This window comes from Tistlia consotensis USBA 355 (genome assembly GCF_900177295.1).
Lineage (GTDB): Bacteria > Pseudomonadota > Alphaproteobacteria > Kiloniellales > DSM-21159 > Tistlia > Tistlia consotensis.
On sequence record NZ_FWZX01000034.1, the window covers coordinates 1 to 56166 of the forward strand.

Here is a 56166-nt window from a genome sequence, read left to right on the forward strand (position 1 = left end):
TCCGTCGCGCCCTGCGACAGCTCCTCCGCGCTCGCCGACAGCTCCTGGCTGCCCGCCGAGACGTTGTCCGCGGCGCTCAGGGCCTCCGCGACCACGGAGCGGAGCCGGTCGAGCATGCGCTCCAGCGCGATACCGAGCGTGTCCTTCTCGGACAGGCGCTTGGCCTCGACCGTCAGGTCGCCGTCGGCGATCGTGTCGGCGACCCTTGCGGTCTCGCGCAGGTTCACCGTCATGCGGTTCAGGGAGTCGACCAGGTCCTTGATCTCGTCGTTGCTGCGCACCTCGATCTTCTGGTCGAGGTCGCCGATGGCCACCGCGTCGGCCAGGCCGCTCGCGCGGCTCAGGCCGCGGCTGATGGCGAGCGAGATCCAGGTGCCGGTGCCGGCGGCGATCAGCAGGGCGATCAGCACCACGCCGATCAGCTCGCTGCGGGCGTCGTCGTACTCGGCGGCGGCGTCCGTCTCGGCCTGGTCCATGCGCTGGCGGTTGAGCTGGACGATCTCGGCGGCGTGCTTCTCGGCTTCGACGACCCGCTCGCGGGCGTCGCCGCTCGACAGCGCCTGGGCCTGGTCCTGCAGCCCCTGGTGGACGAGGTCCAGGATCTTGTCCTGGTCGGCCACGTATTCCTGCACGCTGTCGCGCACCGCCGTCCACTTCGCCCGGTCGTCGGCGCCGGCGTCGGCGAGGCCCGCCTCGATCTTGGCGAGCAGCTGCCGGCGGCTCTCGGCGACCTCGCGGCTGAAGCGCTCGATGTCGCTCTGGGAGCTGGCGGTGACGAGCTCCTTCTCGACGCGCACCAGCCCGAGCAGGTTGTTGGACAGTTCGAGCGACAGCTCGACCCGCTGCGCCGGCCCCTGGACGACGTCGTCGAGCGAGCTGTTGAGCGTGCCGAGGCCCCGGATCGCGATCACGGCGGTGACCGCCGAGAGCAGGATGATGACGCCGAACGCCATCGCGAGCTTCAATTTGACGGTGATGCGCATAACGAAGTCCCCCGACTATGCCGTCGTCGCCAACTGGGCGACCTGACGTTCCGCCGGGGCGGCCCCCACGCCGGGAGCCTCCGCGCCGAGAACGCACGAGAAGATGCGGCCGATGTCGAGCACGATGACGAAGTCGCTGTGCCGGCGGCCGATGCAGCGGATGAACTCGGGACGCCAGCGCATGCCAAGCTTCGGCGTCTCGGAGAGGGAGGCGGCGACCAGCTGGGTCACCTCGTAGACCTTGTCGGCGCGGATGCCGACGGTCGTCGGCTCGCCGTCGATCTCGACCTCAATCACGACGATGCGGGTGTCGATCGTCGGCGGCGTCGGCTCCATGCCGAACTTCAGCCTGAGGTCGGCCAGCGGCACGACCTTGCCGCGCACGTTGATCAGCCCGTTGACGAAGGGCTGGGCGTCCGGGACCTCGGTGATCGGCACCAGGTCCAGGATCTCGCGCACGCAGGCCGCCTCCAGGGCGAAGGTCTCGCCCTCGAGATCGATGGTCAGGACCTCGATCGCCCCGCCGGGGCTCGTGGTGGCGGCGGTGGTGGTGGGGGTGCTGGTCATCTCCGGCTCCTCAGCCCGCCGCCTTCAGGCGCTCTTCCTGGACCTGGCCGTACTCGACCAGGTGCGCGACCTCCAGGATCAGGGCGACGGTGCCGTCGCCCAGGATGGTCGCGCCGGAGAAGGTCTCGACGTCGGCGTGCAGCCTCGACAGCGACTTGATCACCGTCTGGTGGTCGCCGATCACCTGGTCGACGACCAGGCCGACGCGCACCTCGCCGGACGAGACGATGACGACCTTCTGGAAGCGGTCCGGCGGGGTCGTCGCCTTGAACAGCTCGCGCAGCCGCAGGAAGGGCACCAGCTCGTCGCGGATGTTGAGGAAGCTGCGGCCGCGCGCGCGGGCGTCCTCCTCGGGCGGCAGCTCGACGCATTCCTCGACGGCCGACAGCGGGATGACGTAGCGGCCGTTGCCGACTCGCACCAGCAGGCCGTCGATGATCGCCAGGGTCAGCGGCAGGCGCAGCGTCACCTCGGCGCCGTCGCCGGGCCGGCTGGCGACGTCGATGGTGCCGCGCAGCGCCTCGATCGTGCGCTTGACCACGTCCATGCCGACGCCGCGGCCCGACAGGTTGGTGACCTGCGCGGCGGTCGAGAAGCCGGGCTGGAAGATCATCTGGAACAGCTCGCCGTCGGTCAGACGGGCATCCGGCGCGATCAGGCCGTTGGCCTCGGCGCGCGCCCGGATCCGCTCGCGGTCGAGGCCGCGCCCGTCGTCGCGGATCGAGATCAGCACCTCGGCGCCGGCATGGCGCGCCGAGAGCGAGATGCGGCCCTGCGCCGGCTTGCCGGCCGCGGCGCGCCCGGCCGGATCCTCCAGGCCGTGGTCGACGGCATTGCGGATCAGGTGGACCAGCGGATCGTTGAGCCGCTCGATCACCGTCTTGTCGAGCTCGGTCTCCTCGCCGCTGGTGACCAGCTGGATGTCCTTGCCGAGCTCGCGCGACAGGTCGTGGATCAGGCGGCGGAAGCGGCCGAACAGCGAGCCGAAGGGCACCATGCGCACGCCCATCGTGCTGTCGCGCAGCTCCAGGGCCAGGCGCTCGATCTCCTCGGCGACCGACTTGACCTGCAGGTCGTCGCTGGCCGCCGCGACCTGCTTCAGGCGCGACTGGGCGATGACCAGCTCGCCGACCCGGTCCATCAGCTCGTCGAGCCGCTCGGCCGGGACCCGGATGCTGTCGGCGGCCTTGGCGGCACGCGCCTCGCGGCGCAGCTTCTGCTCACCGAGGGCGGCGGCGACCTTCTCGCCGGTCACCGCCCCCGCCTCGACCAGCAGCTCGCCGAGCTGCTGGCGGGCGAGCGCGCCCTCGACCGCCTCGGGTGTCGCGTCGCCGCGCTCGACCAGGATCTCGCCCAGGCGCTCGTCACCGTCCGGCTCGGTCTCGATCCGGTCGATCTGCAGCTCCATCTCGTCGAGCACGAAGAGGAAGACCGACTCGATGGCGCCGCGCGGCTGGTCGGTCGTCAGCACGACGTCCCAGCCGAAGTAGCAGTCGGTCGGCACCAGCTCGTCGAAGGCCGGCAGGCCGTCGGTCTGGGCGACCACGGTCGCCGTGCCGAGGCCGCGCAGCTCGGCCAGCATCGGCAGCGGATTGTTGCCGCTGGTCATGGCGTCGCGCGGCAGGCGGAAACGGATCCGCCAGGTCGCCGTCTCGTCGTCCCCGGCCGCCGCGGCGGGCGCCGGCGCGCCGGCCTCCGGCGCTGCGCCGCCGTCGACCAGCAGCTTCAGCTCGCCCAGGATCGCCACGCCCTCGGCCTCGCCCGCCTGCTCGGGCTCCTCGATCAGCCGGCGGATGTGGTCCCGGGCGGTGAGCGCCAGCGCGATCAGCTCGTGGCTCGGCGCGACCTCGCCCTTGCGGACGCGGTCGAAGGCGGTCTCGACGTGGTGCGTGAAGTCGGCGACCCGCTGGAAGCCGAACATCGACCCGGAGCCCTTGATCGTGTGCAGGGCCCTGAAGGCGCTGGCGATCAGCTCGCCGGAACCCGGGTCGTGCTCGAGATCGAGCAGCGTCTGCTCGAGCAGCTCAAGCAGCTCCTGGGCTTCCTGGCGAAAGGTATCCGCCGGATCGGAACCAGCCATCAGCCGAGCACCCGCTTGACCACGGCGACCAGCTGCTCCTGCTGGAACGGCTTGGTGATCCAGCCGGTGGCGCCCGCAGCCTTGGCTTCCTTCTTGATCGCCTCGTCGGACTCGGTGGTCACGAAGATGATCGGCACACCCCTGTAGGCGGGCAGCTTGCGCAGCTCGCGGATCAGGGCCAGGCCGTTCATGTTCGGCATGTTGAGGTCGGTGACCACCATGTCGACCGCCGTGCTGCGGGCCTTGGAGAGGCCCTCCGCGCCGTCGCTCGCCTGGATCACCTCGTAGCCGGCGCCGGACAGCGTCAGCTTCACCATCTGCCGCACGCTCGCCGAATCATCGACGCTGAGGACGACCTTGCTCATCACGCATCCCTTCCCTTCGTCCAGAAGGCCTGATCCGGGCCGGCTTCGCCCCTGACCTCGGCAAGAAGACCGCCCTGCGTCAGGGCCTCGAGCAGCGCGCCCTCGGCGGGGGCCGCCAGCACCAGGCGCTTGCCCTCCCGCCCGGCGCTGCGCCTTGCCGCCAGCAGCAGCTGGACGAGGCTCAGGTCGGCCTCGCTGACCGCCGAGCAGTCGACCTCGATCTCGCCGTGGGCCGGAAGCAGCGCGGCGAGCTTCGCGTGCATCGCCTCGGCCTCGCGCACCGTCGCCGGACCGTCGAGAGCCAGGCGCCCGACTTTCGAGTGCTTCGCCGTCACGTTTTCGCGTCTCCCGTCTGGGTGGAGCAGCCGGCTGGCCGGCGCGCACGGTTGTGAACAACCACGGATAAATTCGCAGAACAGGATTAAATTAAGAGTTAAGCTGCGCGCCGTGAGCACCCCGGCAGATCAAGCCTATGAAATCCAAGCCGATTCCTTGATTCCGAAGGGCTATTCCTTTGGCCGCCGACGCGAATCACCGGAAGATCCCGGCAAAAAAATTTGCAAGCTATCGAATAAATGGCCAGGGCGCGCGGCGGCTGCCGTCTGCTTGCCGAAGCCGGCGGAAAGCCGGCGAGATCGGACGGCATGGAGGCCGCGGGCCGACCGCCGCTCCGCGTCGCGCCCCGTCAACCGGTGCGAGAGGAAGCCGAACGGCAAAGGGCCGCCGGATCGCTCCGGCGGCCCTTCGTGCGGCACGCCCCGGCCCGGACCGTCGTCCGGGCTCCACAGCCTGTCACGTGTCGAGGAACGACCTCAGCTTGCGGCTACGGCTCGGGTGCTTGAGCTTGCGCAGCGCCTTGGCCTCGATCTGGCGGATGCGCTCGCGCGTCACCGAGAACTGCTGGCCGACCTCCTCGAGGGTGTGGTCGGTGTTCATGCCGATGCCGAAGCGCATGCGCAGCACGCGCTCCTCGCGCGGCGTCAGCGAGGCGAGCACCCGGGTCGTGGTCTCGCGCAGGTTCGACTGGATCGCCGCGTCGAGCGGGATGACGGCGTTCTTGTCCTCGATGAAGTCGCCGAGGTGGCTGTCCTCCTCGTCGCCGATCGGCGTCTCGAGGCTGATCGGCTCCTTGGCGATCTTCAGGACCTTGCGGACCTTCTCCAGCGGCATCACCAGGCGCTCGGCCAGCTCCTCCGGCGTCGGCTCGCGGCCGATCTCGTGGAGCATCTGCCGGCTGGTGCGCACCAGCTTGTTAATCGTCTCGATCATGTGGACCGGGATGCGGATGGTCCGGGCCTGGTCGGCGATCGAGCGGGTGATCGCCTGGCGGATCCACCAGGTCGCGTAGGTCGAGAACTTGTAGCCGCGCCGGTACTCGAACTTGTCGACCGCCTTCATCAGGCCGATGTTGCCCTCCTGGATCAGGTCCAGGAACTGCAGCCCGCGGTTCGTGTACTTCTTGGCGATCGAGATCACGAGGCGCAGGTTCGCCTCGACCATCTCGGTCTTGGCCTTGCTGGCCTCGCGCTCGCCGGACTTCACGGTGGCGACGACGCGGCGGAACTCGCTGACCGGCAGGCCGGTCTCGCCGGAGATGTCGGCGATCTGCTTGCGCAGCTCCTTGACCTCGTCCTTCTCCTTCTCGGCGAAGTTCACCCAGCCCTTGCCGGACAGGCGCTTGACCTTGGAGAGCCAGCGCGGATCGAGCTCGCGGCCGTAGTAGTACTTCAGGAACTCCTCGCGCGGCACCTTGTGCTTCTCGGCGAGGCGGAGCAGGCGGCCTTCGAGGTTCACCAGCCGCTTGTTGTGGCCGTAGAGCTGGTCGACGAGCTGCTCGATGCGCGCGTTGTTGAAGTGCACGTCGTCCATGATGTGGACGAGCTTGTTCTTGTACTCCTCGTAGATCTCCTCGATCTCCTCGGAGATCTGCTCGCCGCGCTGCATGTGGCCGAGCCGGGCGCGCTGCACCTCGACGAGGGCCGTGAAGGTCGCGCCGATCTGGTCGAAGGTCTCCAGGACGTCGGGCAGCAGCTGCTGCTCCATGGCGGCCAGCGAGAGGTTGTTCTCCTCCTCCTCGTCGCCCTCGGAGTCGTCACCGGACTCCTCGGCACCCTCCTCCTCTTCCTCCTCGGTCTCCTCCTCCTCCCCGGCGCCCTCCGCGCCGGCGGCCGAGCCGTTGGCGCCGTTCGGGCCGCCGGGGCCGTCCGGGCCGCCGGAATAGGTCGCGTCGAGGTCGATGATGTCGCGCAGCAGGATCTGGCCGTTGATCAGCGCCTCGCGCCAGGCCAGCAGCGCGCGGATCGTCAGCGGGCTCTCGCAGAGGCCGCCGATCATCTTCTCGCGGCCGGCCTCGATGCGCTTGGCGATGGCGATCTCGCCCTCGCGGCTCAGCAGCTCGACCGAACCCATCTCGCGCAGGTACATGCGCACCGGATCGTCGGTGCGGCCGACCTCGTCGTCGTCGAGGTTGCCGGCGGCGCGCACCGAGCTCTCCTCGGCCGCCTCCTCCTGGTCCTCCTGCTCCTCGCTCTCGATGGCGCTGATGCCCATCTCCGAGAGCGTCGCCATGACGTCCTCGATCTGCTCCGAGGACACCTGGTCGGGCGGCAGGACCTGATTGAGCTCGTCGTAGGTGACGTAGCCGCGCTCCTTGGCGCGGGCGATCAGCTTCTTGACCGAAGCTGTCAAGGAATCGACGAGCGGACCCTCGGTGGTCTCCTCTTCCCGGCTCTCCGGAGCCTCCGCGGCCTCGTTTTCCTTGCTCACCACTGTCCCTTCCATCCTGGACACCTTCCGGCCACGGCGCCTGCCAGGGGGCTGTAGAGTGCGCGCGCCGCCAAACGTTGCCTAGTCAGCGACTTCCGAGGTATCGAAGCGTTCGATGACGCGCTGCTGCGCCGTGCTTTCCTCCGCCATCGCCCGCTCCGTTGCCGTCCCGGCTCCCTGGGCCTCCCCCCCCTGCCCGGTCGCCGCCGTCTCGTCCAGGCCCGGGGCCAAGGATGGCCGCCCCCCGCTGTTCTCGCGAACCCGCAGGATCCAATAGCCGATCCGCTTGCGGACGTCCCTTGGCGGAGCCTCGGGCCGAGCAAGGGATTCATGGAGATAGATCTGCGGGCCGGAAAGCCCATCCAGCAGGCCTGAGAAACCCTGGCCGCGTAGGTGGCATTGGAGCGCTGAGGAGTCAAGATCCCCGGCTTCCGCCAGCCAGTCGACCAGAGCCTCGCGCAGGCGCCGGTGGTCCGGCGCCTGCAGGGGGGCGGCGGCCAGCTCCTCGATGCGCTCGAGCGCCGCGTCCGGGTGGGCCACGGCGAGCGCCAGCAGCACCTGCTCGGGCCGGCGGCGCAGCAGCGAAGGCGCCTGGCGCGGCGGCGCCGGCCGCACCTCGGGCTGGTCCCAGCGCCCGGCGCCGCGCCCCCGGCCCGGCTCGCGACCCAGCTCGCGGCCCGACCGGCGCTTGAAGCCGAAGGCCTCGTCGAAGCGGCGCAGCATCTCCTGGCGGTACTCCTGGCGCACGCCGGGATCCTGGATGCGCTCGACCGCCGCCATCAGCTCCTGGCGCAGGGCGGCACGGCGCTCCGGCGTGTCGCTGCGCCCGGCCGCCAGGCGGCCGGTCCAGAGCACCTCGGCGAGCGGCTGCGCGGCCGCCAGGACCCGCGCCATGGCGGCGGCGCCCTGGCTGGCGATCAGGCTGTCGGGATCCTCGCCGGCCGGCAGCGTCGCGAAGCCGAGCGAGCAGCCGGGCCGGAGCGCCGGCAGGGCACGCTCGACGGCGCGCTGGGCGGCGCGCTGGCCGGCGGCGTCGCCGTCCAGGCAGACGACCGGCTCCGGCGCCATGCGCCAGAGCTCGGCGATCTGCTCCTCGGTGATCGCCGTGCCGAGCGGGGCGACGGCGCCCGAGAAGCCGGCCTGGGCCAGCGCGATCACGTCCATGTAGCCCTCGGCGACGATCAGCGCGTTGCCGTCGTGGGCGGCCTGGCGTGCGCGCGCCATGTTGTAGAGTACGCGTCCCTTGTGGAAGAGCGGCGAGTCGGGGGAGTTGACGTACTTCGGCTTGGCGTCCGGCGAGAGCGTACGGCCGCCGAAGGCGATGATCCGGCCGCGCCGGTCGGGGATCGGGAAGATCACCCTGTTGAAGAAGTAGTCGCGCAAGGGGACGTCCGGCCCGGCCCCCTCGGGCCGCTTCACGAGGCCGGCCTCGAGCAGCCGCCCGTCGTCGACGCCGCGCGCGTTGAGCGCCTTGCGGAGCGCGCCGCGCTGGTCGGGCGCGAAGCCGAGGCGGAAGTCGCGGAGCGTCGCCGCGGAGAGGCCGCGGCCCTGCAGGTAGGCGCGCGCCTCGGCCCCGCCCGGCGCCTGCAGCTGCTCCTCGAACCAGCGGCAGGCCTCTTCCAGGGCCTCGTGCAGGTCGGTGCGCCGCTGGCGGGTCTCGGCCTCGCGGGGATCGCGCTTCGGCAGCGGCAGGTTAGCCTCGCCGGCCAGCTTCTCGACCGCCTCCGGGAAGGACAGCCCCTCGGTCTTCATGACGAAGCCGATGACGTCGCCGTGGGCCCCGCAGCCGAAGCAGTGGAAGAAGCCCTTGTCCTCGCTGACCGTGAAGGACGGCGTCTTCTCGTTGTGGAAGGGGCAGAGGCCGCTGTGCTCGCGGCCCTTGCGGATCAGCCGCACGCGGCGGCCCACGACCTCGGCGATCGAGACCTGGTCGCGCAGGCGGTCGAGGAAGTTCGGATCGAAGGACATCAGGGGTCCGGGCGGTTCGCGCGCGGGACGGTCGAACGGGTCACCTTAACGATATGGGCCGCCGCGGCGCGCTAGGGAATCGCCCCCGCCGGAAAGATTTCCGGGGACGGTCCTGAAGATAAGCCTGTGGACCGGCCTGTGGACCGGCCCTTGGAGCGGGCCCGGAGTCCCGCGCACCGCCCGGCTCAGCCGAGCCGCGACTTGACCTGCTGGCTGGCCCGGGCGAAGTCCATGCGGCCCGGGAAGCGCTCCTTCAGCAGCGCCATGACCCGGCCCATGTCCTTGATGGTGCTGGCCTCCAGCTCGTCGATCGCGGCGCTGACCGCCTGCTCGCTCTCGGTCTCGTCGAGCGGCTTCGGCAGGAAGCGCTCGATCACCGCGATCTCCTCCTCCTCGCGCTGGACCAGGTCCTGGCGCTGGCCCTTGGCGTAGAGCTCGATGGCGTCGCGCCGCTGGCGCACCATCTTCTGCAGCATCTCCAGGATCTCCTGCTCGCCGACGCCGTCGCCCTGGCCCTCGGTGCGGGCCTGGATGTCACGATCCTTGAGCGCGGCGAGAATCAGCCGGATCGTCGCGAGTGCGCGCGTGTCCTTGGCGCGCATCGCCTCCTTCAGCGAATCGTTGAGTTGCTGGCGAAGCATCGATCCTTGAACCTCCAGTTCGTCGAGAGTCGCCGCTGCTCGTCCACAGGCGGAAGAGAAGGGCCGCCGGCAAGCCCCAACGGCCGGCCCCGGGCGACTGCGACATTCCCCAAAAAACGCTCTGTCTTGACCGGCGTTGGCGCCCCGCGTAAGTCATGCGCCCGCGAGCGATCGCACGGTCCGGGTCTTCGTTTCGGCGCCCGGCCGGCTCTCCCGGCCGCGCCGGGAAGGCCTATATAGGAACCCGACCCCCGGGCGCAACTGGCTCGATGGCGCCTCCCGGACGGAGGCGGCCCCGAGCCGGCATGCGCGCAACGGCTCTGGCGAGGAGCAGCTCGATGAGCGAAGGCAAGAGCAGAACGGCGCAGGGCGAAAGCCCCGCCGAGCTGTTGACACGCGCGTACGACCACCAGCCGGCGGACGCGACCGCGGCACTGGTGCTGGCCGACGGCACGGTCTTCTGGGGCCGCGGCCTGGGCGCCGCGCGCACGACCACCGGCGAGGTGGTCTTCAACACCTCGATGACCGGCTACCAGGAGATCATGACCGACCCCTCCTATGCCGGCCAGCTGATCACCTTCACCTTTCCGCACGTCGGCAACGTCGGCACGACGCCGGAGGACATCGAGACGATGACCCCGGCGGCGCTCGGCGCGATCGTGCGCCAGTCGATCACCGAGCCCTCGAACTGGCGCGCCGAGCGCCACCTCGGCGACTGGCTGTCGAGCCACGGCCTGCCCGGTATCGCCGGCGTCGACACCCGCGCGCTGACCCACCGGATCCGCGACGCCGGCGCGCCGCACGCGACCCTGGCGCACGCGCCCGACGGCCGCTTCCAGCTCGAGGCGCTGCGGCAGGCGGCCGGGTCCTGGCCGGGCCTCGAGGGCATGGACCTCGCCGCCGAGGTCAGCTGCGCCCAGGCCTACCAGTGGGACGAGACGCTGTGGACGCTCGGCCAGGGCTACGGCCGGCTGGAGCAGCCGAAGCACAGGGTCGTCGCGGTCGACTTCGGCGCCAAGCGCAACATCCTGCGCTGCCTCGCCTCGGCCGGCTGCGCGGTCACGGTGGTGCCGGCCTCGGCGAGCGCCGAGGAGATCCTGGCCCACGAGCCCGACGGCATCTTCCTGGCCAACGGGCCGGGCGACCCGGCGGCGACCGGCGTCTACGCCGTGCCGACCCTGAGGAAGCTGATGGAGAACCCGAAGCTGCCGATCTTCGGCATCTGCCTCGGCCACCAGATCCTCGCCCTGGCGCTCGGCGGCGAGACCCGAAAGATGCATCTCGGCCACCACGGCGCCAACCACCCGGTCAAGGAACTGGCGACCGGCCGCGTCGAGATCACCAGCCAGAACCACGGCTTCGTGGTCGTCGAGGAGAGCCTGCCGGACAACGTCGAGCCGACCCACGTCAGCCTGTTCGACGGCTCCAACGAGGGCATCCGGGTCAAGGACCGGCCGGTCTTCTCGGTGCAGTACCACCCGGAGGCCTCGCCCGGGCCGATGGACAGCCACTACCTCTTCGACCGCTTCGTCGACGCGATCGAGAAGGCCAAGAGCTGAGGCCGGCCCGGGAGCGGCCGAGCCCCCTTCCCTTCGCCGTCGGGCCGTGGCATAGGACTGCCCTCAGCACGACACCGACCGACCCTTCCGCTGCGCGCGCTGGAGCCACTACCGGCGCGCGCTCCGCACGAGCGCGCCCATGCCCAAACGCACCGACATCAAATCCATCCTGATCGTGGGCGCCGGCCCGATCGTCATCGGCCAGGCCTGCGAGTTCGACTACTCGGGCGCCCAGGCCTGCAAGGCTCTCAAGGAAGAGGGCTTCCGCACGATCCTGGTGAACTCGAACCCGGCGACGATCATGACCGACCCCGGTCTCGCCGACGCCACCTACGTCGAGCCGATCACCCCGGAGTTCCTGGAGAAGGTGATCGCCAAGGAGCGGCCCGACGCCCTGCTGCCGACGATGGGCGGGCAGACCGCGCTCAACGCGTCGCTCAAGCTCTACGAGCTTGGCGTGCTCGACAAGTACGGCGTCGAGATGATCGGCGCCGACGCCGACGTCATCGACAAGGCCGAGGACCGGCAGCGCTTCCGCGAGGCGATGGAGAAGATCTGCCTGAAGTCGCCGCTGTCGCGCCTGGTCAACTCCTTCGACGAGGCGCTGGCGGCGCTCGACCTGGTCGGCCTGCCGGCGATCATCCGCCCCTCCTTCACGCTCGGCGGCACCGGCGGCGGCATCGCCTACAACCGTGAGGAGTTCGTCGAGATCGTCAAGGGCGGCCTGCGCGCCAGCCCGACCAACGAGGTGCTGATCGAGCAGTCGGTGCTCGGCTGGAAGGAGTACGAGATGGAGGTCGTGCGCGACTGCGCCGACAACTGCATCATCATCTGCTCCATCGAGAACATCGACCCGATGGGCGTGCACACCGGCGACTCGATCACGGTGGCCCCGGCGCTGACGCTGACCGACAAGGAATACCAGCTGATGCGCAACGCCTCGATCGCGTGCCTGCGCGAGATCGGCGTCGACACCGGCGGCTCCAATGTGCAGTTCGCGGTCAACCCGGCGAACGGCGAGATGGTCGTCATCGAGATGAACCCGCGCGTCTCGCGCTCCTCGGCCCTGGCCTCCAAGGCGACCGGCTTCCCGATCGCCAAGATCGCCGCCAAGCTGGCGGTCGGCTACACCCTGGACGAGCTGACCAACGACATCACCAAGGTGACGCCGGCGGCCTTCGAGCCGACCATCGACTACGTCGTCACCAAGATCCCGCGCTTCGCCTTCGAGAAGTTCCGCGGCGCCGAGCCGACGCTCACCACCTCGATGAAGTCGGTCGGCGAGGCCATGGCGATCGGCCGCTGCTTCCAGGAATCCCTGCAGAAGGCCTTCCGCTCGCTGGAGACCGGCCTGTCGGGCCTCGACGAGATCGAGATCCCCGGCGCCGTCGGGCGCGACGGCTCGGTCGACAAGGAGGCGGTCGCCTCCTGGCTCGGCCGGCCGACCCCGGACCGCCTGCTCGGCGTCGCCCAGGCCCTCCGCTACGGACTCGGCGTCGAGGAGATCTACCGCGCGACCTCGATCGACCGCTGGTTCCTGCGCCAGATCGAGGAGCTGGTGGCGATCGAGGCGGAGCTGCGCAGGGACGGCCTGCCCCACGACCCGCTGGCACTGCTGCGCCTCAAGCAGCGCGGCTTCTCCGACGCGCGCCTGGCGACCCTGGCCGGCCACGACGAGGAGGCGGTCGGCGCCGCCCGGCGGGCACGCGGCGTGGTGCCGACCTTCAAGCGCATCGACACCTGCGGTGGCGAGTTCCCGGCGCTGACCCCCTACATGTACTCGGCCTACGAGGGCGACGGCTTCACCCCGCCGCACTGCGAGGCCGACCCGAGCGGCCGCGACAAGGTCATCATCCTGGGCGGCGGGCCGAACCGTATCGGCCAGGGCATCGAGTTCGACTACTGCTGCGTCCACGCCGCCTACGCGCTGGCCGAGGCCGGCTACGAGACGATCATGGTCAACTGCAACCCGGAGACCGTCTCGACCGACTACGACACCTCGGACCGGCTCTACTTCGAGCCGCTGACCGCCGAGGACGTCACCGAGATCGCCCGCATCGAGCGCTCGGCCGGGCGCCTGCACGGCTGCATCGTGCAGTTCGGCGGCCAGACGCCGCTGAAGCTGGCCGGCGTGCTGGAGAAGGCCGGCGTGCCGGTGCTCGGCACCTCGCCCGACGCCATCGACCTGGCCGAGGACCGCGAGCGCTTCCAGCATCTGCTCGCCGAGCTCGACCTGAAGCAGCCGGCCAACGGCACGGCGCGCAGCCGCGAGCAGGCGATCCGCGTCGCCGAGGAGATCGGCTATCCCGTCCTGCTGCGCCCCTCCTATGTGCTCGGCGGCCGCGCCATGGAGATCATCCACGACCAGGACGAGCTGGAGAACTACATCGAGAACGCGGTCAAGGTGTCGGGCAAGAACCCGGTGCTGATCGACAGCTACCTGCGCGACGCCATCGAGGTCGACGTCGACGCGATCTGTGACGGCGAGGCGGTCTTCGTGGCCGGCATCATGGAGCACATCGAGGAGGCCGGCATCCACTCCGGCGACTCGGCCTGCTCGTTGCCGCCGCACTCGCTCGACGACGCGATCGTCGCGGAGATCGAGCGCCAGACCGAGCTGCTGGCCAAGGCGCTCGGCGTCGTCGGCCTGATGAACGTGCAGTTCGCCGTGCGCCAGCGCGAGATCTACATCCTGGAGGTCAACCCGCGGGCCAGCCGCACCGTGCCCTTCGTCGCCAAGGCGACCGGCGTGCCGATCGCCAAGATCGCGGCCCGCGTCATGGCCGGCGCCAAGCTCGCCGAGTTCAAGCTCGCGCGCTCGAAGCGGAGCCACGTCGCGGTCAAGGAGGCGGTCTTCCCCTTCGCGCGCTTCCCCGGCGTCGACGTCGTGCTCGGCCCGGAGATGAAGTCGACCGGCGAGGTCATCGGCCTCGACCGCGACTTCGCCCGTGCCTTCCTGAAGTCCCAGATCGGTGCCGGCACGCCGCTGCCCAAGCAGGGCCGCGTCTTCATCTCGGTGCGCGACGAGGACAAGGCGGCCGCCGCCAAGCTGGCCGCCGAGCTGCTCGACGAGGGCTTCCAGCTGATCGCGACGCGCGGCACCGCCGGCTTCTTCGAGCAGCAGGGCCTGCCGGTCGAGACCGTGCTGAAGGTCCGCGAGGGCCGGCCGAACATCGTCGACCGCATGCTCTCGGGCGAGATCGACCTCGTGATCAATACAACCGAGGACAAGAAGGCCCTGGCGGATTCCTTTTCGCTGCGGCGCACCGCCCTGACCAATTCGATACCCTATTATACGACCATCGCGGGCGCCGACGCGGCGGTCCAGGCGATCGCCGCCCTGAAGCGCGGTCACCTTGAAGTCAATCCGCTACAGTCCTACTTTGAGGGTTCGTTCTAGGCAGGGGGACCAGAGCGCAGATTTCTGTGCCCGCTCCCCCGGGCCCCCCGGACAGCAAGCAACGACGATTCAGGCCAGCGAACGGGCAGGTATGGAACAATGAGCGACAAGGTACCCATGACGGCGGAAGGCTACGCCCGGATGGAGGAGGAGCTGAGGCACCTCAAGGCCGTGGCCCGGCCCGAAGTCATCAAGGCGATCGCGGAAGCCCGCGCCCACGGCGACCTGTCGGAGAACGCGGAATACCATGCGGCACGCGAGCGCCAGTCGTTCATCGAAGGCCGCGTGGGCGAACTCGAGGACAAGATCAGCCGCGCCCAGGTGATCGACCCCGCGACCCTGTCCGGCGACACCGTCAAGTTCGGCGCGACCGTCAAGGTGGTCGACGAGGACTCCGAGGAGGAGACGACCTACCAGATCGTCGGCGAGATCGAGGCCGACGTGAAGCAGGGCAAGATCGCCGTCACCTCGCCGCTGGCCCGTGCCCTGATCGGCAAGGCGCTCGGCGACTCGGTCGAGGTCGCCACGCCCAAGGGGCCCAAGGCCTACGAGATCCTCGAAGTCCGCTACAGCTGAGAGCGGCCACTGAGCGGACGCGCGCGCGCCTCCGAAGGGCGTGCGCGGGTCTTTCAGGCCAGCAGTACTGCCACTGTTTTTCCGTCATCCTCGCGAAAGCGAGGATCCAGAGGACAGCGCCGCCCGTACGGACCTCCGCAGTTCGTGCCCACGGCATCGTTCTCTGGATCCTCGCTTTCGCGAGGATGACGGGAGTGGGAGACCCTCAGTTCAGGTCGTGGGCGTAGCGCTTGAGGTCGAAGAGGTCGACGACCTCGAGGGCGCGCTCGTGGGTCGAGGCCAGCACGACGCGCGGCGCGCGCCCGGAGGCGTAGGCCTCGCGCCAGCGCAGCGCGCAGAGGCACCAGCGGTCGCCCTCCTTGAGCCCCGGAAAGCCGAACTCCGGGCGCGGCGTCGAGAGGTCGTTGCCGCGCTCCTTGGAATAGGCCAGGAAGGCCTCGGTCATCTCGGCACAGACGGTGTGGGAGCCTAGGTCCTCGGGCCCGCTGTTGCAGCAGCCGTCGCGGAAGAAGCCGGTGACCGGGTCGTGGCTGCAGGGCTCCAGCGGCTCGCCCAGCACGTTGCGCGACGGATATCGGCCCGGCTCTGCCATCGGCTCACCCCTCCTCCTCTTCCTCGTAGCCCTCGCCGCCGTGGTCCTCCAGGGGCGCGCTGGCCAGCTCGACCGGCACGCCCGACTGGTCCTTCGAGGTCCGGATGACCTGGACGGTGAGGACGCGGGAGACGTGCGGCGCCGCGGTCAGGCGCTGGGTCAGCTCGTTCTCGTGGCTGGTGTTGCGCGCGACCAGCTTGAGCACGAAGTCGTGAGGCCCGCGCGCCATGTGGCACTCGCGGACCTCCGGCCAGGCGTCCATCTGCTGCTCGAAGCCGGTCAGCACGGCATCGCTCTGGCTGTCCAGGCCGACCAGGGCGAAGAACTGCACCTCGAAGCCGAGCGACTCGGCGTCGAGCTCGGCGTGGTAGCCCTTGATGAAACCGGCCTCCTCCAGCGCCCGCACCCGGCGCAGGCAGGGCGGCGCCGAGATGCCGGCGCGCTTGGCCAGCTCGACGTTGGTCATGCGTCCCTCCGCCTGGAGGTCGCGCAGAATCTTCAGATCGATCCGGTCGAGCTTGACCCGCCGCATTGGTTTTTCCCCTGAGCCTGCCCAGTGTCCCGATCGCGACATCGAGTGATCGAATTTCGCGTGAATCGGCACACCACCCTTTTGATTCCCGTGTGATTCAGCTTCCGTACGTCGGCCCACGGGGTGGGGCGACGTACGGGACCGTCACACTCGTGTGACAGCGCAAGCTTTTCTATCGGCCGCGCTCGAACTCGCGCAACAATATTGCCGGTTCGGGGCGCCGCTTCAAGGTGCGCGGAGAGGCTCGGCATTCGTCTTGCCAAGCCGCGGCCGAGCGCGTATCCCGCGGCCGTCATGTCCCTCCCCGCCCATCTCGAAACCTGCTGGGTCGTCAGCGACGGCAAGGCCGGCATGGAGATCCAGTGCCTCGGCCTCGCCGAAGCGCTGGGCCTGGAGCCCCAGACCCGGCGCATCGTCACGCGCCGGCCCTGGCGCTGGCTGCCGCCGCTGCTCTGGCGCGATCCGCTGCGCGCGATCGACGGCCGGCGCGGCGACCCGCTGGACCCGCCCTGGCCCGACCTGCTGATCGCGACCGGCCGCCAGGCGGTGGCGCCGGCCCTGGCGATCCGCCGGGCCAGCCGGCGCGACGGCCGGGGCGGCCGGCAGCCGAGCTTCGTCGTCCAGATCCAGAATCCGACGGTCGATCCGGCCCGCTTCGACCTGGTGGTGGCGCCGGCCCACGACCGCCTGACCGGCGACAACGTGCTGGTCACGCTGGGTGCCATGAACCGGATCACGCCGGCCCGCCTGGCGGAGGCCGCCGAGGGCTTCGCGGCCAGGGTCGCGACGCTGCCGAGGCCCTATGTCGTGGCGCTGATCGGCGGCGCCAACAAGGTCTACAGCCTGCCCGCGGCGCGCGCCCGCGAGCTCGGCGAGCAGCTCGGCGCGGCGACCCGGGCGCTCGGCGGCAGCCTGCTGGTGACGCCGTCGCGGCGCACGCCGACGGCGGCGCTGGCCGCGCTCAAGGCCGGGATCGGCGAGACGCCGTCGCTGATCTGGGACGGCAGCGGCGAGAATCCCTATTTCGCCTTCCTCGGCCTCGCCGACGCCCTGGTGGTGACGGCCGATTCGGTGAACATGCTGTCGGAGGCCGCCTCGACCGGCCGGCCGGTCCATCTGGCCGACCTGCCCGGCGGCTCGGCGAAGTTCCGCCGCTTCCACCGCGCCATGCTGGAAGGCGGCTATCTGCGGCCCTTCGCCGGACGGATCGAGCAGTGGAGCTATCCGCGGCTCGACGAGACGGCGCGCGTCGCCCAGGCGATCCGGCAGCGGCTGGGCCTCGCCTGATCGGCGGCCCGGCGCCAGCGTGATCGGCGTCAATTGCACCGCTCCCGCCGAGGCGATAAACAGGGCCCGTGCGGTCGACGCTTCGCCGGCATAGCCGGAGCATCGAGTCCGCGGCTGAGGAAACGAGGACCATCGTGGCAGAAGCCAAAGCCATCGAGCGGCCGCAGGGCCTGCTCGATCTCGAGCGGTTCGCCGCAACGCCGCTGGTGCGCGAGCCCTTCGACCACCTGATCGTGCCGGCCTTCCTGCGCCCCGAGGCGATGCCGCGCGTCGCGGCCGACTTCCCGGCGATCGAGGAAGGCGGCAGCTTCCCGGTCGCCAGCCTGCGCTGCGGCCCGGCCTTCGAGGAGCTGCTCGCCGAGATCCAGTCGCGGCGCACCGCCGAGGTCCTGGGCGAGAAGTTCGGCCTCGACCTGACCGACAAGCCGGTCATGATCACCGTGCGCGGCCAGTCGCGCGAGAAGGACGGCCGGGTCCATACCGATTCCAAAAGCAAGCTGCTGACCGTCCTGATCTACATGAACGACGCCTGGGATTCGTCGGGCGGCCGCCTGCGCCTGCTGCGCCGGCCCGACGACCTGGAGGACTTCGTCGCCGAGGTGCCGCCGCACCAGGGCACCCTGTTGGCCTTCCGCTGCGCCGACAACGCCTGGCACGGCCACAAGCCCTTCGTCGGCCAGCGCCGCTCGATCCAGGTCAACTGGATGCACCACAGCTCCGTGGCCTGGCGCGAGCAGGCCCGCCACCGCCTCTCGGCCCTGGCCAAGCGGCTTTTCGCCAGGCACGGCTGAGCGCCCGCCGGCCGCTTCCCTTCGTTCCGCATTCCAGGACCCGATCCGCTTCATGGCCCTCAGCATCGAGACCTACCGCAACGACCGCGGCGGCAACGCCTTCTTCAAGGCGATCGGCCATCCGCTGGCCGCGCGGCGCCTGCCGGCGCTGCGCGCGGCGCTCGGTCGCGGCCCGGTCGCGGTCTACGATCCGCTCGGCTTCGCCGCCGGCCTCGCCGAGCTCTACGACCTGGGGGACCTGGAGGTCGCCGGCTTCTTCGTGCAGGACGTCGAGACCCTGGACGGCGGCTTCGCCGGCTGCCCGGCCCAGCCGGTCACCGATCTGCCCGGCTGCCGCGCTGCCACGGTCTTCGTCACCGCCTTCGACGCCGGGCGCCTGGTCGAGCAGATTCGCCACCTGCTGCCGGCCGGCGCCGAGGTCGTCACGCTCGACACCCTCCGCCTGCCCGACGCGCTGCTGACCGACCCGCGCAACTACCTCAACGGCCTCAACTTCGCGACCAACTTCGCCTTCTTCCGCGACAGCGACGACGGGCAGCACACCCGGATCGTCTCGGCCAACTACTGGGGCGGCTACGGCGCCGCGGCGCCGCGGCTCTGGTGCTGCCTGTTCGATCACGAGGGCGCGGTGCTGGCAGAGTGGGACCAGGACCTGCCGGCGGCCAACGCCGTCTTCACGATCGACAGCGCCGAGGTGCGCCGGCGCTTCGGCCTGTCCGCCTTCGTCGGCTCGCTGTTCCTGCACGTCACCGGCGTGCGGGGCCACGACGTCGTCAAGTACGCGCTCGACACCTACGGCGACGCGCCCGAGGTGCTGAGCTGCACCCACGACGCCAACGCCTGGCCCTCGCAGTGGTACGCCGGCCTGCCGGCGCCGAAGGACGGCGAGCGGGTCGTGCTGTGGATCCAGAACAGCCACCCCTGCCCGGTGCCGGCCGGGGCGATCGGCCTCAACCCGATGGGCCGCGACGAGGCGGTCTGGCTCGACCGCGAGCTGCCCGCCTTCGGCACCTACGCGCTCGACGTCGCCGAGCACCTGCCCGGGCTGCGCTGGCCGCAGCAGATCGAGGTCATGGCCGGCAAGCACTTCGTGCGGCCGCGCTACGAGATCGACACGGCGCAGGGCCGCCGGCGCATCGCCCACATGAACGTCGAGCGCAGCGACCTCAGGCCCGACCCGAAGATCCCCGAGCTCGCCAACCTGATGGGCAAGGGCTTCCTGCTGCCGGCGCCGCTGCTGCCCACGGCGCGCTTCCGCACCCTTGTGCTGCCGACGCCGATGGCGCGCGCCCAGGACGACCTGCCGCTCGGCCTCCTGGTCTTCGACCGCGAGGGCAAGGAGCTCGCCGCGCTCAGCCTGGGGCGGCTGCCGCGCGACCACGAGCGCCTGGTCGACGTCACCGCCCTGCTCGAGGAGCAGGGGGCCCTGGCCGGCCTCGACGGCGGCTACGGCCACGTCGAGCTGGTCTACGACTTCGCCGAGGGCGGCGGCGCCGACGGCTGGCTGCACGCGATCTTCCGCTACGAGGACCGGGTCTCCGGCCATGCCGCGGAAACCTCGTTCGGCTCGCACATCTTCAACTCGGTGCTGGTCTACAGGAACGAGCCCCAGTCCTACGCCTCCCGGCCGCCGGGCCTCTCGACCCGACTCTTCCTGCGGCTCGGCCAGGCGCCCTACGACACGCTCTGCCAGCTGATCTACCCGGCCTCGACGCCCTGGCACCCGCAGAGCAGCACCACCCTGGCGCTGGTCGACGCCCAGGGCCGTGAGATCGCGAGCCGCGAGATCGCGATCGCCTGCGGCGGCTCCTTCCTGTTCCGCGCCTCCGAGACCTTCGAGGCGGCGGCCCTGGCCGAGGCGGCGGGCGGCTACGTGCTGATCCGCGACCGCACCTGCCGGCTGTTCGGCTACCACGGCCTGCTCAGCGGCGAGGCCGCCTTCTCCCTCGACCACATGTTCGGCTTCTAGGGCCTGATCCGATCGCATCCGAGCGATGCGATCGCTGAACCGGTCCCTGGCCCTACGATTCCGGGCCGAGACCGCGACATTCGGGCGACCGGATGTCGCGCGGGTCGGCGCAGGCTCCCGGCCTGAGTCGCGTCCGGCGCCCTCGCCGGCCGCCCGCGCGGGCTGCTCTTAACAATATATACGCGAGATTCTTTAGTATTTTTACGGCTTTTGCTTGTATTGCCAGAATCTTGCTTTGGGGCTATGCCTCTCTGCGCCTGGAGCGACGCGGAATTCTCTCAACAAAAACTGAAGATTGCCGCCGCGTTGCTTGAGCCGGAAGAGCCGCGCAGCAAGTCGACGGCGGGCCCGGGTGTGATCGAGAAGAGACCGCTAGGGCAGGTGCTGGGGGGTGCCGCGATGTACCACAAGACCGACGTTCACATCGGGCACAAGATCCGCGAGCGCCGGATCGCCAAGGGCCTGAGCCAGGCGGCGCTCGCCGAGCAGCTCGGCATCACCTTCCAGCAGATCCAGAAGTACGAGAGCGGTGCCAACCGGGTCGGCGGCAGCCGCCTGTGGGACCTGAGCAAGGCGCTCGGCGTGCCGGTCGGCTACTTCTTCGAAGGGCTGGAGAAGGAAGGCACGGCGGCCCAGGCCGGCGGCCCGCCGCTCAGCCGCCAGAGCCTGGAGCTGGCGCGCGCGATCAACGCGATCCCCGAGGGCGACATCAAGGAGCAGGTGATCCGCCTGGTGAAGGCCTTCACCAAGAGCGGCTGACACGGCGGCGAAACCGGCCTCCGGCGGCCGTCGCGCCTTGCACAGGGGGGTGCGGCTTCCTATCCTCGGAGTTCGTCGATCCTTAAGCCTGCCGGAACCGAGATGCCCCAGACCCACCGCACGAAGGTCCTGATCCTCGGATCGGGGCCCGCCGGCTATACGGCCGCGGTCTACGCCGCGCGCGCCAACCTGAAGCCGCTGCTGGTCCAGGGCCTGCAGCCCGGCGGCCAGCTGTCGATCACCACCGAGGTCGAGAACTACCCGGGCTTCGCCGAGCCGATCCAGGGTCCCTGGCTGATGGAGCAGATGGGCGAGCAGGCGAAGAACGTCGGCACCGACCTCAAGTTCGACACCATCGTCGAGGTCGACCTGTCGCGCCGGCCGTTCCGCTGCGTCGGCGATTCCGGCGACATCTACGAGGGCGAGACCCTGGTCATCTGCACCGGCGCCCAGGCGCGCTGGCTCGGCCTGCCGAGCGAGCAGAAGTTCCAGGGCTTCGGCGTCTCGGCCTGCGCGACCTGCGACGGCTTCTTCTACCGCGGCAAGCAGGTCGCGGTGGTCGGCGGCGGCAACACCGCCGTCGAGGAGGCGCTGTTCCTGACGAACTTCGCCGACAAGGTCACGCTGATCCACCGGCGCGACAGCCTGCGCGCCGAGCAGATCATGCAGGACCGCCTGTTCCGCCATCCGAAGATCGAGGTGGTCTGGAACAGCGTCGTCGAGGAGGTCGTCGGCCACGACGACCCGCCGGGGGTCACCGGCCTCAGGCTGAAGAACGTGGTCGACGGCTCGACCGCCGAGATCGCGGTCGACGGCTTCTTCGTGGCGATCGGCCACGATCCCGCGACCAAGCTGTTCCGCGGCCAGCTGGAGATCGATTCAGAGGGCTACATCCTGACCGCCCCCGACTCGACGGCGACCGGCATTCCCGGCGTCTTCGCGGCCGGTGACGTCAAGGACAAGGTCTTCCGCCAGGCGATCACCGCCGCCGGCATGGGCTGCATGGCGGCGCTCGAAGCCGAGCGTTTCCTGGCCGAACAGGAAGACACCACCGCCGAGGCGGCGGAGTAGGCCGCAGCGCGGCCGAGCGAAGGCGGTCGCCGGCACGGCCGTCGGGAAGACACCTACCGGAGCTTCCGGTATCCTGGTCGGCTCGAATCGAGTCGCCGAGACGGGGCCATGGTCAGGGGACCGGGCCGATCGGGGCTGTGCGGGGGTTTCCATGACGATGGACTGGGACAAGCTGAGGATCTTCCATGCCGTTGCCGAGGCGGGCAGCTTCACGCACGCCGGCGAGCAGCTGAACCTGAGCCAGTCGGCGGTCAGCCGGCAGATCAGCGCGCTGGAGGAGAGCCTGCGCGTCCCGCTGTTCCACCGTCACGCCCGCGGCCTGATCCTGACCGAGCAGGGCGAGCTGCTCTACCGCACCGCCCACGAGGTCTTCGGCAAGCTGGCGATGACCGAGGCGCTGCTCGCCGAAAGCAAGGACCGGCCCCAGGGCCTGCTCAAGGTCACCACCACCGTCGCCTTCGGCTCGACCTGGCTGGCGCCGCGCGTGCGCGAGTTCATGGAGGTCTATCCGGAGATCGAGCTGCACCTGATCCTCGACGACCGCGAGCTCGACCTCTCGATGCGCGAGGCCGACATCGCGATCCGCATGTCGCCGCCGCGCCAGGGCGACCTGATCCAGCGGCACATCCTGACCAGCCACATGCACGCCTACGCCTCGACCGGCTACATCAAGCGCTACGGCATGCCGAAGGATCCCTCGGAGCTCGACCACCACCGCCTGATCGTCTACGGCGAGGACAAGCGGCCGCCGGTGCCTGAGGTCAACTGGCTGCTCAAGGTCGGCGACCGCGACCAGTCTCCGCGCCGGGCCGTGATGACGGTCAACAACGTCTACGCGATCATGCGCGCGGTCGCCGCCGGCGGCGGCATCGGCGCCCTGCCGGAGTTCATGGTGCAGCGCGACGGCGAGCTGGTCGAGGTGCTGCCCGAGCTCGAGGGCCCGCGCATCGACGCCTACTTCGTCTATCCCGAGGAGCTGCGCGGCACCCAGCGGGTCGAGGTGTTCCGCGACTTCCTGCTCCGGGAGGTCGCGCAGACCAAGTTCTAGAGACTGGTCCGATCGCATCGAGGCGGAGCGGTCGGCGTCCCCATCTCCAGTCATCTGATTCCAGAGGGCGATTCTTCGACCGGGTCGGTTCGACCCGATCGGATCGCGCTCCAGGCACGAAAATCGGGCAGCCTGCCTGCCCGCGCGGCAGGACGTGGCGGTGCGGCCACGTAAGCGGCGTGGAGCCGGCCGAACTGTTGCAAAAATGCGACTGAGTGTAGCCATGCAACAACAGCATGCCACCACTGTCGTCTTGCAACTCGACAGGCCCGGCCTTCCGTCCCATCTTCGGATCACAGGATGCTGCGTCGCAGCATCATCAGGGGCCCCGATCTCTCTCCCCCCGATCGCGATCGGCGCCCCGACGGGACCGCTACGGCGGCCCCGACGTCTCCCAGACGTGAAGCCTCCCTGTTCAACTTGCCGGGCCCTAGTGGCCCGGCATTTTTTTTGCGCGCCAGGCGGGTGGCGGGCCCCGGCAAAGCAGAAGGGGCGCCCGCGGGGGCGCCCCTTCCCGAACTCTCGCCCGGATCCGTGCCGTGCGGATCCGTCGTCCGGCCGCGCTACTCGACGGCCTGGATCACGACGCGGCGGTTGGCCTGCAGCCGCTGGCCGTCCGGCGTCGGCACCGCCGGCCGGCTCTCGCCGTACCACTCGGTGTCCAGCACCCTCGGGCTCAGGCCCTGCGCCTTGAGCGCGCTGGCGACGCGCTCGGCACGGCGGCGCGACAGCTGCTCGTTGTAGGCGGCGCTGCCCGAGCGGTCGGCGTAGCCCTTGACCTCGACGTTCTTCAGCTTCCAGGTCTGCATGCTCGCGGTCAGCTCGTCGACCTTCCGCTGCGCCTCGGGTGTCAGCTTGGCCTTGTCGAAGTTGAAGTAGAGCGTCTCGTTCATGCTCTTCAGGTCGGGCTGCTTCGGCGCCGGCACGGCCGCCTGCTGCGGGACCGGCTGCTGCTTCCTCGCGATGTCGAGAAACAGCGGGTGCGGCGCCTTGTCGCCGACCACGTCGCTGGCCGCCCACTGCTGCTGGCCGGAGGCCTTCGGCAGATAGGGATCGACCATCGGCCTGGTCACCCGCGGATCGGCGGTCGTCGTATCGATGGCGTCGACCTCCGGGCCGTTCGCCTGCATGCCGACCGGGTTGGCGGCGATGTAAACCGGCTGCTGGCCGTTCACGTAGAGCTGAGCGTGCGCCATGCCGGCACCCGCCAGCATCAGGCCAGTCGCTGCGGCGGCAGTCGTAACAAGAAGGAACTTACGCATCCTTGATCTGCTCCTTTCGGTGCATCCGTGATGGTTCGTTCCCCAGAGCCCCAGGGCGTCGCGCGCCCATGACTGCCGATCTAGGGCAATCGGCGCCCGATCAAACCGGAATATTTTTGGCCGTAAGTGGAACTCGTGGCGGGAAAAGGTCGGAGCCTCGGCAAGACCGGCTGGATCCCGCGACCGGCGGGCGCGTCGTCGCCGCCCGCGTTGTCGGGCGGCGACGCGAAGGCCGCGCGGCGGACGAGCGGCCCGCCTGCCCTACATGTAGAGCTTCTCGCCCTCCATGCCCTTGTAGAGGTCGGCGACGTAGTCGGCGTAGCCGTTGAACAGCTGCGTCGGCACGCGCTCGTCGGTGCCGAGCACGCGCTCGCTCGCCTGGCTCCAGCGCGGGTGCGGGACCTTCGGGTTGACGTTGGCCCAGAAGCCGTACTCGGCGGGCTGGATCTCCTCCCAGAAGGTCTGCGGCCGCTGGTCGGTGAACTCGAAGGAGACGATCGACTTGACCGACTTGAAGCCGTACTTCCAGGGCGTCGCGAGGCGCAGCGGCGCGCCGTTCTGCCTCGGGATCGGCTTGCCGTAGAGGCCGGTCGCGATGAACGCCAGCTCGTTGGTCGCCTCGGCGATGGTCAGGCCCTCCGTATAGGGCCAGGGATACCAGCCGGCGCGTTGGCCGGGCATGACGTCTGAGTCTTCCAGCGTCACCATCTTCAGGTACTTGGCCGCGGACAGCGGCTTGGCGAGCTCGACCAGCCGGGCCAGCGCGAAGCCCGACCAGGGCACGGCCATCGACCAGGCCTCGACGCAGCGGTGCCGGTAGAGCCGCTCCTCGAGCGGCATCTTGGCCAGCAGGTCGTCGATGGCGATCTCGAAGGGCTTCTCGACCATGCCCTTGATGCTCACGGTCCAGGGCCGGATCGGCAGGTCCTGGGCCTCGCGCCAGATGTTCTTGGACGAGCCGAACTCGTAGTAGTTGTTGTAGGTCGTCGCCAGCTCCTCGCCGGTGACCGGGCGGTCGAGCCGGTAGCGCATGTTCTGCTTGGCCGGATAGAGCTTGGCGGAGGGGTCGGCTTCCTCGGCGGCCGCGGGCGACGCGCCGCGGCCCGCGAGCAGCGCGCCGGCGCCGAGCAGGATCGGCCCCGCCGCGAGTCCGGCGATCAGCCGCCGCCGCTGACGGAAGACCGACTCCGGCGTCGCCTGGCTCTCCGGCAGTTCCCAGCCGCGCTTGCGCTTGATGAGCATCGCTCTGCCTCCAGTGGTTTCCTCCTACCTAACCCTCGGGCCCGGCGGGACGAAATCAACTGCGCGCGAGCGCCGCGTGGCCGGGCCGTGATCGCGGAACGGGCGCCGGCGGCAGCGGAACCGCCGCGGCGCCCGCGTCGGCCGTCAGTCCTCGGCCGTGGCGATCGGACCGTCGCGGTAGAGGTACTCCTTCAGCATGCCGGCGAAGTCGTCGCTGTTGCGGCGCATCCACTCCAGGACCATCGTGGCGTGCTCCATCTCTTCGCGCATGTTGTGGAGCAGGATCTCCTTCAGCGCCTCGTCCTCGCAGTCGTCGGCGCGCTGCTGGTACCAGTCGACCGCCTCCATCTCCTCGATCAGCGAGACGATGGCGTGGTGCATGGTCAGGGTCTTCTCGGACAGGCGCTCGCGTGGCGCGTGCAGGCCTTCGCTGGACATGCTGATTCTTCCCTTTCTCGGCACGGAATTCGGTCGGGACGCCGTGTTGCGACGCCGGTGGCGAAGGTAGCGAAGCCTCCGGTCGTGACAAGCCCCCGGAAGGGCGACGCCTGCCGTGCCGCGCCCCGGACAGGGGAGGCGAGGCACGGCGTCGCGGGGTCAGGCGGCCGTGGCGCGCAGCATCCAGGCGGCCTTCTCGTGGGCGGCCATGCGCTGGGTCAGCAGGTCGACCGTCGCCTCGTCGGTCGCACTCTCGGCGGCCGGGAAGACCGCCCGCGCGCTGCGGGCGACCGCCTCGTTGTCGGCGGCCAGCTGCTCGACCATCTCGCGGGCCGAGGGCACGCCCTCGGCCTCCTCGATGCTGGCCAGGGCGGCAAAGGCCTTGTAGCTGCCGGGCGCCGGGAAGCCGAGGATGCGGATCCGCTCGGCGACCTCGTCGACGGCCGCCGCCAGCGCCGTGTACTGCTCCTCGAACAGCCGGTGAAGCTGCGGGAAGCCGGGGCCGGTGACGTTCCAGTGGTAGTTGTGGGTCTTCAGGTAGAGCGTGTAGCTGTCGGCCAGGACCTTCGACAGGCCCTCGGCGATCACCTTGCGGTCCTCGGCCGCGATGCCGGTGTTCAGCGACATGTTCCATCTCCTTCCGTCTGCGGCGCGCGGCGCGCCATTGATCAAGGAGATGGCTATGGAATAACCTCTTGCAAGTCTCTTTAGAGATATTCCAGACTTTGCGGCAAGGCGGCCGGCGAGGCCCCGTCCGACGCTCGGGGCCCCGCCTTTCCGGCTGTCGGAGCGCCTACTGGGCGGCCTCGACGCGGTGCTGCTCGACGACCTTGTCGGCGAGCTTGCCGTGCAGCTCCTGCAGGTGGTCGTGGCGCCAGGTGAAGCTGCCCACCCCCTGGGTCAGAGAGCGCAGCTCGACGATCAGGTCGAGCAGCTCGGCCTGCGGCAGGTGCGCCTTGACCTCGTCCCAGCCGGCCCAGCCCTCGCGGGCGTCGAAGCCGAGGATCTGGCCGCGCCGGCCGCTGATCAGGCCGTGGACCCGGTTGGTGAAGTCGCTCGGCACGAAGACCGAGACCTCGCAGATCGGCTCCAGCAGCACCGGATCGCAGTCCGGCAGGCCCTCGCTCATGGCCAGGCGCCCGGCGGTGCGGAAGGCCATCTCCGAGGAGTCGACGGCATGGAACTGGCCGTCGAACAGCGTGACCTCGAAGTCGACCACCGGGAAGCCGAGCGGCCCGCGCTTGGCGTAGTCCTGGATGCCGTGCTCGACCGCGGGGATGAACTGCTTGGGGACCGCGCCGCCGACGATCTTGTTGTGGAACTGGAAGCCCTCGCCGCGCCCGGTCGGCGCGATCTTGACCTTGATATCGGCGAACTGGCCGTGGCCGCCGGTCTGGCGCTTGTGCCGGGCGTGGTGCTCGGTGCCCTTGCGGATCGTCTCGCGATAGGCCGGGGTCGGCGCGCGGGTCGCGACCTCGACGTTGTACTTGCTCTTCAGGCGCTCGACGGCGATCTGCAGGTGGATCTCGCCCTGGCCCCAGAGCCTGAGCTCGTTGGCGTCCTGGTCGTGCTCCAGCGACAGCGAGGCGTCCTCCTCGATCAGCTTGGCGATCGAGGCGGTCAGCTTGACCTCGTCCTCGCGCTTGGCCGGCTCCAGCGCCATCGCATAGACCGGCGCCAGCGGCTCCGGCCAGGGCAGGCCCGACTCCTCGACCCGGCCGGCCGAGGTCACCAGGTCGCCGGTCTTCAGCGAGTCGACGCGGCCGAGGCCGATCAGCTCGCCGGGCCCGGCCTCGCTGGCCTTCTCGCTGCTGCCGCCCTGCAGGCGGAACAGGCCGGACGGCCGCTCGCCGCCGATCGTCGCGCCCTCCTTGAGGCCGCCGCGCCAGATGCGCAGCAGCGAGATGCGGCCGGTGTGCGCCAGGTGGAAGGTCTTGACCACCGTCGCCGCCAGCGTCTCGTCGGCCGGGATGCCGAGCCGCTCGGCGGTCGCCTCGACTGGCGGCGCCTCGTGGCGCAGCGCCTTGAACAGGCGGTGGATGCCGTGGTCCTGCTCGGCCGAGCCGAACAGCAGCGGCACGATCAGGTCGTCGCGCAGGTCCTTGGTCAGCTGGGCGTAGACCTCGTCGCGGGCCGGCTCCCTGTCCTCGAGCAGCTGCTCGAGCAGACCGTCGTCGAAGTCGGCGAGCGCTTCCAGCAGCTCACGGCGCGCCTCGCTCTCGCGCTCCCTGACCGTCTCCGGCATCTCGATCAGCGACGAGGGCTTGTTCGGCTCGTAGTGCCAGGCGCGCTCGCTGACCAGGTCGACGAAGCCGGTGACGCTGTCGCCCTCGCGGATCGGCACCTGGCGCAGCACCAGGGGCCGGTTGGAAACCGCCTGGAAGGCGGCCAGCAGCTCGCGCACGCGCACGTTCGCGCGGTCCATCTTGTTGACGAAGACCAGGTGCGGGATCTGCCAGTCGTCGAGGAACTTCAGGATCGGCGTCAGGGCCACCGCCTTGGCCGGCTCCGGCTCGGCGACGACGATCGCGATGTCGGCCGCCATCAGCGTGTTCATCGCCTCCTGGCCCAGCTCGACCGAGCCGGGGCAGTCCAGGAAGGTCCAGCGGTCGCCCAGGTAGTCGCAGGACGCGACGTTGACCTCGACGGTCATCTGCCGCGCGCGCGCCTCGGCGGAAGCGTCGCCGACCGTGTTGCCGTCGGTCACCTTGCCCTTGCGCGGCGTCGCCCCGGCGGCGTTCAGCAGGGCCTCGAGCAGCGAGGTCTTGCCCGCCGTGTAGGGACCCACCAGCACGGCGCAGCGCGCCGTCGATCTACCTCCAGCCATGGCTTCCTCCCGTGGACGTGCGTGGTCCTTTTCCGCACACCCGGGACGGCCCGCCGTTCGACCGGACCCGGCGTTCCCGAGTCGCGTTTCTTCTGGTCCGTCCATGCTTTCAAGGGGGCACCGGCTTGACAAGAAGAATCACCCCGAGTCCCCTCCCGCGCGCTATCATCGGCGATCAAGAAGAACGCCGGCGCCGCCCGACCGCCCTCCGCCCGGCTGCCGGGCCAGGCGTCGCGACCGGAATGGGAGGATTGACGATGTGCCGCATCTTCGCCGGGCAGGACCCGGCGAGCTATGAGCCCGTCACGCGCTCGGTCAGGCTCGCCGGGCATGCCACCTCGATCCGCCTCGAAGCCGCCTTCTGGCTGATCCTCGACGAGATCGCCGCAGGCCAGGGCCTGTCGACGCCGCGCTTCCTCTCGGTGCTCTACGACGAGGTCCTGGAGCTGCACGGCGAGGTGCACAACTTCGCCTCGCTGCTGCGGGTGTCCTGCATGAAGTATCTCGCCGGCCACCGGCCGGCGGCCGCGGAGGCGGCCGAGCTGACGCCCCAGGCGGCCGAGTAGCCGGGCCCGCCGCCGGCCGGTTTCGGCTGTAGTATCCGGCTACTACCAGCGCGCGTCGCGCGACGCCTAGGCTTCCTGCCGAGAGACGGCAGGAGGGAGGCGCTGCATGGCGAAGGCGATCCACACGATGATCCGGGTTCTCGACCTGGAGCGCTCCATCGACTTCTACGGCAAGGCCTTCGGCCTGACCGTCGCGGACCGCTACGACTTCGACGGCTTCTCGCTGGTCTACCTGCGCAACGCCGAGAACGACTTCGAGGTCGAGCTGACCTGGAACGCCGACCAGGCCGAGCCCTACAGCCACGGCAGCGGCTACGGCCACCTCGCCGTGGTGGTCGACGACGCGGCCGCCGAGCGGGCCCGCTTCGAGGGCCTCGGCCTGGAGCCCAAGGAGGTCAAGGAGTTCCACCGCGACGGCGCGCTGATGGCGCGCTTCTTCTTCGTCCAGGACCCGGACGGCTACAAGATCGAGGTACTCGAACGCCACGGCCGCTACCGCTAGCGGGCCGGGGCTTCGCGCGCCCGGCAAGCGGAACAAAACAAGCTCGCAGACAAAACAAAAAGCGGGCGCCAACAGGAGGAGACGAGAGATGACACGGAAAGGAATGAACCGACGCCAGTTCCTGCAGGGCAGCGCGCTGGCGACCGCCGCGGCCCTCGGCAGCGGCGCCCTGGCCGGCGCCGCGCGGGCGCTGGCCGCCGAGCTCGAGCTCAGCACCCTGGACCCGAAGACCGCGGCCGGCCTCCTGGTCATGACCCGGCGGATCTATCCGCACGACACCCTGGCCGACCAGTACTACGGCGGCGTGGTCGAGGCCCTCGACGAGGCCGCCAAGGCCGATCCGGCCGTGGCGGCGCTGCTCAAGGACGGCGTCGCCGGCCTCGACCTGCCGATGGAGATGGCCTTCCTCGAGCTCTCCGAGGGCAACCAGCTCAAGGTGCTGACCGGCCTCGCCGGGACGCCCTTCTTCCAGAAGGTCCGCGGCACCGCGGTGGTCGCGCTCTACAACAACGAGCTGGTCTGGCGGCACTTCGGCTACGAGGGCGCCTCCTTCCCCTACGGCGGCTACCTGCATCGCGGCTTCGACGACCTGGCCTGGCTGCCGCAGCCGCCGGAAGACGCCAGCCCGAAGGCCGAGTGAGGGGGGAGGAACGATCATGGCTACCTACGACCTGACCGACGATTCCGTCGTCGTCATCATCGGCTCGGGCGCCGGCGGCGGCACCCTGGCCAACGAGCTCTGCCAGAAGGGCGTGCCGGTGGTGCTGCTGGAGGCCGGCCACCGCTACACCATCGACGACTTCCACAACAACGAGTGGGAGGCCTTCGGCCAGCTGTCCTGGCTCGACAAGCGCACGACCTCCGGCACCTGGCGGGTCGCCCACGACTTCGCCGGCCTGCCGGCCTGGATCTGCAAGACGGTCGGCGGCTCGACGGTGCACTGGGCCGGCGCCTCGCTGCGCCTGCAGGCCCACGAGTTCAAGACGCGCACGACCTACGGCGAGATGGAGGGCGCCAACCTGCTCGACTGGCCGCTCGACCTGGCCGAGCTCGAGCCCTACTACGCCCGCGCCGAGGACAAGATGGGCGTGACCCGCACCAACGGCATCCCGGGCCTGCCGGGCAACAACAACTTCAAGGTGATGTACGAGGGCGCGACCCGGATCGGCTACAAGCAGGTCCATACCGGCCGCATGGCGATCAACAGCCGGCCGCGCGACGGCCGCGGCTCCTGCCTGCAGCTCGGCTTCTGCTTCCAGGGCTGCAAGTCCGGCGCCAAGTGGTCGACGCTCTACACCGAGATCCCGAAGGCCGAGGCGACCGGCAAGCTGGAGCTCCGGCCGCAGTGCCAGGCCCTGCAGATCCAGCACGGCCCCGACGGCAAGGTGACCGGCGTGCTCTACGCCGACAAGGACGGCCAGCAGCAGGTCCAGAAGGCCCGCGCCGTGGCCGTCGCCGGCAACTCAATCGAGTCGCCGCGGCTGCTGCTCAACTCGGCGACCAGCCAGTATCCGGACGGCCTCGCCAACTCCTCGGGCCAGGTCGGGCGCAACTACATGCGCCACACCACCGGCTCGGTCTACGCGGTCTTCGACCGGCCGGTGAACATGTACCGCGGCACGACCATGGCCGGGATCATCCAGGACGAGGCGGGGCACGATCCGTCGCGCGGCTTCGCCGGCGGCTACGAGATGGAGACCCTGTCGCTCGGCCTGCCGTTCATGGCCGCCTTCCTCGACCCCGGCGCCTGGGGCCGCGAGTTCACCGACGCCATGGACCACTACGACCACATGGCCGGCATGTGGATCGTCGGCGAGGACATGCCGCGCGGCGAGAACGGCGTGACCCTGCACGCGACGGAGAAGGACCAGTTCGGCCTGCCCGTGCCGAACGTCAACTTCGACGACCACCACAACGACGAGGCCATGCGCAACCACGCCTACAAGCAGGGGCGCGCGGTCTACGAGGCGGTCGGAGCCACCCGGGTCTACGAGGTGCCGCCCTACCCCTCGACCCACAACCTCGGCACCTGCCGGATGAGCGAGAAGGCCAGGGACGGCGTCTGCAACAAGTGGGGCCAGACCCACGACCACGCCAACCTCTTCATCTCCGACGGCAGCCAGTTCACCACCGGCGGCGCCGAGAACCCGACCCTGACGATCGTCACGCTGGCGATCCGCCAGGCCGAGTACATCACCGACCAGATGGGCAAGAACGCGATCTGACGGACCTGCGGGGGGCTATGGCGGATCGGGATGGCAGCCCCGACGCCGCAGCCCCTCGCACCCCCTGGCGCGACCCCGGGCGGACCGGCTATCAAGCCGGCCCATGAGCAGCAAGAGCTACGACGTGGTCGTCATCGGCGGTGGGGTCATCGGCTCCGCCGTCGCCTACTGGCTGGCCGCCGAGCCGGCCTTCGCCGGCCGGCGCGTGCTGGTCGTGGAGCGGGACTCGAGCTACCAGGAGTGCTCGACCGGACGCTCCGCGGGCGCCATCCGACAGCAGTTCTCGACCAGGGAGAACATCGAGATCTCGCTGTTCGGGGCGCAGTTCATCAAGAACGTCGGCGACTGGCTGGCGGTCGACGGCGAGGCGCCGGCGCTGTCCTTCCGCGAGAACGGCTTCCTGTTCCTGGCCTCGGCCGAGGGTTGGCCGATCCTCGAGGCGAACCACCGGCTGCAGAAGGATCTGGGCGCCGACAACGCGCTGCTGCCGGCGCCGGCGCTCAAGGAGCGCCTGCCCTGGCTCGAGGTCGAGGACCTCGCCGGCGGCTGCCTCGGCCTCTCGATGGAAGGCTGGCTCGACCCCTTCAGCCTGCTCCAGGGCTTCCGCCGAAAGGCGCGCGCACTCGGCGCGGACTATGTCGAGGACACGGTGGTCGGGGTCTCGGTCGAGAACGGCCGCGCGACCGGCGTCACCCTGGCCTCAGGCGAGACGATCGCCGCCGGCTGGGTCGTGAACGCCGCCGGCCCCCGCTCGCGCGACATCGCGGCGATGGCCGGGCTCGCGCTGCCGGTCGCACCGCGCAAGCGCCAGGTCTTCGTCTTCGACTGCAAGACCCACATCCCGACCATGCCGCTGGTCATCGATCCCTCGGGCCTCTACTTCCGGCCGGAGGGCGCGGGCTACATCTGCGGCATCGCGCCGAAGGAGGGCGAGCCGGACCCCGACAGCCTCGACCTCGAGGTCGACTGGACGCCCTTCGAGGAGATCCTCTGGCCGGGCCTGGCCGCGCGCGTGCCGGCCTTCGAATCGATCAAGCCGACCGGCGCCTGGGCCGGCCACTACTCGGTCTGCCTGCTCGACCACAACGCCGTCCTCGGCCCGCATCCCGAGCTGCCGAACTTCCTCTTCGCCAACGGCTTCTCCGGCCACGGCCTGCAGCAGAGCCCGGCGGTCGGCCGCGGCATCATGGAGCTGATCGTCCACGACGGCTGGCGGAGCCTCGACCTCTCGCGCTTCGGCTACGAGCGCATCCTCCGGAACGAGCCGGTGCTCGAGCGCAACGTCGTCTGAGGCTCCTCCCCCGGCGTGACCGAGCCCTGCGCGCCCGGCGCTGGCCGCGGGCGCCGGCGATCCGCTACCCTTCGGGCCAACGCGCGGCTCAAGGCTCTGAGGAGGAGACATGCTGCTCGGCTGCATCGGCGACGACTTCACCGGCTCCAGCGACCTGGGCTCGACCCTGGTCAAGGAGGGCTTCCGCACGGTCCAGTACTGCGGCGTGCCGGAGCGGGACGCCGAGCCGGACGTCGAGGCCGGCATCGTCGCCCTGAAGTCGCGCACCTGCCCGGCGAACGAGGCGATCGCCGACAGCCTGGCCGCGCTCGACTGGCTGAGGCGCCAGGGCTGCCGCCAGTTCTTCTTCAAGTACTGCTCGACCTTCGACTCGCGGCCCGACGGCAACATCGGCCCGGTCGCCGAGGCCCTGATGAAGGAGCTCGGCGCCGACCGAGCGCTGTTCTGTCCGGCCTTCCCGGCCAACGGCCGGCGGATCTTCCAGGGCCACCTCTTCGTCGGCGACAGGCTGCTCAGCGAGTCGGGCATGGAGCGGCATCCGCTGACGCCGATGACCGATCCGGACATCCGGCGCTGGCTGGCGCTGCAGACCACGCTCGGCGTCGGCCACGTGCCGCTGCAGACGATCCGGCAGGGGCCCGCTGCGGTCGCCGCCGCGCTCGACGGCGAGGTCGCGGCCGGCCGGCCCTTCGTCGTGCTCGACGCCGTGGCCGACGAAGACCTCAGGATCATCGGCAAGGCGGCCGCCGGCGTCACCCTGGTCACCGGCGGTTCCGGCGTCGCGCTCGGCCTGCCGGCGAACTTCCGCGACCAGGGCGCCGCCGGTGAGCACGAAGGCACCGCCGGCTGGCACGCGGTCGAGGGACCGGCCGTCGTGCTCTCCGGCTCCTGCTCGACGGCGACCCGCGGCCAGGTCGCGGTCTACGCCGAGCGGCATCCCTCCCTCGCCGTCGACCCGGAGCAGGTGCTGTGCGGCAAGGAGACCGCCGACTCGGTCGCCGAGTGGGTCGCGGAGCATCTCGACGATGCCCCGCTGGTCTACTCGACCGCCGATCCGGAGGCAGTCGGCGCCGCCCAGTCGGCCTACGGGCGAGACCGGGTCGCGGCGGCGATCGAGCGCTTCTTCGCCGGCCTCGCCGCGACCCTGGACGCCCGCGGCGTACGCCGCTTCGTCGTCGCCGGCGGCGAGACCTCGGGCGCGGTGACCGCCGCGCTCGGCGCCGGGAGCCTGCGCATCGGCCCGGAGATCGCGCCCGGCGTGCCGGCGCTGCTCGACGACGCCGGCCGCGGCCTCGCGCTCAAGTCCGGCAACTTCGGCGCGCCCGACTTCTTCGAGCGCGCGCTCGGCGTGCTCGCTTCCGGCGCATGAGCGCGGAAGCGGCGCTGCGCGAGGCGATCTGCGGCTTCGCGAAGTCGCTCTTCGAGCGCGGCCTGACCAGCGGCGCCTCGGGCAACATCTCGGCGCGCCTGCCCGACGGCGGCCTGCTGGTGACCCCAACCGGCTCCTCCTTCCGCGATCTCGACCCGGCGCGGCTCAGCCGCTTCGACGCCGCGGGCACGCTGGTCGAGGGCGACAGGCCGACCAAGGAGATGGCGCTGCACGGTGCCTTCTACGAGACGCGGCCCGGGCGCACCGGCGCCGTCGTGCACCTGCATTCGACCCACTCGGTGGCGCTCTCGCTGCTGCCGGAGACCGACCCCGAGAACGCCCTGCCGCCGCTGACCGCCTACGCGGTGATGAAGCTCGGCAAGGTCAAGCTGCTGCCCTACTTCCGGCCCGGCGACCCGGCCATGGGCGACGCGGTCAGGGGCCTCGCCGGCAAGCGCAGCGCCGTGCTGCTGGCCAACCACGGGCCCGTCGTCGCCGGCAAGGACCTGGAGGCCGCCGTCTACGCCATGGAGGAGCTGGAGGAGACGGCGCGCCTCGCCCTGCTGCTGCGCGGCTGCAACCCGCGCCTCCTGACCGGGGCCCAGATCGCCGACGTCGTGACGACCTTCGACGTCGAGTGGAAGGACTAGGCATGCGGCCGCGGGGGATTGGGCCGGTGCCGACACGCCCCTCGACAGGCTCGGGACGAAGCGACTGTTGGGGCATGCCGCTGCCTCTGCTTCGTCCCGAGCTTGTCGAGGGGCGTGGGAGCGCGAGGCCGCCTCGATGACCGGGACTCCCGTCACCTTCCGCCCAGCGGTTCGCGCGGACATGGCGACGGTCGCCGAGCTGGCGGCAGAGTTCTTCGCCTACCTGGCGGCGCTCGGCGGTAGCGACCCGAGCTTCGACGTCGCCGCCTGCCGGGACAAGCTGGAGCGCTGCGGCTTCGGCGAGAAGCCGCTCTTCGCCATGGAGCTCGCCGAGGCCGAGGGCGGGATCGTCGGCTACGCCAACTACAACGTCGGCTTCTGGGCCGACGCCATGGAGGGCATGCTGCTGATCACCGACCTCTTCGTGACCGAGGCCTGGCGCGACCGCGGCATCGGCCGGCAGCTCATGGAGCGGCTCGCCGAGATCGGCCGGGCCGAGGGCTGCGGGCGGGTGATGTGGACGGTGTGGGACCGCAACCCGTCGGCGATCCGCTTCTACGAGCGGCTCGGCGGCCGGCCGATCGACGACGAGATCCTCTACAGCTGGCCGATCGGCTGACCCGACGCACTGGCCGGACGCCGGGCCCGGACGGCAGAACGCCGCCGGCCGAGAGGGGCAGCCGGCGGCGTCTGGATCCGCGATGCGGCGGGAAGGGGGAGGGCACCGCGCCGCGGAGGGGGCTCGTGCTCAGCTGCTCGCGTGGACCGTGCCCGCGTGGACCAAGCTCGCGTGGACCAGGCTCGCGACCACGTGGTGGGGAGGCCTGTGGGCCCCGGCCGCGAGGGCGGCAACCGTGCCCAGCGCGATCACGACGACCAGACCGAAGGCGATGGCGTTGCCCAGGAAGGCCTGCTTCACGGCTCGCGTCCTCCTCGTCCCGAGTCAGAGGAGGAGTCTGCATCGCCGCGCCTTGCCGCGTCCTGTCCGCCGGATGAACTCGCGTCCACCTTGCGGGCGGACGCCCCGCCCGCTCAGATCGAGTGCGCCTCCAGGGTCGCCGGGTGGAAGACCTCCTCGAGGGCGAGGCGGCGGCTGGAAAGGCCCTGCCGGTGGTGGTGGTCGAGGAAGGTCTCCAGGGTGCTGCGGTTCGCGGCCACGCCGTAGGACCAGTAGTCCTCGCCCATCAGGACCCTGGCGGCGGCGAGCTGCTCCTCGACGAAGGGCAGCGTGACCTTGGTTGCCGAGGTGTCGGCGAGCAGCTTCAGCGCCGCCGCCTTCGACTGGCCGAAGGCCTTGAGCAGGGCCGCCGGCAGCCAGGGCTGGGCCTCGGCGATCTCGCGCCTGAGGCCGAGCAGGTGCATGACCGGGAAGATGCCGCTGCGGCGGTAGTAGTCGGCCGCCGCCGCGGTCGGGTCGCGGAACAGGCGGCGCACCTGGGGGTGGCCCTGGTCGAAGCAGGACAGCGTGCGCGGGCCCATGAAGCCGTCGATCTCGCCGGCCGCCAGCAGCTCGTTGAGGGATTTGCCTTCCGGCGCCTGCTCCAGGCGGATCTCCGGCGGCAGCTTCAGGGGGATCTTCTCGGGCCGACCCGGGGTCTCCATGCCGCCGCGCACCCAGGTGACGTCCGACGGCTTCACGCCGTGGTCGTCCTCCAGCAGGGCGCGGGCCCAGACGTTGGCGGTCAGCTGGTACTCGGCCAGGCCGATCCGCTTGCCCTTGAGGTCCGAGGGATCCTCGATGCCCTTGTCGTCGCGCACGTAGATCGAGGTGTGGCGGAAGGCGCGGCTGAGGAAGGCCGGGATCGCGACGTAGGCCGGGGCGCCCTTGTCGACCGTCACCAGGTAGGAGCTGAAGGACAGCTCGCAGATGTCGAACTCCCGGTGCCGGAAGGCGCGGAAGAAGATCTCCTCCGGCGACAGGGTCATGAAGACCGGGTCGACGCCGTCGATCTGCACGCGGCCGTCGATCAGCGGGCGGTTGCGGTCGTAGTCGCCGATGGCGACCGAGAGCCGGAGCTTGGACAAGGTCGGGTTCCTCCCCTCAGATTCGGTGCGTCGTCACCCCTCACCCTCCCGCTTCGCGGGCCCCTCCCTCTCCCCCAAGGGGCGAGGGAACAGGGAGAGCGCCTGTTTCATCCCTCGCCCCTTGGGGGAGAGGGAGGGGCCCACGCGAAGCGTGGGAGGGTGAGGGGTAGATTCCTCTCATTCGCCCCGATAGGGCACCTGCAGCGTCATCATGATCTCGCGCCGCTCGGCGGCCGAGCGCAGGATGCCGTGGCAGACCTCGAGCGAGGCCAGGCCCCAGGCGCCGCTGTGCAGGGGCGCGCGGTCCTCGACGACGGCGGCCCAGAGCTCGTCCATGACCTCCCGGCGCGGCACCTCGGGCGCCGGGATCGGCCGCTCCTCGATGGCCTCGTCGCCGTAGACCAGCAGCCGGTCGGGCAGCGGCCGCAGGTCCGCCTTCTCGCAGCTCGCCAGCAGGAAGCCGAAGTGCTCGTGGGCCGCCGGCAGCGGCGGCTCCCGGTCGCCGGCCCCGCCGCCGCCCGATCCGCCATAGGTGCGGGTGCGCTTGAGCGCCGCCTCCTCCGCCGCCGAGGCGAGCCCCCTCAGCGCCCGGCGCGCCCGGCCGTAGCCCGCCGGCGACTTGCGGCTGCCGAGCTCGCCGAACCAGCCCATCAGCTCGTCGGAATCGAAGCGCGCGTAGCCCGAATAGGTCAGCGAGGCGAAGGCGCCGTCCTCGAAGTCCAGGAGCAGCGCATAGGCGCCCTCGGTCGGCCGCTCCGGATCCCAGTCGCCGGTCATGGCCCGCACTGAGCGGACCAGGCCGCCGCCGAGCAGGCGGACGACGTCGATCTGGTGCACCGCCTGGCTGAAGACCACGCCGCCGCCCTCGGCCGTCACCAGCTCCTCGGGCCGGCGCGGACGATAGAGGAAGTCGGTGTAGTTGAGCGCCTGGATCATGCGCACCCGGCCGACCGCGCCGCTGTCGATCAGGGCGCGCGCCTCCAGCACCGGCCGGTCGAAGGAGTGGCTGGGGCCGACGATCAGGTGGATGCCCGCCGTCTCCGCCGCCGCGACCATCGCCTTGCCGTCCTCCAGCGAGACCGCCAGGGGCTTCTCGACCAGCAGGTGCTTGCCGGCCGCCGCCGCCTGGGCGACCTGCTCGGCGTGGAACTGGTGAGGGCTGGCGACGTAGATCGCCTCGACCTCCGGGTCGGCGCAGAGCTCGGCCATGGTGGCGTAGGCGCGGCCGCCGAAGTCCCGGACGAAGCGCGCCCGCCCGGCCTCGCCCGGCGTCGCCGCCGCGACCAGCCGGAAGCGCGCGTCGCGCCGGAAGGTCGGCAGCATCAGCATGAAGGCGCGGCCGAGGCCGCAGATCCCGAGCCGGACCTGCCGGCCCGCCTCCCTGCCGCCGCTCACCACTCCAGCACCAGCTCGTCGGAGCGCGCGCGCGACACGCAGATCATGATGTGGCCGGCCTGCTCCTCGTCGGTCAGCACCATGTCGCGGTGGTCCGGCTCGCCGGCGACGAGCTTCGTCCGGCAGGAGCCGCAGGTACCGCTCTCGCAGGAGCTGGGCAGGCGGTGGCCGGCGGCGCGCAGGGTCTCCAGGATCGTCCTGTCGGCCGGGATCTCGACTGTCTCGCCGGTCCTGGCGTTGCGCACCGTGAAGGCCCTGTCGTCCGGCTTGACCGCCGGCACGTCGCCGGCGAAATCCTCGAAGTGGATGGCGCCCGGCGGCCAGTGGCCGGTCATGCCGCGCACCTCCTCCATCAGCGGCTTCGGGCCGCAGCAGTAGACCTGGGCCCTGCCGGGCTTCTCGAAGACCACCCAGAAGTCGTAGACCCGGTCGGGGTCGCCCTCGTCGTGATGGATCACGACCCGGCCCTTCAGCTCCGGCGCCTGCAGCTCCTCCCGGAAGGCGGTCAGCTCGGGGCTGCGCGTGCAGTAGATCAGGCGGAACCTCGCCTCGCCTTCCCGCGCGACCTTGCGGACCATCGAGAGGATCGGCGTGATGCCGATGCCGCCGGCGACGAAAAGGTACTCCGGCGCCTCGACCAGCGGGAAGCGGTTGATCGGCAGCGAAACCGGCACGCTGTCGCCTTCCTGCACGCCCTCGATCAGGCTGGTCGAGCCGCCACGGCCCGAGCGCTCCTGCTTGACCCCGAGGACGTAGCGGTCGCGCTCCTCGGGGTCGTTGCTCAGCGAGTAGGTGCGGCGCGCGCCCGAGGGCGTCTCCACCGTGACGTGGCAGCCGGCCTCGAAAGGCGGCAGCTCGCCGCCGTCCGGATCGACCAGCTCGAACTGCCAGATGTCGGGCGTCAGCTGCCGCTTGCTGCGCACCAGCAGCGGCCGCAGCTCCGCCACGGTCGTCTCTTCCGCCATTCGGCGTCTCTCCCGGTCGGCTCGGACCCTGGGCGCCATCTCGCCGGCCGAAGCCGCGGGGCGCCCTTGAACTTGATCTTAGATATCTAAATTGAAGCGTCAAGCGATTGACCACACCTTCTTAGATATCTAAAATTTAGGCCCGGATGCGCGAGCAAGCGACGGAAGGTGGGAGGACTGCATGCTGACGGCCGAAGAGAACGACCTGCTCTGCCGGGTCGAGAACGGCGCCCCGATGGGCAGGCTGATGCGCCAGCACTGGGTGCCGGCGCTGCTGTCCGAGGAGGTCGCGGAGCCCGACGGCAAGCCGGTGCGCGTGCGCGTGCTGGGCGAGAACCTGGTCGCCTTCCGCGACAGCGAGGGCCGGGTCGGGGTGCTCGACGAGCTCTGCCCGCACCGCCGCGCCTCGCTGGTCTACGGCCGCAACGAGGAGTGCGGCCTGCGCTGCCTCTACCACGGCTGGAAGATGGACGTGGAGGGCAACGTCGTCGAGATGTCCTCCGAGCCGCCCGAGAGCCCGCTCAGGGAGAAGGTCAAGCACAAGGCCTACCCGACCCGCGAGGCCGCCGGCTTCGTCTGGATCTGGATGGGCGAGGCCGAGGCGATGCCCGCGTTCGAGCGGCCGCCCTTCTCGCCCGGTGAGGACACCAAGGTCTCGATCCTGAAGATCAGGGTGCCCTGCAACTGGGCGCAAATCACCGAGGGCCAGATCGATTCGGCGCACTCCTCCAGCCTGCACTCCTCCGACATGGTGCCGGCTCGGGTCGAGAGCGCCGGGGCCACCGAGACCAACTGGCTCAGGCCCTCGACCGACAAGTCGCCGCGCCTGCAGGCCGAGCGCACGCCCTACGGCTTCCGCTACGCCGCGATCCGCCGGCCGATCAAGAACGCCGCGACCCACGACTACGTCCGCATGACCGTCTTCGTCGCGCCCTTCATCTCGCTGATCCCGCCGAACAGCTCCTACAACGTCGCCAGCGTGATCGTGCCGGTCGACGACGAGACCACGGCCTTCCACTTCATCGCCTGGGGCGGCGCGAGCTGCCCGGACACCGAGACCTGGCGCAAGTTCAACAGCGCGCGGCCCGGCATCGACCTCGACGCCGACTACAACTGCCTGCGGACGCTGGAGAACGACTTCGGCCAGGACCGCCAGGCGATGAAGGCCGGCAACTTCACCGGCATCAAGGGCATCCCGAACCAGGACATCGCGATGTGGGTCTCGATGGGCGCCATCGTCGACCGCACCAGGGACACGCTGGGCGCCAGCGACCTCGCGATCGTCGAGTTCCGCCGCCTGATGGTCGAGGCGGCCCGCCAGGTCGGGTCCGGCGGCCCGGCGATCGGCACCACAGAGCCGCGGATCCCGCAGGTCGAGATCGCCTCCTACCAGGGCATCGTGCCGAAGACGACCGACTGGCGCACGCTCGGCGGCGGCAGCGGCGAGGCGGAGACGCGCAAGGCGAGCTGAGCGGGGCGTTCCCCCGATGGCTTCGTCCTGAGCCTGTCGAAGGGCGAAGCCATTCCGGCGCGGCCGGAGCCTCCTTCTCTCCCCTACCCCTCCTCCCCGCCCCGGCCGCGACGGCCGAGCGAGCGGGTCGAGGGCATGCGCTGGCCCTGGTCGAGGGCGGCGGCCTCGTCGACCGCGAGGTTCTGGATCATCGCCAGCAGCACGCGCCGGGTCGTCTCGACCTCGGCCGGCGGCACGCCCTCGACCGACATGGCGTTGACCTGCTCGGCGAGCGGCACCAGCACCTTCTCGAGGCGCCGGCCCTGCTCGGTCAGGAAGATGTGCAGCTTGCGCCGGTTGCCCTCGGGATGGCGGCGCACGACGTAGCCGAGCTCCTCCATCCTGAGGATCGCCGAGTGGGTCGTCGGCTCCATCAGGCCGGCCTGGACGCTGAGGTCGCGCTGGGTGATGCCGTCGCGCGCCCAGAGGATGCGCAGGAAGGACCAGTGGCCGAAGGAGACGCCGTGCTCGGCGAGGCGCAGCTGCAGCGCCCGGGTCAGGCCGCGCGCGGCGTCGCGCACCAGGTGCGCCAGGCGGTCGTTCGGCACGGCCTCGCGCCAGTGCGCGAGGATCGCCTGAGTGGTCTGGTCGGTCGGCTTCACGGGGTGCTTCGGCATCGCTCGTCGGCACCGGGAGGAGGGGAACAGCCCTCACTAAGCCGATGCCGGCCGGAGCCGGTCAAGGTTCGGGGTCCAGCCGGGGCCTCGGGGCCCCTCACCCTTCCGGCGCTCCGGCCTCGCGCTTCCACAGCTCCCAGGCGCGCTGGACCTGGCCGCTGTTGGTCGCGGTCGTCGCCGCCGCCTCTCCGGCGGTCAGGTAGGTGACCGGCCCGAAGGGCAGCGCGCGCAGCAGCACGTCGGCGTTCATCTTGGTGTAGACCGAGCGGAACACGGCGATCGCCAGGGACTCGCCGACCAGCGTCGCGCCGTGGCCGCGCATCAGCGCGACCGGCGCCCCGCCCAGCGACTCGGCGAGCGCGCGGCCGAGCGCGTTGTCGCGGATCAGCAGGTCGCTCGCCGGCCCCGCCGTCTCGCGGATCTCGAAGACCGGCAGGCCGGCCTCGCCGCCCCCGCCGCCGCCCGCGCCGTCTCTGGCGAAGTCGCCCAGGAAGCCGGCCATGTGCCAGACCGGCCGGAGCGCCAGGCCCTCGACGATGCCGAAGGGCAGCAGGTCGGGGGCGTGGCTGTGCACGACCGCCTGGACGTCGGGGCGCGAGCGGTAGATCTCGCCGTGCAGGAAGCGCTCCAGGTAGACCCGGCGGCCGGCGGCGTCGACCGGCGTGCCGTCCAGGTCGAACTCGACGATGTCGGCCCCGGTGACCAGGCCGGGCGCCATGTTGCGCGACAGCAGGAAGCGGTCGGGCGCCTTGTCGTGACGCACCGAGACATGGCCGAAGGCGTCGACGACGCCGTGGCGCGCGAGGATGCGGTTGGCGGCGACCAGGTCGTCGAGCAGCGCCGGGTCGGCGGGCGGCGCCGGGCGCCCGCGATCCTCGGCGCTGGCCGAGGCCCCGCCCCGGCTGCCGTCGTCCTGAAGCCTGTCGCACATGCCGCCGTCTCCCTGTCTGCGCCGAGGCACGCCGCCGCCAAGCTGTCGTTGACTTGGATCAAGCGGGCTCGGTAGAGTGATTCAAAATTAGACCTCTAAGATCATGCTTCGCGAGACGCGGTCGGGGGTCAACAACAAATCGAAACGAAAACAACGGGAGGAACCTGAGACATGATCACGACGAGAAGGTCGCTGCTCGCCGCCGTCGCCCTCGCCGCAGGGGCGGCGCTGGCGCTGCCCGGCCCGGCTCAGGCCGGCTACAACCTGACGCTCTGCGGGGCGAGCCCGGGCGGCCTCTGGTCGCTGCTCGGCGCCGGCATCGACGGCGCGCTCAAGGCCGCGCTGCCCGGCTCGACGGTCACCTACCAGACCTCGGGCGGCGGCTTCGCCAACGTCGTGCAGCTCGACCAGGGCAAGTGCGACCTGGCGATCATCCACGACGCCGAGGCGACCGCGGCGATCAAGGGCCAGGAGCCCTTCAAGGCGCCGGTCGACTCGATGCGGACGGTCGCGGTGCTCTACACCTGGGCGCCCGAGCAGCTCATCATGCGCAAGGACTACGCCGAGGAGCACGGCATCAAGACGATGGAGGACATCGGCAAGCAGAAGCTGCCGATCAACATCCTCCTGAACCGCCGCGGCAACGTGGTCAGCGCGATCGGCGCCTCGATGCTCGACGCCGCCGGCGCCGGCGTGAAGGACATCGAGTCCTGGGGCGGGACGGTGACCTACGCCGCCTCCAAGGAGCAGGGCGAGATGATGCGCGACCGGCGCGCCGACGCCCTGCTCAACTCGCTGTTCGTCAACCACCGCTCGATCCAGCAGCTGCAGACCTCGCTGCCGGTCGTGCTGATCCCGATTACCGACGCGACGGCCGACGCGGTCACCAAGGAGTGGTCGATCAACCGCTTCACGATCCCGGCCTCGGCCTATTCCTGGAACGACAAGGACGTGCTGACCGTCACGGTCTCGGCGCAGCTCTTCGTCCGCAAGGACGCCGATCCCAAGATGGTCACCGACCTGACCACGGCGCTGGTCGAGCACATCGACGCCCTGCAGGGCGTGCACAAGGCGATGCGCCCGCTCGACGCCAAGCTGATGGCGAGCGCCAAGGCGGTGCCGTACCACCCCGCCGCCGCCGCGGTCTACAAGGCCAAGGGCCTGCAGTAGCAGGCGCCGGGCGGCGCCCCCGGTGCCGCCCGGACTGCCGCCGCCCCGACCGGCCGTCCCGACGAGAATCCGACCCAACTCCGCCCGACAGGAGCCGTCCGCCGTGTCCCTTCTCGGTCTGGCTTTCGACACCGGCACCCGGCGCCGTCCGCAGGGTCCGCTGGGCCATGCCATCCGCCTGTTCGCCGCCGGCACCGCGGTCTGGACCGTCTATGCCGCGGCCTGGTCGAAGGGCGACGCGCTGTCCCTGACCATCACCTTCCTGTCGCTGATGCTGGTCATGACCTTCCTGCTGATCGGGCCGAGCGCCAAGTCCGATGCCGAGCAGGTCAAGGCCGTCGACCTGCTGCTGGCGCTGCTCTCGGCAGCCTGCGGCATCTACTTCATGACCGAGGCCGACGCGATCGCGGTGCGCATCACGCTGCTCGATCCGCTGAGCCAGGGGGACGTCGTCTTCGGCTCGCTGCTGATCCTGCTGGCGATCGAGGCGATGCGGCGCACGGTCGGCCTCGGCCTGACCGCGATCGTCTGCGTCTTCATCCTCTACAACCTGTTCGGCGACCGGCTCGGCGGCCCGCTGAAGCACGGCGAGATCTCGCTGGCCCACTTCCTCGACATCATGGTGCTGACGACCGACGGCCTGTTCGGCGTGCCGCTCCGGGTCGCCGCGACCTATGCCTTCCTCTTCGTCATGTTCGGCACGACCCTGGCCAAGACCGGCGGCGCCGACTTCTTCTTCAATCTCGCCGCCTCGCTGACCGGCAAGACGCGCGGCGGGCCGGCCAAGATCGCGGTCATCTCCTCGGCGCTCTACGGCACCATCTCGGGCAGCCCGACCTCCGACGTCGTGACGACCGGCGCGGTCACCATCCCGATGATGAAGAAGCTCGGCTACAAGGCCGCCTTCGCCGGCGCCGTCGAGGTCGCGGCCTCGACCGGCGGCAGCCTGCTGCCGCCGGTGATGGGCGCCGCCGCCTTCATCATGGCCGAGTACACCGGCATCCCCTACGTCGAGATCGCCTTCGCCGCGATCATCCCGGCGCTGCTCTACTACCTGCCGATCTATCTGCAGGTGCACCTGCGCGCCGAGCGCATCGGCCTGCGCGGCATGACCGAGGACGAGATCCCCTCGGTGCGCAAGACCCTGCGCGAGGGCGGCCTGTTCCTGGTGCCCCTGGCGGTCATCACCTGGTCGCTGGTCGAGGGCTACACGCCGACCTACGCCGCGCTCTACGGCACCGGCGCCGTGCTGATCGTCTCGAGCCTGCGCCGCGCGACCCGCCTCAACCCGCGCAAGATCTACGAGATCCTGGCCGAGACCAGCCTGCGCATGGTCGCGGTGGCCGGCGCCTGCGCCGCGGCCGGCCTGGTCATCGGCGGCATCACCATGACCGGCCTCGCCTCGAAGTTCAGCAACCTGGTGTTCCTGATCTCCGGCGCCAACCAGTTCGTCTCGCTGGTCCTGGCCGGCCTGCTGACCCTGCTGCTCGGCCTCGGCATGCCGACGCCCTCGGCCTACATCCTGGCCGCCGTGCTGGTCGCCCCGGTGATGAAGAATCTCGGCATCGAGGTCATGGCCGGGCACCTCTTCCTGCTCTACTTCGCGGTCATGTCGGCGATCACGCCGCCGGTCGCGGTCGCGGCCTACGCCGCCAGCGCCATCGCCGACGAGAACCCGCTGAAGATCGCCGTGCAGGCCGTGCGCATCGCGCTCGCCGCCTTCTTCGTGCCCTTCGCCTTCGTCTACAGCCCGGCCCTGCTGCTGCAGGGCAGCTGGATCGAGACCGCGGTCGCGACCGTCACGGTGGCTGCCGCGCTCTGCCTGCTGGTGGTCGCGGCCGAAGGCTACTGGAAGGTCGCGATCGGCGCTCTGTCGCGCCTCGCGCTGCTGGCCGCCGGCCTGCTGCTGCTCTCGGTCCAGCCGGTTGCCGTGGCGGTCGGCGTCGCGCTCTTCGTCCTGGTCGTGCTGTTCGAGCGGCGCGGCCTGCGCGCCGCGGCGCCGAGCCCCTCTGCGGAGCCCGACTGAGCGGCCGGGCGGCCTCGACGGCGCGCCGCGGCTGCGCTATCAGCGTCGGACGCCGTCGCCGCCAGCCGGAGGTCCCGCCTTGCCGCGCCTCACGCGCACCCCTGTCCTCCTCGCCGCCCTGCTGCTGCTCGGTGCCTGCGCGCCGCTGCCGCGACCCGCAACGCCCTCGATCCCGACCGAGCCGCTGCTGTCCTGCCTCGAGGGCGGGCAGTCCGCGACCGAGGCGCGGCTCTACTTCGGCCGCTCGCTGCCGGGCGGCGGCCAGGTCGGCGAGACCGACTGGGCGGACTTCCTGGACGAGGAGGTGACGCCACGCTTTCCCGACGGCCTGACCGTGCTCGACGGGCGTGGCCAGTGGCGCGCCGACGCGACGGCGCCGGTCGAGAAGGAGGCGAGCAAGCTGCTGGTCGTCGTGATGACCGATCCCGAGGCGCAGCGGCCACGCCTCCACGACGTGATCGAGGCCTACAAGGCCCGCTTCCACCAGCAGTCGGTGCTGCTGACGACGGCGCCGGTCTGCGCCAGCTTCTGACGCCGCCCCGGCCGCTCCCGCCCGGCGGTCAGCGCGCCCCCCTCGATGCGGGCGAAGAGGGCGGCGCCGGCCTCGGGCCGCCGCGCCGCCGGAGCCGGCGGCGCGCCGCCCGGCAGCGCCCCTTCCGGCGCCGCCGCGAACAGCGGCCGCAGCGCCTCGAGCGCCGAGAGGTCGCCGGTCCGGTAGATCACGTTGCGGCCCTGGCGCTCGGCAGCGATCAGCCCGGCCTTGCGCAGCCGCGCCAGGTTCTGGGACAGCCAGGGCTGCTCCAGCCCCAGTTCGGCCTGCAGGCTGGCGACCGGGCAGGCGCCCGCGGCGAGGCGCAGCAGGATCGCCAGCCGCTGGGCGTGGCCGAGCAGCCGCAGGCACTCGGCCGTCGTGGTCAGCTCCGCCATGGTCACCGTTGCCGCCTCCGATCAATCCTGTATGATTTCAATAACTATTGGATTCATAAAGTCAAGGTTCGGGGCAAGGCGATGGAGCAGGACGAGAGCGGTGCGGCGCCGGGCTTCTGGCCGCGCATCGGCGAGCCGGCGCCGGCCTTCGAGGGGCGCTCGACCGATGGCCCCGTGCGCCTCGCGGACTTCCGTGGCGGCTGGCTGTTCCTGCTGTCCCACCCGGCCGACTTCACGCCGGTCTGCACCAGCGAGCTGGCCGCCTTCGGCCGCCGTCAGGAGGCGTTCCGCAGCCGCGGCTGCGCGCTGCTGGCCCTGTCGATCGACAGCCTCTACGCCCACCTCGCCTGGCTGCAGTCGATCGAGCGGACGCTCGGCGTCCGGGTCGCGGTGCCGCTGCTCGAGGACGTCTCGATGGCCGTCGCCCGCCGCTACGGCATGATCCATCCGGCGGCGACCAGCACCGCGACGATCCGCGCCTCCTACCTGATCGACCCCGACGGTCTGGTCCAGGCGATCACCTGGTACCCGCTGCAGATCGGCCGCTCGGTCGAGGAGCACCTGCGCCTGCTCGAGGCCGCCCGCGCGGCGCGCGCCAGCGGCTGCGGAACGCCGGCCGACTGGCAGCCGGGTGGGCCGCTGCTCGAGCCGCCACCGACGACCCGAGGGGAACTGCCGCGGGTCGAGACGGAGGGCGGCGAGGCCCCCGGCAGGGCCTGGTACTACCGCCCGCGGCCGCCGGGCGACGCCGCCGGCTGAGCCGGCCCGTCGCTCGGCCCTTGCAATAGTTATCCATTTTACTATTAATATATTCGTAGAATGTGAAGCGAGGCACCCCGGCCTCGCCCCGCCTTCCGGAACCGCCCTGGAGACCGCCATGCGCAAGCCCGAGGTCAAGGCCTTCTTCGACGAGCCCACCTTCACGGTGTCCTACGTCTGCGTCGATCCCGAGACGAAGAAGTGTGCGATCATCGATTCCGTGCTCGACTTCGATCCGGCCTCCGGCCGGACCAGCCACGACAGCGCCGACGCGGTCATCGCCTACGTCCGCGCCGCCGGCCTCGAGGTCGAGTGGATCCTCGAGACCCATGTCCATGCCGACCACCTGTCGGCCGCGCCCTATCTGAAGCAGACGCTCGGCGGCAAGACCGCGATCGGCGCCAACATCGCCGTCGTGCAGAACACCTTCGGCACGCTGTTCAACGCCGAGCCCGGCTTCCGCCGCGACGGCAGCCAGTTCGACCGGCTGTTCCAGGACGGCGACCGCTTCCAGGTCGGCTCGATCGAGGCCAGGGCGATGCACACGCCCGGCCATACCCCGGCCTGCATGACCTACGTGATCGGCGACGCCGGCTTCGTCGGCGACACCCTGTTCATGCCGGACTACGGCACCGCGCGCTGCGACTTCCCGGGCGGCAACGCGCACACGCTCTACCGCTCGATCCAGAAGATCTTCGCCCTGCCCGAGGAGACGCGCCTCTTCATGTGCCACGACTACAAGGCGCCGGGCCGCGACGAGTACCGCTGGGAGACCACGGTCGGCGAGGAGAAGGCCAGGAACGTCCACGTCCACCGGGGCATCGACGAGGCGGCCTTCGTCAAGATGCGCAGCGAGCGCGACGCGACGCTCGGCATGCCGCGCCTGATCCTGCCGTCGGTGCAGGTCAACATGCGCGCCGGAGCGCTGCCGCCGCCCGAGGACAACGGCGTGCGCTACCTGAAGCTCCCGCTCGACGCGATCTAGCGACAAAACCAGCGGCCGCCCGCGCGACGGCGACGGCCGATCCCAGGAGGAATGCCCCATGGACCCGAAGCGGATTTCCCCGTTCCTGTCGGTCTCGCCGCAGATCCTGCCGAGCGACCTCGGCACGCTGGCCGCGCACGGCTTCAAGACCATCGTCAACAACCGCCCGGACGGCGAGGGCGAGGACCAGCCGGCCGGCGCCGAGATCGAGCAGGCGGCCAAGGCCGTCGGCCTCGCCTACCACGCCCTGCCGGTCGTCTCCGGCAAGGTGACCGACGCCGACGTCGAGGCCTTCGCCAAGATCATGGCCGAGGTGCGCGGGCCGGTCTTCGCCTTCTGCCGCACCGGCACGCGCTCGACGACGCTCTGGGCACTGGCCGAGGCCTGGCACCTGGATCCCGACACGATCGTCGAGACCGCCCAGGGCGCCGGCTACGACATCTCCGGCCTGCGCCCGCGCCTCGAGCAGCGCGCCCAGGCGAGCGCGACCGGGACCGCGGCACCGTCGGGCAAGGCCGCGGCGCCGGGCGAGCAGCGGCCGCTGACCATCCACGACGTGGTGGTGGTCGGCGCCGGCACCGGCGGCATCTCGACCGCGGCGAGCCTGCTGGCGCGCCGGCCGGGCCTCGACATCGTCGTCGTCGACCCGCGCGACAAGCACTACTACCAGCCGGGCTGGACCCTGGTCGGCGGCGGCGTCTTCGAGCGCGCCATGACCGAGCGGCCGATGGCCTCGGTGATCCCCAAGGGCGTGCGCTGGCTGCACGCGGCGGTCGCCGCCTTCGAGCCGCAGCGCAACGAGGTCGTGCTCGAGGACGGCGAGCGGCTGCGCTACCGCACCCTGGTCGTCGCCCCGGGCCTGGAGCTTAACTGGGACGGCGTCGAGGGCCTGCGCGAGTCGCTCGGCCGCAACGGCGTGACCTCGAACTACCTGTTCGACATGGCGCCCTACACCTGGCAGCTGACCCAGAGCCTGCGCGGCGGCACCGCGCTGTTCACCCAGCCGCCGATGCCGATCAAGTGCGCCGGCGCACCGCAGAAGGCGATGTACCTGTCCTGCGACCACTGGCGCCGCACCGGCCGCCTCAAGGACATCGACGTGGCCTTCCACAATGCCGGCGGCGTGCTGTTGGGCGTCGCCGACTACGTGCCGGCGCTGATGGAGTACGTGAAGCTCTACGGCATCGACCTGCGCTTCAACAGCCGGCTGGTCGCGGTCGACGGCGACAAGCAGATCGCGCGCTTCGCCAACAGCGGGCCGGACGGCACCAGCGAGACGATCGAGCGGCCGTTCGACATGCTCCACGTCTGCCCGCCGCAGCGTGCGCCCGGCTTCGTGCGCAGCAGCCCGCTGGCCAACGAGGCCGGCTGGGTCGAGGTCAGCCCCGAGACGCTGCAGCACGTGCGCTTCGGCAACATCTTCAGCCTGGGCGACGCGATGTCGGCGCCCAACGCCAAGACCGCCGCGGCGATCCGCAAGCAGGCGCCGACCGTCGCGGTCAACCTGCTGGCGGTGCTCGACGGCGAGGCGCCGCGCGCGGTCTACGACGGCTACGGCTCCTGCCCGCTGACCGTCGAGCGCGGCAAGATCGTGCTCGCCGAGTTCGGCTACGGCGGCAAGCTGCTGCCGACCTTCCCGACCTGGCTGATCGAGGGCCGCAAGCCGACCCGCCTCGCCTGGCTGCTCAAGGAAAAGGCGCTGCCGGCGATCTACTGGGAGCTGCTGCTCAAGGGCCGCGAATGGCTGGCCGGGCCGACCCTGCTGCCGCACCGCCCGCAGGCCCAGCAATCGCCCGAGGCCCTGTCCGAGAAGGGCAGCCCGGGCGGCAGCAAGGCGGCCTGATCCCGCCTCCCTCGCGCGCCTTGCCTCCCTTGGTCGCGCGAGGACGGACGCCGGGGCGATGCAGCGCGCCCCGGCGTCCGCGAGCTACCGCATCCGCGACTTCAGCCGGATCGTCTCGCCGTCGACCACGAAGCGGCCGTAGCCCTGGTGGTGGATCGTGCGCGGGCGCTTCTGCGCCGGGTCGCGCCAGGCCTTGACCACTTCCAGGACGAAGAGCGCGTAGTCCGCGACCAGGCGCCGGTCGGCGACCCGGCATTCCAGGTTGGCGAAGCACTCGGCGACCAGGGGCGCCGCGACGCGCCCGGCCGGCAGCGGGGTCAGGCCGAAGGCCTCGAACTTGTCGAGCGCGCGGCCCGAGCTGTTGCCGACCTGCACGACCTTGGCCGCGAGGCGGCGCGCCGGCAGCGCGATCACGCACTCGCCGCTCCGCTCGAGGGCCGCGAAGCTGTGGTTGGCCGGGCTGACCACGCAGGCGATCTGCGGCGGCTCGAACTCGACCATCATGTGCCAGGACAGGGTCATGACGTTGGCCCGGCCGTCCAGCGCCGTGGTCAGGAGCACCACCGGGCCGGGCTCGATCAGCTGGTAGACCTCGGCCAGCGGCAGCTCGTCCAGCGCCGCCGACGCCGTGGCCGGCCGGCGCGCGCTCACGGGCCGATCCAGCGGATCTCCGGCGCCCGGCGCGGCACCGGCGGCGGGAAGGCCCTCGGCCGGCCGAGGATGATCGGCGCGACCGGCAGCGCCTCCGCCGGCAGGCCGAGCGCCACCCTGCCCTCGGCGGTGCCGAGCCAGGCCTGGGCGAAGCCGATCCAGCAGCTGCCGAGCCCGGCCTCGCGCGCCGCCAGCATCAGGTTCTGAGCCGCCAGGGCGCAATCCTCGACGGTCCAGGGGTCGGCCGTCGCGCCGGCGATCACGACCAGCGCCGGGGCGGCGTAGAAGATGTCGAAGTCCGGATCCTCCAAGTAGCCGCGCAGCCGCGCCTCCCCCACGCCGGGCGGTGTGCTCGCCAGGAGGTGGGCCTTGGCTTCCCGGGAGATGCGGGCGAGCAGCGCCCGGTCGCGCACCACGACGAAGCGCCAGGGCTGGCGGTCGAGCGCGCTCGGTGCCTGCACGGCGGCCTCGATCAGCCGGCGCAGCAGCGCCTCGTCGAGCGGCTCGCCGGTGAAGTCGCGCACCGCTCGCCGATTGTAGATGGCTTCCGTCAGCTCCATGGCGGTCCCTCGCTGCGGCGAACTGTCCAGCCATGCTAGCCGGCCGGCGCAAGGGCGCCTTGACCGGGATCAAGAGCGCCGATGCCGGGCCGACGGCCCCATGGGATCGCAGCGCGATTCCACGGGGTCGCCATCTGCTCTAGAGACGCGCGAGCAGGACCTCGAGACCGATGCGGACCTGGTCCATCTCAGGGTGCCGGACCAGCCGCTGCAGGGCCAGGAAGTAGGTCATGACGGCGGGCGGCAGCGCCAGCACGGCCGCGAGGTGCGCGGCGGTCGCGCCGTCGGCGTCGTAGAGATAGTCGCTGGTCGCCGTCGACAGCAGGCCGACGGCGGCCAGGCAGGCCTCGACGTTCAGCGCCGGGTCGAAGCCGAAGTTCGCCTGGACCTGGTCGTCGATCGTCACGTAGGGCGTGGCGGTGGTGTTGACCGAGAGGTAGGGCTTGCCGAGCATCTGGCAGAGATTGGTCGTGTTGGCCCCTTCCAGGATCACCGGGAAGGTCGAGGCCTGGACGAAGCACTGGAAGATCGGCCCGGGCAGGCCCGGCGACTGCACCAGCAGGACCTTCGGCGTCTCCGCCGCCTCGAGGGCCGCCAGGGCGGTGCCCAGGTCGGCGGACGGAGCGGACAGGTCCAGGAAGCCGCAGTCGTCGGCGAGCCCTTCCGGCACCAGCGCGCCCAGGGACCGTACGCCGTAGACGGCGAACAGCACGGCCGGCTTCAGGTCGAACGTCGCCTGCGCCGCCAGCAGCGCCCTCAGCAGGTTGCCGAGTACCAGCGCGACCTGGTCGTCCCTGGTCTGGTGCAGCCCGTAGGCCGTCATGAGCGACGTCTTCCTGGCGCCGACGGAGGTCAGGATCTTGGCCAGGTCCACGGGATCGGCGCCCCGGACGTAGCCGCCGTAGAGATCGAAGGCCGGGCCGGACTCGACCGGCTCGACGAAATAGGTCGCGGGGTCGTAGAGCCAGCAGGCCGGCGGCTGCGGCGGCAGCGGGTCGCCGATCTTCTGACCGGCGAACTGCGCCTCGCCGTTCCGCGCGGTGCTGACGAAGCGATGGTGCGGATGCCACAGGAAAGGCTGCAGGACCAGCAGGCCCTCGGTGCGCAGGTAGGCGGTGCGCAGCGTGGAGACGGTCTCCGGGCTGCTCGCGGAGGCCGCGTCGCTGGCGGCAATCAGCCCCAGGGTGGTGTCGCTCGCCTCGTCCGGAAAGCGGTCGCTGCCGACCAGCCAGCGGACCCCGGGAATCCGGTCGTAGCGTGGATCGAGCCGCGCAATCTTGTCGAGACTGCTCTGCCCCGCGGCCTGCCTCGACCAGCGGAAGGCGACGGTCAGCAGGAATCCCTTGTTGCCCATGACGATCCTGGACGGATCGACGGTGCCCTGCTGATCGTCGCCGTTGTCCTCCACGGGGAGGCCGGCGATGTCGACCGCGGTGCCGAGCAGCGCCATTCCCTCCGGCGCCTCGAAGTTCTGCCGGAAGGCCGCCAGCATCTCGGCCGCGGTCGTGGCGGTGAAGCCGGACGGCAGCGCATCGGGCACGCTCCCTCCCGCCAGGTCCGCGGTCTGGTAAGGCTTGCCCGCCGCGTCGTGGTCCTGCAGGCCGGTGATCTCGCCCAGGACGTAGTAGTCGGCATCCGTACAGAAGGCTTCCAGCGCGGCGTCGACCGCCTGGCGGATCGCCACCTCCGGGTGCTCCACCGCCAGCGGCATGGTGAACAGCTGGGTGACGGTGATCCGCTGATCGAAGCCGCTCGGGTCGGCGTCGCTGACGGCGACTTCGATGTTGACCCCGGAGGGCGGCGCCGCGAAGCCCAGGCGGCGCAGGTTGGCGATCAGCGCCAGCACCGCACTCTGGTGGCCGAGGTTGGGCGCGTCGGCGACGCTGATGCGGACGTCGCTCATCCGCGCGAAGAGACCGGAGCCGGGCTCGACGCCCCCGCCGCCCGACCCGCTCTCCCGGCCGAACGCGCTGCGGGCGACCCGCGCCGCCGCGATCAAGGAAACAAGCAGGTCCCGGAACGGCTGAAGCAGGGCGAGGTTCTCCTTGGCGGCGCGGGCGTCGATCACCTTGGCCAGGCTCAGCGGCCCCATCTTGAGCACACGCGCGTTCCACGTGGCGAAGGCGCTGGTCAGCGGCAGGACGACCCTGCTCGCCTGGTCCTCGATCCGCGTCACCGTCTCCTCCGACGGCGTCTCCTCCTGCAGCCAGGTCTCCAGCAGGATGGCGAAGTCGGTGAGCTCCTGCCCGGCATCGGCGAACTGGCCGGTCGCCTCGGTCATCGGCAGGTGCAGGAAGACCTCCTGGATGCCGCTGATGAGCTGCAATATCTCCTCGATGATCTCGCGCATCGGCCGGCTTCCAGTCTGAGGCGCGGGGCGAGGCCGGACGCCGCGTCCCGCCGGAAAGGTCGTCCGGAAGCTTGACGCTCGGCGCACGGCCGGCGTGTTCCGGTCGCCTGTCTCCGGCGGGACGGCGCTGTCGAGAAAGCGGCGAGGTGGCGAGCGGCGGTGGACCGGCCGGCGGAGCTGAGGAGGGTCTAGCCCTGCTCCTCGCCGGCCTGGTGGCGCATCATGAAGGGCACCTGGGTCCCGATGAAGACCAGCGAGAGGGCGATCTGGCCGACCGTGTCGAAGGTCACCCAGAGGTCTGTCGGCTGGGTCCGCCAGATCACCTCGTTGAGCCCGGCCATGGCCAGGAAGAAGACCGCGAAGCGGTGGGTCAGGGCGACGTAGGCCGCCGGACGCAGCGGGAAGCCGCCCTGCAGCAGGACCTTGAGCAGCGGCCGCCGAAGCGCCAGCGAGGCCCAGAGCACCAGCGCGAAGAGCGTCTGGACGATGGTCGGCTTCATCTTGATGAAGGTGTCGTCGCGCAGGATCAGGGTCAGGCCGCCGAACAGCCCGATCGCGCCGGCCATGACCAGGGTCATCAGCGGGATCCGGCGGGCGACCAGCCAGGACAGGGCGACCGCCGCGACCGCCGCGGCGACCACAGCCGCCGTCGCGGTCCGGATGTCGCTCGCCAGATAGCTGCCGAGGAAGACCAGCAGCGGGCCGTAGTCGACCGTCGGCTTCAGCCACTTCGGGCCGTCGGGCGCCGGCTGCGCGTCGTCCCGTCGTGCCCGTCCGTCAACAGTTCCGCTCATGCCTGACCCTTCGCGACCGATCGTCCCAGCCAATTTGGGCGGAACGGCCGCTCCGTTCAACTCGCGAGCTCGGCCGGCAAGCCGGAGACGCCGGACGACACGGCGTCTCGACGGCAGCCCCTGTCGTCACGAGAGAAATCCCCGCGCCTCCGCGAGTAATATTCAGCAAGAAAGCCTTATACTTCCGATTGATTCATGGACTTCGTCAGAAACAACCCAAGAAATATATTGCCAACTTAAACGAATCATTTACGCTCTTCTGAGATAAATCGAGGCTGCCGCAAGAGACGGCCAGCGTGCCGCGGCGCCGGGAGCCTTCGGGCACCGGCGGCGGCGCCCGAAGGGATGAGCGTCCGGGACTTTGTCGAAACCGATGGAGTGACGGAAGTGATCAAGGTCATCGTGCTCATCTGCAGTCTGGCCAGCGTGCCGAACTCCAAGGACTGCAACGGCGTCAACGCGATCGACATGGTCGAGGCGCCGCCCGCCACCGACAGCCGGAGCTGCGTGTTCGGCGCCATGACCTACGTCGCCGGCAGGCCGAACAGCTACCCGGACGACTACTACCTGAAGGTGCTCTGCCAGAGCGGGCCGAAGTCGCCGATCGGCTGAGGACGCCTCGGCAGCCCGCAGCGGAGGCCGGTCAGGGGGCGGCGGCCGCGACCTCGATCTCGATCAGCAGCTCGGGCCGGGCAAGGCCGGCAACGACGAGCGTGGTGACCGCCGGCGGCTCCGCGCTGCCCCAGCGCCTGCGGCGGATCTCGCCCAGGCTCGCCTGGTCCTCCGGCCGCGTCAGGAAATAGCCGACCTTCGCCATGTCGGCGGGCGTCATGCCGGCGGCCGCCAGCAGCGCCTCGACGTTGTTCATCGCCTGCTCACACTGCGCGGCGAAGCCCGGCGGCAGAGAGCCGTCGGATGCGATGCCGATCTGGCCGGAGAGGAACAGCAGCCGGGACCCGGCCGCGACCTCGACGGCATGGGAATAGATGCTCCTGAACGGCTCCGGGACCGGCCAGAGCGAGCCTGGATTGTGGCGCCTCGCCGCTCCGCCCATGCCGTTCCCCCTGCACGTCTCTGTCGTCTCTGTCGTCGCCAATCTGGCCGGAGCGGCTGCGTCGGTCAATTCGCAGGCTGCCCGCCCGCCGCTCGTCGGACGCACAACTGCAACTCGACAGCAGCGGCGAGGCTCGCCAAGCTGGCAGTCCCGGAGAGGGGAAAGCCGCCATGCCGTTCCGTCCGTCGTGCAAGCCGTCCGCCCGTTCCGTCCTGTCCCTTTTCGCCCTGCCCCTCTTCGCCCTGCCCCTTTTCGCCCTGCTGCTGCTCGCCGGCTGC

Annotated in this window: 53 protein-coding genes (1 of these 53 only partly in view); 26 read left to right on the top strand and 27 right to left on the bottom strand. The window is 70.7% G+C overall.

Going from position 1 to position 56166, the window contains the following annotated elements:
• The 8 genes from B9O00_RS27060 to B9O00_RS27095 all read right to left on the bottom strand — a co-directional run.
• Nucleotides 1-953: MCP four helix bundle domain-containing protein (locus B9O00_RS27060; RefSeq protein ID WP_159460344.1), on the bottom strand; the 953-nt coding region annotated here is incomplete at its 3' end.
• A gap of 45 nt (nt 954-998) precedes the next feature.
• Nucleotides 999-1550 (bottom strand): chemotaxis protein CheW, encoded by a 552-nt coding sequence (locus B9O00_RS27065; RefSeq protein WP_085125848.1) that lies wholly within the window; start codon nt 1548-1550, stop codon nt 999-1001.
• A 10-nt stretch (nt 1551-1560) separates the two neighbouring features.
• Entirely contained in the window at nt 1561-3630 is a 2070-nt protein-coding gene (locus B9O00_RS27070; RefSeq protein ID WP_085125849.1) for a chemotaxis protein CheA, read from the bottom strand.
• On the bottom strand, nt 3630-3995 hold the full coding sequence (locus tag B9O00_RS27075; protein WP_085125850.1) for a response regulator: 366 nt from the start codon (nt 3993-3995) through the stop codon (nt 3630-3632). Before B9O00_RS27075 ends, B9O00_RS27070 begins: the two co-directional genes overlap by 1 nt.
• Nucleotides 3995-4330 carry an STAS domain-containing protein gene (locus tag B9O00_RS27080; RefSeq protein WP_085125851.1) on the bottom strand — a complete coding sequence of 112 codons (336 nt, stop codon included), beginning with the start codon at nt 4328-4330 and terminating at the stop codon, nt 3995-3997. Before B9O00_RS27080 ends, B9O00_RS27075 begins: the two co-directional genes overlap by 1 nt.
• Nucleotides 4331-4787: 457 nt before the next feature.
• Entirely contained in the window at nt 4788-6764 is a 1977-nt protein-coding gene (gene rpoD / locus B9O00_RS27085; RefSeq protein WP_437123434.1) for an RNA polymerase sigma factor RpoD, read from the bottom strand.
• A 78-nt stretch (nt 6765-6842) separates the two neighbouring features.
• Entirely contained in the window at nt 6843-8729 is a 1887-nt protein-coding gene (gene dnaG, locus B9O00_RS27090; RefSeq protein WP_085125853.1) for a DNA primase, read from the bottom strand.
• Between the two features lie 185 nt (nt 8730-8914).
• A complete protein-coding gene (locus B9O00_RS27095; RefSeq protein WP_085125854.1) occupies nt 8915-9370 on the bottom strand; it encodes a GatB/YqeY domain-containing protein in 456 nt (151 codons plus the stop codon).
• 338 nt (nt 9371-9708) lie between these two features.
• Between B9O00_RS27095 and carA the strand changes: the two genes are divergently transcribed.
• The 3 genes from carA to greA all read left to right on the top strand — a co-directional run bounded on the left by carA (nt 9709) and on the right by greA (nt 14905).
• Nucleotides 9709-10929: a glutamine-hydrolyzing carbamoyl-phosphate synthase small subunit gene (gene carA, locus B9O00_RS27100; protein WP_085125855.1), complete on the top strand. Its 1221-nt coding sequence runs from the start codon at nt 9709-9711 to the stop codon at nt 10927-10929.
• A 139-nt stretch (nt 10930-11068) separates the two neighbouring features.
• Nucleotides 11069-14329: a carbamoyl-phosphate synthase large subunit gene (carB, locus tag B9O00_RS27105; protein WP_085125856.1), complete on the top strand. Its 3261-nt coding sequence runs from the start codon at nt 11069-11071 to the stop codon at nt 14327-14329.
• A 99-nt stretch (nt 14330-14428) separates the two neighbouring features.
• A complete protein-coding gene (greA, locus tag B9O00_RS27110; RefSeq protein ID WP_085125857.1) occupies nt 14429-14905 on the top strand; it encodes a transcription elongation factor GreA in 477 nt (158 codons plus the stop codon).
• A 205-nt stretch (nt 14906-15110) separates the two neighbouring features.
• On the opposite strand, the gene B9O00_RS27115 is transcribed toward greA, so the two are convergent.
• Together B9O00_RS27115 and B9O00_RS27120 are read right to left on the bottom strand one after the other, a co-directional pair.
• Nucleotides 15111-15497, bottom strand: coding sequence for a DUF2237 family protein (locus B9O00_RS27115; RefSeq protein ID WP_085125858.1), 387 nt, complete (start codon nt 15495-15497; stop codon nt 15111-15113).
• Between the two features lie 4 nt (nt 15498-15501).
• Nucleotides 15502-16029, bottom strand: coding sequence for an Lrp/AsnC family transcriptional regulator (locus tag B9O00_RS27120; RefSeq protein WP_085125859.1), 528 nt, complete (start codon nt 16027-16029; stop codon nt 15502-15504).
• A 294-nt stretch (nt 16030-16323) separates the two neighbouring features.
• Between B9O00_RS27120 and B9O00_RS27125 the strand changes: the two genes are divergently transcribed.
• From B9O00_RS27125 to B9O00_RS27150, 6 genes are all read left to right on the top strand, one after another.
• Nucleotides 16324-17316, top strand: coding sequence for a mitochondrial fission ELM1 family protein (locus tag B9O00_RS27125; protein WP_200808678.1), 993 nt, complete (start codon nt 16324-16326; stop codon nt 17314-17316).
• Between the two features lie 134 nt (nt 17317-17450).
• Nucleotides 17451-18107 (top strand): 2OG-Fe(II) oxygenase, encoded by a 657-nt coding sequence (locus tag B9O00_RS27130; RefSeq protein WP_218822958.1) that lies wholly within the window; start codon nt 17451-17453, stop codon nt 18105-18107.
• 52 nt (nt 18108-18159) lie between these two features.
• Nucleotides 18160-20076 carry a hypothetical protein gene (locus tag B9O00_RS27135; RefSeq protein ID WP_085125860.1) on the top strand — a complete coding sequence of 639 codons (1917 nt, stop codon included), beginning with the start codon at nt 18160-18162 and terminating at the stop codon, nt 20074-20076.
• A gap of 381 nt (nt 20077-20457) precedes the next feature.
• Complete coding sequence (locus B9O00_RS27140) at nt 20458-20835, top strand: helix-turn-helix domain-containing protein (protein ID WP_235017212.1); 378 nt, start codon at nt 20458-20460, stop codon at nt 20833-20835.
• 102 nt (nt 20836-20937) lie between these two features.
• Nucleotides 20938-21906: a thioredoxin-disulfide reductase gene (gene trxB, locus B9O00_RS27145; protein ID WP_085125862.1), complete on the top strand. Its 969-nt coding sequence runs from the start codon at nt 20938-20940 to the stop codon at nt 21904-21906.
• A 157-nt stretch (nt 21907-22063) separates the two neighbouring features.
• Complete coding sequence (locus tag B9O00_RS27150; protein ID WP_085125906.1) at nt 22064-22954, top strand: LysR family transcriptional regulator; 891 nt, start codon at nt 22064-22066, stop codon at nt 22952-22954.
• 563 nt (nt 22955-23517) lie between these two features.
• Here the strand turns inward: B9O00_RS27150 and B9O00_RS27155 are convergent.
• The 5 genes from B9O00_RS27155 to B9O00_RS27175 all read right to left on the bottom strand — a co-directional run bounded on the left by B9O00_RS27155 (nt 23518) and on the right by B9O00_RS27175 (nt 28723).
• Nucleotides 23518-24168 carry an OmpA family protein gene (locus B9O00_RS27155; RefSeq protein WP_159460345.1) on the bottom strand — a complete coding sequence of 217 codons (651 nt, stop codon included), beginning with the start codon at nt 24166-24168 and terminating at the stop codon, nt 23518-23520.
• 309 nt (nt 24169-24477) lie between these two features.
• Nucleotides 24478-25458, bottom strand: coding sequence for a protein-methionine-sulfoxide reductase catalytic subunit MsrP (gene msrP, locus B9O00_RS27160; RefSeq protein WP_085125864.1), 981 nt, complete (start codon nt 25456-25458; stop codon nt 24478-24480).
• Between the two features lie 144 nt (nt 25459-25602).
• Entirely contained in the window at nt 25603-25896 is a 294-nt protein-coding gene (locus B9O00_RS27165; protein ID WP_085125865.1) for a ferritin family protein, read from the bottom strand.
• 159 nt (nt 25897-26055) lie between these two features.
• Nucleotides 26056-26523, bottom strand: a complete 468-nt coding sequence (locus B9O00_RS27170) for a Dps family protein (RefSeq protein WP_085125866.1) — start codon at nt 26521-26523, stop codon at nt 26056-26058.
• Between the two features lie 166 nt (nt 26524-26689).
• Complete coding sequence (locus B9O00_RS27175; RefSeq protein ID WP_085125867.1) at nt 26690-28723, bottom strand: elongation factor G; 2034 nt, start codon at nt 28721-28723, stop codon at nt 26690-26692.
• Between the two features lie 257 nt (nt 28724-28980).
• Here B9O00_RS27175 and B9O00_RS27180 point away from each other — a divergent pair, with 257 nt between their 5' ends.
• The 8 genes from B9O00_RS27180 (at nt 28981) to B9O00_RS27215 (ending at nt 35945) form a co-directional block, all read left to right on the top strand.
• A complete protein-coding gene (locus B9O00_RS27180) occupies nt 28981-29289 on the top strand; it encodes a ribbon-helix-helix domain-containing protein (RefSeq protein WP_085125868.1) in 309 nt (102 codons plus the stop codon).
• Nucleotides 29290-29395: 106 nt separating this feature from the next.
• A complete protein-coding gene (locus tag B9O00_RS27185) occupies nt 29396-29791 on the top strand; it encodes a VOC family protein (RefSeq protein ID WP_085125869.1) in 396 nt (131 codons plus the stop codon).
• A gap of 88 nt (nt 29792-29879) precedes the next feature.
• A complete protein-coding gene (locus B9O00_RS27190) occupies nt 29880-30431 on the top strand; it encodes a twin-arginine translocation signal domain-containing protein (protein ID WP_143596360.1) in 552 nt (183 codons plus the stop codon).
• A gap of 16 nt (nt 30432-30447) precedes the next feature.
• On the top strand, nt 30448-32016 hold the full coding sequence (locus B9O00_RS27195) for a GMC family oxidoreductase (RefSeq protein ID WP_200808679.1): 1569 nt from the start codon (nt 30448-30450) through the stop codon (nt 32014-32016).
• Between the two features lie 103 nt (nt 32017-32119).
• Nucleotides 32120-33307, top strand: coding sequence for an NAD(P)/FAD-dependent oxidoreductase (locus B9O00_RS27200; protein WP_085125872.1), 1188 nt, complete (start codon nt 32120-32122; stop codon nt 33305-33307).
• A gap of 109 nt (nt 33308-33416) precedes the next feature.
• Nucleotides 33417-34676, top strand: a complete 1260-nt coding sequence (otnK, locus tag B9O00_RS27205; protein WP_085125873.1) for a 3-oxo-tetronate kinase — start codon at nt 33417-33419, stop codon at nt 34674-34676.
• Nucleotides 34673-35326, top strand: a complete 654-nt coding sequence (otnC, locus tag B9O00_RS27210) for a 3-oxo-tetronate 4-phosphate decarboxylase (RefSeq protein WP_085125874.1) — start codon at nt 34673-34675, stop codon at nt 35324-35326. The genes otnK and otnC overlap by 4 nt, the downstream gene beginning before the upstream one ends.
• A gap of 136 nt (nt 35327-35462) precedes the next feature.
• A complete protein-coding gene (locus B9O00_RS27215) occupies nt 35463-35945 on the top strand; it encodes a GNAT family N-acetyltransferase (RefSeq protein ID WP_143596361.1) in 483 nt (160 codons plus the stop codon).
• A 129-nt stretch (nt 35946-36074) separates the two neighbouring features.
• Here B9O00_RS27215 and B9O00_RS33200 read toward each other — a convergent pair whose 3' ends face one another.
• The 4 genes from B9O00_RS33200 to B9O00_RS27230 all read right to left on the bottom strand — a co-directional run bounded on the left by B9O00_RS33200 (nt 36075) and on the right by B9O00_RS27230 (nt 39711).
• The gene (locus B9O00_RS33200) at nt 36075-36245 is read right to left on the bottom strand and encodes a hypothetical protein (RefSeq protein ID WP_159460346.1); all 171 of its coding nucleotides are present in this window, start codon (nt 36243-36245) and stop codon (nt 36075-36077) included.
• A 113-nt stretch (nt 36246-36358) separates the two neighbouring features.
• Nucleotides 36359-37351: an ABC transporter substrate-binding protein gene (locus B9O00_RS27220; RefSeq protein WP_085125876.1), complete on the bottom strand. Its 993-nt coding sequence runs from the start codon at nt 37349-37351 to the stop codon at nt 36359-36361.
• A gap of 177 nt (nt 37352-37528) precedes the next feature.
• Entirely contained in the window at nt 37529-38746 is a 1218-nt protein-coding gene (locus B9O00_RS27225) for a Gfo/Idh/MocA family protein (protein WP_235017213.1), read from the bottom strand.
• Entirely contained in the window at nt 38743-39711 is a 969-nt protein-coding gene (locus tag B9O00_RS27230) for a PDR/VanB family oxidoreductase (RefSeq protein WP_085125877.1), read from the bottom strand. Before B9O00_RS27230 ends, B9O00_RS27225 begins: the two co-directional genes overlap by 4 nt.
• Before the next feature lie 181 nt (nt 39712-39892).
• Between B9O00_RS27230 and B9O00_RS27235 the strand changes: the two genes are divergently transcribed.
• Nucleotides 39893-41182: a Rieske 2Fe-2S domain-containing protein gene (locus B9O00_RS27235; protein WP_085125878.1), complete on the top strand. Its 1290-nt coding sequence runs from the start codon at nt 39893-39895 to the stop codon at nt 41180-41182.
• An 83-nt stretch (nt 41183-41265) separates the two neighbouring features.
• On the opposite strand, the gene B9O00_RS27240 is transcribed toward B9O00_RS27235, so the two are convergent.
• On the bottom strand, nt 41266-41838 hold the full coding sequence (locus B9O00_RS27240; protein ID WP_085125879.1) for a MarR family winged helix-turn-helix transcriptional regulator: 573 nt from the start codon (nt 41836-41838) through the stop codon (nt 41266-41268).
• Between the two features lie 97 nt (nt 41839-41935).
• A complete protein-coding gene (locus tag B9O00_RS27245; RefSeq protein WP_085125880.1) occupies nt 41936-42769 on the bottom strand; it encodes a class II aldolase/adducin family protein in 834 nt (277 codons plus the stop codon).
• A 171-nt stretch (nt 42770-42940) separates the two neighbouring features.
• Between B9O00_RS27245 and B9O00_RS27250 the strand changes: the two genes are divergently transcribed.
• The 3 genes from B9O00_RS27250 to B9O00_RS27260 all read left to right on the top strand — a co-directional run bounded on the left by B9O00_RS27250 (nt 42941) and on the right by B9O00_RS27260 (nt 46497).
• Nucleotides 42941-43939: a TAXI family TRAP transporter solute-binding subunit gene (locus B9O00_RS27250; RefSeq protein WP_085125881.1), complete on the top strand. Its 999-nt coding sequence runs from the start codon at nt 42941-42943 to the stop codon at nt 43937-43939.
• Between the two features lie 103 nt (nt 43940-44042).
• Nucleotides 44043-45965, top strand: a complete 1923-nt coding sequence (locus B9O00_RS27255) for a TRAP transporter permease (protein WP_085125882.1) — start codon at nt 44043-44045, stop codon at nt 45963-45965.
• 79 nt (nt 45966-46044) lie between these two features.
• Nucleotides 46045-46497: a DUF3574 domain-containing protein gene (locus B9O00_RS27260; protein WP_159460347.1), complete on the top strand. Its 453-nt coding sequence runs from the start codon at nt 46045-46047 to the stop codon at nt 46495-46497.
• Here the strand turns inward: B9O00_RS27260 and B9O00_RS27265 are convergent.
• Nucleotides 46431-46892, bottom strand: a complete 462-nt coding sequence (locus B9O00_RS27265; RefSeq protein WP_085125884.1) for an ArsR/SmtB family transcription factor — start codon at nt 46890-46892, stop codon at nt 46431-46433. The two genes, B9O00_RS27260 and B9O00_RS27265, sit on opposite strands and share 67 nt — an antisense overlap.
• A gap of 81 nt (nt 46893-46973) precedes the next feature.
• Between B9O00_RS27265 and B9O00_RS27270 the strand changes: the two genes are divergently transcribed.
• The 3 genes from B9O00_RS27270 (at nt 46974) to B9O00_RS27280 (ending at nt 50479) form a co-directional block, all read left to right on the top strand.
• Complete coding sequence (locus B9O00_RS27270; protein ID WP_085125885.1) at nt 46974-47651, top strand: peroxiredoxin; 678 nt, start codon at nt 46974-46976, stop codon at nt 47649-47651.
• Between the two features lie 118 nt (nt 47652-47769).
• The gene (locus B9O00_RS27275; protein ID WP_085125886.1) at nt 47770-48636 is read left to right on the top strand and encodes an MBL fold metallo-hydrolase; all 867 of its coding nucleotides are present in this window, start codon (nt 47770-47772) and stop codon (nt 48634-48636) included.
• Between the two features lie 58 nt (nt 48637-48694).
• Nucleotides 48695-50479 carry a bifunctional protein tyrosine phosphatase family protein/NAD(P)/FAD-dependent oxidoreductase gene (locus B9O00_RS27280; RefSeq protein WP_085125887.1) on the top strand — a complete coding sequence of 595 codons (1785 nt, stop codon included), beginning with the start codon at nt 48695-48697 and terminating at the stop codon, nt 50477-50479.
• Nucleotides 50480-50563: 84 nt separating this feature from the next.
• Here the strand turns inward: B9O00_RS27280 and B9O00_RS27285 are convergent, their stop codons facing one another.
• The 4 genes from B9O00_RS27285 to B9O00_RS27300 form a co-directional block, all read right to left on the bottom strand.
• Nucleotides 50564-51130 (bottom strand): flavin reductase family protein, encoded by a 567-nt coding sequence (locus tag B9O00_RS27285; RefSeq protein WP_322111221.1) that lies wholly within the window; start codon nt 51128-51130, stop codon nt 50564-50566.
• Nucleotides 51127-51690 (bottom strand): nitroreductase family protein, encoded by a 564-nt coding sequence (locus B9O00_RS27290; protein ID WP_085125888.1) that lies wholly within the window; start codon nt 51688-51690, stop codon nt 51127-51129. Before B9O00_RS27290 ends, B9O00_RS27285 begins: the two co-directional genes overlap by 4 nt.
• A gap of 139 nt (nt 51691-51829) precedes the next feature.
• Nucleotides 51830-54040: a hypothetical protein gene (locus B9O00_RS27295; RefSeq protein ID WP_085125889.1), complete on the bottom strand. Its 2211-nt coding sequence runs from the start codon at nt 54038-54040 to the stop codon at nt 51830-51832.
• Nucleotides 54041-54228: 188 nt separating this feature from the next.
• Nucleotides 54229-54834: an inner membrane-spanning protein YciB gene (locus B9O00_RS27300; RefSeq protein ID WP_085125890.1), complete on the bottom strand. Its 606-nt coding sequence runs from the start codon at nt 54832-54834 to the stop codon at nt 54229-54231.
• Nucleotides 54835-55221: 387 nt separating this feature from the next.
• Between B9O00_RS27300 and B9O00_RS27305 the strand changes: the two genes are divergently transcribed.
• Nucleotides 55222-55446, top strand: a complete 225-nt coding sequence (locus B9O00_RS27305) for a hypothetical protein (RefSeq protein ID WP_085125891.1) — start codon at nt 55222-55224, stop codon at nt 55444-55446.
• 31 nt (nt 55447-55477) lie between these two features.
• On the opposite strand, the gene B9O00_RS27310 is transcribed toward B9O00_RS27305, so the two are convergent.
• On the bottom strand, nt 55478-55888 hold the full coding sequence (locus B9O00_RS27310; RefSeq protein WP_085125892.1) for a RidA family protein: 411 nt from the start codon (nt 55886-55888) through the stop codon (nt 55478-55480).
• Between the two features lie 170 nt (nt 55889-56058).
• Between B9O00_RS27310 and B9O00_RS33580 the strand changes: the two genes are divergently transcribed.
• On the top strand, nt 56059-56166 hold the 5' end (the start) of the coding sequence (locus tag B9O00_RS33580; protein ID WP_085125893.1) for a metallophosphoesterase family protein. 1530 nt of this gene lie beyond the right edge of the window; the window shows 108 of its 1638 coding nt (coding positions 1-108); its start codon is at nt 56059-56061; the stop codon falls past the right edge of the window.

Excerpts from the sequence above, each read along its gene's own strand:
- B9O00_RS27065 (WP_085125848.1), bottom strand. The coding sequence starts at position 1,550 with ATGACCAGCACCCCCACCACCACCGCCGCCACCACGAGCCCCGGCGGG.
- B9O00_RS27070 (WP_085125849.1), bottom strand. The coding sequence starts at position 3,630 with ATGGCTGGTTCCGATCCGGCGGATACCTTTCGCCAGGAAGCCCAGGAG.
- B9O00_RS27075 (WP_085125850.1), bottom strand. The coding sequence starts at position 3,995 with ATGAGCAAGGTCGTCCTCAGCGTCGATGATTCGGCGAGCGTGCGGCAG.
- dnaG (WP_085125853.1), bottom strand. The coding sequence starts at position 8,729 with ATGTCCTTCGATCCGAACTTCCTCGACCGCCTGCGCGACCAGGTCTCG.
- B9O00_RS27095 (WP_085125854.1), bottom strand. The coding sequence starts at position 9,370 with ATGCTTCGCCAGCAACTCAACGATTCGCTGAAGGAGGCGATGCGCGCC.
- carA (WP_085125855.1), top strand. The coding sequence starts at position 9,709 with ATGAGCGAAGGCAAGAGCAGAACGGCGCAGGGCGAAAGCCCCGCCGAG.
- carB (WP_085125856.1), top strand. The coding sequence starts at position 11,069 with ATGCCCAAACGCACCGACATCAAATCCATCCTGATCGTGGGCGCCGGC.
- greA (WP_085125857.1), top strand. The coding sequence starts at position 14,429 with ATGAGCGACAAGGTACCCATGACGGCGGAAGGCTACGCCCGGATGGAG.
- B9O00_RS27115 (WP_085125858.1), bottom strand. The coding sequence starts at position 15,497 with ATGGCAGAGCCGGGCCGATATCCGTCGCGCAACGTGCTGGGCGAGCCG.
- B9O00_RS27120 (WP_085125859.1), bottom strand. The coding sequence starts at position 16,029 with ATGCGGCGGGTCAAGCTCGACCGGATCGATCTGAAGATTCTGCGCGAC.
- B9O00_RS27125 (WP_200808678.1), top strand. The coding sequence starts at position 16,324 with ATGTCCCTCCCCGCCCATCTCGAAACCTGCTGGGTCGTCAGCGACGGC.
- B9O00_RS27135 (WP_085125860.1), top strand. The coding sequence starts at position 18,160 with ATGGCCCTCAGCATCGAGACCTACCGCAACGACCGCGGCGGCAACGCC.
- trxB (WP_085125862.1), top strand. The coding sequence starts at position 20,938 with ATGCCCCAGACCCACCGCACGAAGGTCCTGATCCTCGGATCGGGGCCC.
- B9O00_RS27150 (WP_085125906.1), top strand. The coding sequence starts at position 22,064 with ATGGACTGGGACAAGCTGAGGATCTTCCATGCCGTTGCCGAGGCGGGC.
- B9O00_RS27155 (WP_159460345.1), bottom strand. The coding sequence starts at position 24,168 with ATGCTGGCGGGTGCCGGCATGGCGCACGCTCAGCTCTACGTGAACGGC.
- msrP (WP_085125864.1), bottom strand. The coding sequence starts at position 25,458 with ATGCTCATCAAGCGCAAGCGCGGCTGGGAACTGCCGGAGAGCCAGGCG.
- B9O00_RS27165 (WP_085125865.1), bottom strand. The coding sequence starts at position 25,896 with ATGTCCAGCGAAGGCCTGCACGCGCCACGCGAGCGCCTGTCCGAGAAG.
- B9O00_RS27170 (WP_085125866.1), bottom strand. The coding sequence starts at position 26,523 with ATGTCGCTGAACACCGGCATCGCGGCCGAGGACCGCAAGGTGATCGCC.
- B9O00_RS27175 (WP_085125867.1), bottom strand. The coding sequence starts at position 28,723 with ATGGCTGGAGGTAGATCGACGGCGCGCTGCGCCGTGCTGGTGGGTCCC.
- B9O00_RS27180 (WP_085125868.1), top strand. The coding sequence starts at position 28,981 with ATGTGCCGCATCTTCGCCGGGCAGGACCCGGCGAGCTATGAGCCCGTC.
- B9O00_RS27185 (WP_085125869.1), top strand. The coding sequence starts at position 29,396 with ATGGCGAAGGCGATCCACACGATGATCCGGGTTCTCGACCTGGAGCGC.
- B9O00_RS27190 (WP_143596360.1), top strand. The coding sequence starts at position 29,880 with ATGACACGGAAAGGAATGAACCGACGCCAGTTCCTGCAGGGCAGCGCG.
- B9O00_RS27195 (WP_200808679.1), top strand. The coding sequence starts at position 30,448 with ATGGCTACCTACGACCTGACCGACGATTCCGTCGTCGTCATCATCGGC.
- B9O00_RS27200 (WP_085125872.1), top strand. The coding sequence starts at position 32,120 with ATGAGCAGCAAGAGCTACGACGTGGTCGTCATCGGCGGTGGGGTCATC.
- otnK (WP_085125873.1), top strand. The coding sequence starts at position 33,417 with ATGCTGCTCGGCTGCATCGGCGACGACTTCACCGGCTCCAGCGACCTG.
- otnC (WP_085125874.1), top strand. The coding sequence starts at position 34,673 with ATGAGCGCGGAAGCGGCGCTGCGCGAGGCGATCTGCGGCTTCGCGAAG.
- B9O00_RS27215 (WP_143596361.1), top strand. The coding sequence starts at position 35,463 with ATGACCGGGACTCCCGTCACCTTCCGCCCAGCGGTTCGCGCGGACATG.
- B9O00_RS27230 (WP_085125877.1), bottom strand. The coding sequence starts at position 39,711 with ATGGCGGAAGAGACGACCGTGGCGGAGCTGCGGCCGCTGCTGGTGCGC.
- B9O00_RS27235 (WP_085125878.1), top strand. The coding sequence starts at position 39,893 with ATGCTGACGGCCGAAGAGAACGACCTGCTCTGCCGGGTCGAGAACGGC.
- B9O00_RS27240 (WP_085125879.1), bottom strand. The coding sequence starts at position 41,838 with ATGCCGAAGCACCCCGTGAAGCCGACCGACCAGACCACTCAGGCGATC.
- B9O00_RS27245 (WP_085125880.1), bottom strand. The coding sequence starts at position 42,769 with ATGTGCGACAGGCTTCAGGACGACGGCAGCCGGGGCGGGGCCTCGGCC.
- B9O00_RS27250 (WP_085125881.1), top strand. The coding sequence starts at position 42,941 with ATGATCACGACGAGAAGGTCGCTGCTCGCCGCCGTCGCCCTCGCCGCA.
- B9O00_RS27265 (WP_085125884.1), bottom strand. The coding sequence starts at position 46,892 with ATGGCGGAGCTGACCACGACGGCCGAGTGCCTGCGGCTGCTCGGCCAC.
- B9O00_RS27270 (WP_085125885.1), top strand. The coding sequence starts at position 46,974 with ATGGAGCAGGACGAGAGCGGTGCGGCGCCGGGCTTCTGGCCGCGCATC.
- B9O00_RS27275 (WP_085125886.1), top strand. The coding sequence starts at position 47,770 with ATGCGCAAGCCCGAGGTCAAGGCCTTCTTCGACGAGCCCACCTTCACG.
- B9O00_RS27280 (WP_085125887.1), top strand. The coding sequence starts at position 48,695 with ATGGACCCGAAGCGGATTTCCCCGTTCCTGTCGGTCTCGCCGCAGATC.
- B9O00_RS27290 (WP_085125888.1), bottom strand. The coding sequence starts at position 51,690 with ATGGAGCTGACGGAAGCCATCTACAATCGGCGAGCGGTGCGCGACTTC.
- B9O00_RS27295 (WP_085125889.1), bottom strand. The coding sequence starts at position 54,040 with ATGCGCGAGATCATCGAGGAGATATTGCAGCTCATCAGCGGCATCCAG.
- B9O00_RS27300 (WP_085125890.1), bottom strand. The coding sequence starts at position 54,834 with ATGAGCGGAACTGTTGACGGACGGGCACGACGGGACGACGCGCAGCCG.
- B9O00_RS27310 (WP_085125892.1), bottom strand. The coding sequence starts at position 55,888 with ATGGGCGGAGCGGCGAGGCGCCACAATCCAGGCTCGCTCTGGCCGGTC.